We start from the raw sequence: 56504 nt of genomic DNA on the forward strand, positions 1-56504 counted from the left end.
GACCGGTGTCGTCCTTCGTGTACAGGTCCCAGCCGTCATCGATGTTGTTGTGCGCCACGCAGAACCGGAAGACGTTGCCGTCGCCCGAGGTGAGCTTTGCGGCGAAGCCGTCCGCGTCCTCGCCGTCGGAGTCGACGTTGTCGTGCGACTCCGAGCTCAGGACGAGGTTGTTCGCCGGCCACTCGCTGCTGGGCGCCCCCGCGGTGTAGCGCGCGATCTGGAGTCCCGTGTCGGCGTTGTGGCGCGTGACGACCCGCTCGATGACGTTGTTGCTGCCGCCGAGCAGGATGCCGTTGTCGCCCGCGTGCTCGACGACGATGCCCCGCAGGTGCCACCAGTCGCCGCCGATGGCGATGCCCCGGTTGGCGGTGTCCTCGGCCTGGGCCGAGAAGTTCAGCACGGGGGTCTCGCCCGAGTAGGCGAACAGCTCGGTGCGGTTGCCCGACGTGCCGTCGTTGCCCGGCGCGATGGCGATGGTCGAGGACAGGTTGTAGGTCCCGCCCCGCAGGTAGATCGTTCCGCCCGGCTCGATCCGCGTGATCGCCGAGGCGAGCGTGGTCGGGTCGGACTGGGTGCCGGAGGCCCCGGCGCTGCCGCCCGGTGCCGCGTAGAGCGTGCCCGCACTGGGGCCGGGGTCAGTGGGGTCCGGGTCGGTGGGATCGGGGTCGGTGGGGTCGGGGTCGCTCGGACCCGAGCCCGCGTAGGTCTCGAACTCGGTGATCCTCGGCGTGCCGCTGGCAGTGAGGATCACGAAGTTGATCTTCGTCAGCGAAGTGGAGGCGAAGTTGATGACGCCCGCGCCGGTGCCCGAGGCCAGGACGGCCCCGGTGTTGTTGTTGACCAGCTGCCAGGAGTCGATGTTGCCTTCGGTCCCGGCCGCTTCGCGGATGACCGCGGAGGACACGGTCGTGGCGCTGGACCACTTGACCGACACGCGTCCGGTGGTGCCGCTGGGCGACCAGTAGGTGCTCGCGTTCCCGTCGATGACGTTGCCGTAGCTGGTGCCGCTGGCCTTGCTGGTGCCGTCGGCGCCCGCCCCGAGGCTGAGGTTCGTGCCGCTGGGCTCCTCGGGGTCGGTGGTCGGCTCCTCGGGGTCGGTCGTGGGGTCGGTGGGGTTCTCCGAGGGCGTCTCCGCCGAGCAGTTCCCGTCCGAGACCTTCAGGCCCTTGTTGGCGCCCGCGGTCTCCGCCACGATGGACGGCACGCAGCCGGCCTGGTCGAGCGGGTACGAGTACGGGATGCTGATCGTGGTGGTGGAGGGCATGCTCGGACCCGCGGGGTAGTTCTCACTGCCCTCGCTCGACCAGGTCACGTTGTCGAGAACGTTCCCGCTGGTCTGCCAGGTCCCGCGCTCGTTGGTGTAGAAGGTGCCCAGCACGTCCTTCGAGTCCTCGAAGTAGTTGTTGTCCACCTTGGCCTTGCCCCCGGCGCGGGAGTTGATGCCCGACTCCACGATCCCCACATAGTGGTTGTTGTAGACGTGGGCCGTCCCGCCGCGCAGCAGCGGCACCCGGGAGTTCAGGTTCTGGTACAGGTTGTGGTGGTACGTGATGAAGCTGTTCGAGGTGTCGGACTCGCTGGAGCCGACGAGGCCGCCGCGCTCGGAGTTGCGCATGATGCTGTACGACAGGGTCACGTACTGGGTGTTGTTCTTCATGTCGAAGAGCCCGTCGTAGCCCTCCGCCTCACCGCCCGAAGCCTCCAGTGTGAGGTGGTCGGCCCACACGTTGCGGACGCCGTCCTCCATGCCGATCGCGTCGCCGCCGTTGGACGTGGGCGAGCCCGACTTCTTCACGTTCTTGACCGTGAAGTTCTGCAGGATGATATTGCTGGAATCGCGGATGTGGATGCCGATCTGGTCGAACACGGCGTTGCCCGTGCCGATGATCGAGACGTTGCTGATGCCCTTGAGCTCGATGACGTCGTCGGCGGTGTCGCAGCTGTCGCCGTCGACGGCGCTGGTGTTGCCGTGGTTGATGGTGCCGGACACCTGGATGATGATCGGGGTGTCGCTGGAGGCCCGGTTGCACAGGGCCGCGTGGATGGCGGTGCCGGTGCTGGCCTGGACGACCTGGCCGCCCGCGCCGCCGTCGGTGCCGCCGTTCTGGGTCGCGTAACCGGTGGCGCCGTTGGTCTGCGCGGACGCCGTGGTCATCGACAGCGCGACGCCGGCGACGACCACGGCCGCGGTGGCCAGCGCCGTCCCGACGCGTAGTACGAGTTTTCGTCTCATCGTTGAAACCTCTCGTGAGGGAGATATCGAGGTATTTCAATGAATCTAAGGCAAGGGCTTTCAGAGAGTCAAGGGAAATCTGCAACCGATTGCCTCAAAGTCGGGATTTCTCGTCCGCAGACTCCGGCGAACGCCGTGACGCAGTGCTCCCGGATCGGATGCCCGATCGCGGCCAGCGGTTGCTGCCGGGCCCTGAAGCGCCAGCTGAACCGGCCGGCCCGGGCCGCGCTCCTCAGGTCCGGAACGTCCGGCGGTAGGCGCCGGGGGCCACGCCCACGGTCTGCCCGAACTGGGCGCGGAAGTTCGAGACGCTCGGGAAGCCGGTCTGCGCGGCGATCCGCTCCACCGTGTGGTCGGTGGTCTCCAGCAGCTCCTGCGCGTGGCGGATGCGCACGCCGCCGAGCCACTGGATCGGGCTCTGCCCCGTCTCGGCGGCGAAGCGCCTGGTGAGCGTCCGGGCGCTGAGCCCGGCCGCCGCGGCGATGTCGGCGAGCGTGAGGCCGCGGTGCGCGTGCTCCTCGATCCACTGGAGGACGCGTTCGAGCGTCGCGGTCTGGTAGGTCGGCCGGTTGCGAAGGATGTACTGTCCCTGGCCTCCCGTGCGCTGCAAGGGGGTCACCGCGAGACGCGCGGAGTCGGCCGCCACGGCCACCCCGTAGTCGCGCTGCACGATGTGGAGGCACAGGTCCAGCCCGGCCGCGGCGCCCGCCGAGGTGAGGACGTCGCCGTTGTCGGTGTAGAGCACGTCCGGGTCGACGCGGGCGCCCGGGAACCTGCGGGCCAGCTCCTCGGTGCCCAGCCAGTGCGTGGTGGCGTCCCGGTCCTCCAGCAGGCCCGCCTCGCCCAGGCTGAACGCGCCCACGCAGATCGAGGCGACGCGGGAGCCGCGCGCCGCCGCGCCGCGCAGCGCCTCGAGCACCGCCGGCGAGGTCGGGCGGAGCGGGTCGTTGCGGCCCGGCACCACGATCAGGTCGGCCCGCTCGCACGCCTCCAGTCCGTCGTCGGCGGCGATGCGCAGCGGCCCGGCCGACACGACCGGGGCCTCGCCCGCCACGACGACCCGGTAGCCCGGCCGCCCGTCGGGCAGCCGGACGCGCCCGAACACCTCGACCGGCGTGGCCAGATCGAAGGGCAGCGAATCCTGGAGCGACAGCACCGCGACGGTATGCATGCGCCGATGCTAGCCCGTCCGACTGCGCTTCCGCCTCCACCGGGAGCCGTCCGGCCGCCGACGCGGCACTGGCCGGATACAGGAGGAAGTTGGCGAGGCAGCCACTGTCGATTCCGCGGACACCGGGCGAACATGGGGGCACCTCCACAGGGAAGGAACACCATGACCGAGACCCGCGCCCCATCCGAACGCCACGACCGCGGCCGCACCGCCGAAGGGACCGGCCGGTGACCGCGTTCCTGCTGTCCGTCCACGTCCTCGCCGCGATCCTGACCATCGGCCCGGTCGCCATCGCCGCCAGCATGTTCCCGCCCGCGTGGCGGGCCGCCGGCCAGGACCCGTCGCACCCGCGCAAGGCCGCCGTCGTCGCCGTGCTGCACCGCATCTCGCGGGTCTACGCGACGATCGGCGTCCTCGTGCCCGTGTTCGGCGTCGCCACCGCCGCGAGCCTCGGCGTCCTGACCGACGCATGGCTGATCGCCTCGATGATCCTCACCGCCGGGGCGGCCGCGATCCTCATCGCCCTCATCCTCCCGGCCCAGACCCGGGCCCTCGCGGCGCTCGACGACGAGCCCGCCGACGGCGTTTCGACCCGGATCGGCGGGCGCCTCGCGATGCACACCGGCGTCTTCAACCTGCTCTGGGCGATCGTCGTCGTCCTGATGATCTACCGACCCGGCTCGACGACGGGAGTCTGACCATGCAACCGCGCCGCGTGCTCCATCTCATCGGCACCGTCGAACTGGCGACGCTCGTCCTGATGCTCCTGAACCTGGCCACGGTCCACCACCCCGCGATCACCGGCGTCCTCGGCCCGGTCCACGGCCTCGTCTACACCGGCACCGTCATCGCCGCCGCGCTGCTGATGAACGGCAGGCACCGGATCTGGCTCCTGGCCCTGATTCCCGGTGTCGGCGGCCTGCTGGCCGCCCGCAGCACCCCGGCGCCCCAGGAGGCGCCCTGATGCCGCGGGCGAGGATCAGATCGTGTTCATGTACTGCTCGAAGGTCCCGTTGGCGGACTGGATGAGGCCCAGGACCTCTTCGAGGCGCTCGCGCGCCTGCTGGTACTGGCCGATCGCCTCGCCCGGAAGCGCGCTCGACGTCTCCTGAGTGGCCTCCATGCCGGAGGCCACCGCGGTCTCCAACTGCGACATCGACGCGCCGATCGCGCCGGACGCCTCGTTCGCCTGTTCGATCGCTGCCTGGAGCTGCGCCTTGATCTCTGCGGTACTGGCCATGAGCCGTGGTCCTTCACTGTTTCGAGGGTCGTTGCGCCACATGGTGGACACGGTCAACGGTAGCCGTGCGGCGGGAGCACGCCGCTGCGGGACACACGGGACGGCCTCAGGCGCCGGACGCCGCGGCGGCGATCACCAGCGCGGCGACCGGGGCGTACGCCGGATGCGGGTGCCACTCGCCGCCGCCCGCGCGGCCCGCCTCCCGGTCGGTGATCATCCGGAACAGCAGGGCCCGCAGGAGCATCTGCGGCCAGTCCGACCGCTCCGCACCCGCCAGGAGCGAGCCGCCGGCGCCGTGCCAGCAGAGCGCGTCGACCACCGCCACCGCCGCGGCCCAGCCCGCGGGCCGCCAGTAGGGCGCCCAGTCGATGACGGCCGGCGGCAGTCCCGGTGCGTAGAGGACGTTGCCCAAGAGGTCGCCGTGCACCGCCTGCGCGGCGGCCCCGACGGGCCTGCGGGCCCGCATCAGCGGCTCCAGGGTCGGGTGCTCCTCGACCGCCTCCAGGTCCCATGAGACGCGGTCGGCCCGGCTCCACCAGTCGTCGCGGTCGTCCAGGAACGCCGGCCTCGCCACCCCGGCGAGCGCCTCGTGGAACGCCGCGCCCGCGTCGAGGGCGTCGTCCCAGCGCTTCGGGTCGGTCCGGCCCTCCGCGTGGCGCCAGGCCTCCCAGCCCCCGTGCAGCCAGTCGCCCGAGGCGGCGCGGACCGGGCGCGCGACCCGGAACCGGCCCGTGTCGGCGACGGCCTCGAGAACCGAAGCGCGCCAGCGGGACTCGACCGGGAGGTCCGCCGGTTTGAGCACGATCGGCCCGGCGCGCCAGGTCCGGCCCCGACCCCCGTCGAGCAGACGCGGCGAACGGCCCGCGCCGAACGCGGCGAGGACGTCTTGAGGCGGCTGCTGCACCGGCCGACCGTAACCGCGGCCTCCCCGCGGCGTCAATCGCAATCTCCCGCGTCCTCGGACCTGATCGGTCAGGAATCGAGAAGCCCCTGCTCCTGCCCGCGCCATACGGTTGCCGACATGGACATCACGATTCAATCGAGCTTCCTCCCGCAGGACGACCCCGACGCCGCGCTGGCGTTCTACCGCGACATCCTCGGCTTCGAGGTCCGGGGCGACGTCGGCTACGACGGGATGCGCTGGATCACCGTCGGACCCGTCGGCCAGCCCGGCACCTCCATCGTGCTGCATCCGCCCGCCGCCGACCCCGGCGTCACCGCGGACGAGAAGCGCACCATCGCCGAGATGATGGCCAAGGGCACCTACGCCGGCGTCAACCTCGCCACCGCCGACCTCGCCGCCGTCTTCGAACAGGCCGTCGCCCGCGGCGCCGAAGTCGTCCAAGAGCCCACCGACCAGCCCTGGGGCGTGCGAGACTGCGCCTTCCGCGACCCCGCGGGGAACATGATCCGCGTCAACGAACTGCACTGAACCGCACGCATCAACCTGAAAGGACCGTCCAATGGCCTCCATCGCCTCCGTCCTCATCGAAACGCCCGACACCGCCGCCGCCGAGCGGTTCTACGCCGACGCCTTCGGGCTCGACTCCGAGCTCGGCGTCCGCGCCTCCGATGCGCCGACCAGCGGCTTCCGCGGCTTCACCCTCTCGCTCGTCGTCGCCCAGCCGAGCATCGTCGACAGCCTCTACGGCACCGCCCTCGACGGCGGGGCCACCGCGGTCAAGCCCGCCTCCAAGAGCCTGTGGGGCTACGGCGGCACGCTCCGCGACCCGTTCGGCGTGGTCTGGCAGATCGCGACCTCGAACAAGAAGAACTCCGGCCCCGAGACCCGGGACGTCGACAGCGTGGTGTTCCTGCTCGGCGCCGCGGACATCCTCGCCACCAGGAAGTTCTACGAGGGCCGCGGCTTCGAGGTCGAGAAGGCCTACGGCCGCAAGTACATCGAGTTCAAGAACCCCGGCAGCGGCGTCACGCTGGCGCTCTACAACCGCAAGGGCCTCGCCAAGGTCGCCGGGGTCGACCCCGAGGGCTCGGGCTCGCACCGGATCGTCCTGCGCGGAGCGGGCGACTTCACCGACCCGGACGGGTTCGCCTGGGAGTCCTAGGACCGAGCGGCGGGGGACTCACGGACCACTGGCGTCACTTCTTCCATCCCTTTATCGAAGCATTTGACTTTGTGAGTGCTCGGTGCCACGATGTTCTCCATTAGATATCGATCGATGTCGATTGGAGATCGTCATGCGCCGTCGCACGCTCCTCACCGCGGCCGGAGTCGGCGGCCTGGGGGCCGCCGCCGTTCCGGCCGCCGCCCAGGCCGACTACTCGACCACCGTCAACCCCGCGACCGACTGGGGCGCCTGGGAGGGCTGGGGCACCTCCCTGTGCTGGTGGGGCAAGGCCTTCGGCAACCGCAACGACCTGGCCGACATCATGTTCACCCGCAACACCGTCGCCCTCGGCGGCACCTCGCTTCCGGGCCTGGGCATGAACATCGTGCGGTACAACGCCGGGGCGTGCTCGTGGAACTCGATCGGCGGCGAGTCGATGGCCGTCTCCCCGAACATGATGCCCTCGCGCCAGATGGAGGGCTACTGGCTCGACTGGAACTCCAGCGACCCCGCCTCCTCCAGCTGGAACTGGAACGTCGACAGCGCCCAGCGCAACCTCATGTGGAAGGCCCGCGACCGCGGCGCCAACCTCTTCGAGCTGTTCTCGAACTCGCCGATGTGGTGGATGTGCGCCAACCACAACCCCGCCGGCGGCGCCGACGGCAACGCCGACAACCTCCAGTCCTGGAACCGCCAGCAGCACGCGGTCTACATGGCCACGGTCGCGAAGTACGCGCACGACAACTGGGGCGTCGACTTCGACTACGTCGACCCCTTCAACGAGCCGATCGCGAACTGGTGGACGGCCGCCGGCACCCAGGAGGGCTGCCACTTCAACGTCGCCACCCAGTCGATCGTCATCGACCACCTCCGCACCGAGCTCAACGCGCGCGGCCTGAGCTCGATGCCCATCACCGCCTCCGACGAGTCCCTGTACGACCAGGCCGTCAGCACCTGGAACGGCCTGACCTCCTCGGCGAAGAGCAAGGTCGCCAAGGTCAACGTCCACGGCTACCAGTACGAGGGCGGCCGGCGCGACTCGGTCTACAGCGCCGTCCGCGCCGCCGGGAAGACCCTGTGGAACTCCGAGTACGGCGAGAGCGACGGCTCCGGCCTGCGCCTGGCCCGCAACCTCAACCTCGACTTCCGCTGGCTCCACCCCACGGCCTGGTGCTACTGGCAGGTCCTCGACGGCGGCGGCTGGGGCCTGATCCAGGCCGACAACGAGACCGGCACGCTCGGCGCGGTCAACCCCAAGTACTACGTCTACGCGCAGTACGCCCGCCACATCCGCCCCGGCATGAGGATCATCGACGGCGGCGAGGGCAACACCATCGCCGCCTACGACGCCGCCGCCCGCAAGCTCGTGCTCGTCACGACCAACTACGGCACGGCGCAGACCATCACGTACGACCTGGCGGCGTTCGGCACCGTCCCGAACCAGACCGCCACGCGCTGGTCCACGCAGACGAACGGCTCGGAGCTCTACCGCAGCCACAGCGACACCGCGGTCTCGGGCAAGCGCTTCTCCAGGGCCTTCCCGGCCAACACGGTGCAGACCTTCGAGATCAACAACGTGGTGCGGTGACCGCATGACACGGTGGGGCCCGGGGCGCCCTTGCGGACACCGGGGCGGCCCCGGGCCCCACCGCCCGGAGCCGTCCCGGCCCCGCGCCGATCACGCCACCAGGTCGTCGATCGCGGCGTCGGCCCGCGCGAACAGCTCCCGGTAGTGCCGGTCGCGCCCGGCCCCCGCCAGCCCCTTCGCCTCGCTGTCGTACAGGACCGCCGTGCGCGTGTCCATCACGCCGCAGTACTCCGAGACGCCCCGGCGCAGCGTGCCGTCCAGGAGGCTCCTGACGAGATCCGCGTTCGGATCGTCCTCGGGCAGCCCTGCCAGCGCCAGCCACAGCATCCGCTTGCCCCGCATGGGGGACTCGCGGCGCCCGTACGCCAGGCCGTGGTTCCAGACCCGGTCGAACCAGCCCTTCATCAACGCGGGCAGCCCGAACCACCAGACCGGGAAGACCGGGACGACGAGGTCGGCCGCGTGCACGCGCGCGATGTGGCGGTGCACCTCCTCGGTGTAGACCTTGTCCCGGTTCGAGTAGTCCGGCTCGTCGGCCCGGCTGTTGCGCGGGTCGAAGCCCTCGGCGTGGAGGTCGAGCAGGTCGACGCGGTACCCGGCGCCCTCCAGGCGCTTCGCGGCCCGCTCGGCCACGGCCGCGGTGAGCGCGTCGGAGCGGTGGTGGGACACGACGACGAGGGCGGTCGGTTCGTTCTCGGCGGGAAGGTCTCGGTTCATACGACCAGTACAGCGCCGTCGTCGTGGACGAACCATGGTCGAGAGCCGGAACTTCCTTTGCGATCGTCTACGCTCGGCGCATGGACCCGTTCAGCGACATGCTCGGCGGCATCCGCGCCGAGCGGGCCGCGGTCAACCGCGCCGCGCTCGAGCCCGCCTGGAAGATCCGCTTCGGCGACGGCGCGCCGCTGACCATGCTCACCATCGTGAGCGGCCGGGGCCGGCTCGTGCTGCACGACGGCGCCGAGTTCGAGGTCGCCGCGGGCGACACCGCGATCATCCTCGGCCCCGAGCCGTTCCACCTCGCCGACCTCGACGCCACCGCTGACAGCGTCGGCCGCACCTACCTGGTCTCCTGCTTCGACCAGGAGGCCGACCGCGAACCGAAACAGGACGCGAACGGTTCCACCACGCTCGTCGTGGGCGCCTACCGCGGCCTCAAGCCCCGCCACGAGCGGCTGCTGAAGGCGCTCCCGCCCGTGATCGTCCTCAACGAGGCCGTCGAGGACGTGGTCTGGCTCCAGGCCCTGGACGAGGCGCTGGCCCGCCGGTCCCGGCCCGGCGGCCGGGCCCTGGTCGACCGCGTCCTCGACTGGGGACTCATCTGCACCCTGAGCTGCTGGTTCGACATACAGGGCGCGAAGGCGCCCGCCTGGTACCTCGGCGCGCTCGACCCGGTGGCCGGGCCCGCGCTCGAAGCGGTCCACCGGCGCCCGGGGGAGCGGTGGACCGTGGGCGCGCTGGCCGCCGTCGCGGGCGTCTCCCGAGCCCACTTCGCCAAGCGCTTCACCGAGGTCATGGGCCAGCCGCCGCTGGCCTATCTCACCGAATGGCGGATGTGCCTGGCCGAGGACCTGCTCGCCGACCCCGACCGGGCCGTCGCCGAAGTGGCCCGAGAGGTCGGCTACGCGGACCCGTTCGCCTTCAGCACCGCCTTCAAGCGGCTCCACGGCGCGAGCCCCAGCGCCTACCGGTCCAAGATCCCCTAGTCGCCCAGGGCCGCTTCGCGTTCGGTGCGCCAGTTCCGCAAGTAGGGCTTGGCGGCGTCGGCCGCGTGGGCCGTTCGGACCGCCTTCGCCGCGGCGGCGAACGCATTGAGCTCCGGCTCGTCCAACCGCCACCCGTAGGGGTAGAGGAAGTGCTTGTGGAAGTGGTCCATCCACAGCAGCACCAGGTCGTCGTGCGATTCCAGGACCATCTCGACCCTCCGGGAGCCGCGCTCGTGGCTCTCGATCTCCCAACCGCCCTCCTCGCGGGGCGTCGCGGTGAAGTCGGGGTCGTAGTGCCAGTTCCAGCGCCCTCCCTGCTCGCGGGGAGGGAAGCGGTCGTGCGCCGCCAGCACGGCGGCGAGCGCCGCCGGGGTCCACGGCGCGGGGAAGTACGTCGACAGGGCCGCGTCGAGCTCCGTCCGGGTCAGGTCCGCGCCCTGGCCCTGCCCGGCGAGCGCTTCACCGAGGACCTTCGCCGCGAGCGACGGAGCGCCGTCGTCCACGAGGGCGACGTGCAGTTGGAGGGCGCGCGTGAAGCGCTGGTGGTGGGCCGGGGACGCGAACGGGGGCAGCGGGATCGATGCCACCGCGGGGCGGCCCCACGGGACCGAGGGATCAGGTGTGCGCATCGGCCCATCATGCCCGTCGGAGACCACCCGTCCCAGGGCGCGCAGGCGAGTAGGGTGGGACCGTCCTCAACCTGAAAGGGGTTTCACGTGAGCGTCAGCGTGCTGTTCATCGGCGGTACCGGCCGGATCTCCACCTCGTGCGTGCGGGAGGCGGTCGCCCAGGGCATGGACGTCACCGTCCTCAACCGGGGCAAGACCAGCGAGCGCGCACTGCCCCCCGGCGTGACGACGATCGCGGCCGACGTCAACGACCCCGAGTCGGTCCGCGCCGCCCTCGGCGACGCCTCCTTCGACGCGGTCGTCAACTGGGTCAACTTCACTCCCGCGCAGGTGCAGCGCGACATCGACCTGTTCTCCGGCCGGTGCGGCCAGTACCTGTTCATCAGCTCGGCCTCGGCCTACCAGACCCCGCCCACGCACCTGCCCGTCGTCGAGTCCACGCCGCTGAAGAACCCCTTCTGGCAGTACTCGCGCGACAAGATCGCCTGCGAGGAGCTGCTGACCGCCGCCTACCGCGACGACGACTTCCCGATGACGATCATCCGCCCCTCGCACACCTACGACGAGACCCTGCTGCCCTTCGACGGCGGCTGGACCGTGGTCGACCGCATGCGCAAGGGCAAGCCTGTCGTCGTGCACGGCGACGGCACCTCACTGTGGACGATCACCCACAGCCGCGACTTCGCGGTCGGCTTCACCGGCCTCCTCGGCAAGGAGGCCGCCGTCGGCGAGGCCTTCCACATCACCGGCGACGAGGCGCCCACCTGGAACCAGATCTTCGCCTACGTCGCCGACGCCGCGGGCGTCGAGGAGCTGAACCTGGTCCACGTGCCCTCCGACGCCATCGCCGCGGCCGACCCGAACTGGGGCGCCGGCCTCCTCGGCGACAAGGCGCACTCGATGGTCTTCGACAACGCCAAGGTCAAAGCCCTCGTCCCCGAGTTCGGCCGCAACACCACGCCGTACAAGCTCGGCGCGCGGGAGCTGATCGCCTGGTACGACGCCCACCCGGAGCAGCAGGTCGTCGACCCGGAGGTCGACGACCTGATGGACCGCCTCGCCGAGCGCTACGCGCCCCGGCCGCTGTAGACCTTAAGTCCCGCACCAGTTCCCAGCCGTCCGCCACGAGGGCCGAGCCGTCATGCACGACGGCTCGGCCCTCGCGGACCTTGACCTTGTCGACGTACACGCCCCGGCCCTGGTAGGCCGGGTCGGCCGTGTACCGCCAGCGCAGGAACATCGTCCCGTCGGGCACCTGCGCGCCCGCCTTGATCCACTGGCGCCCCGAGAACCCGGAGAACCGGCCGTCGGTCTCCCAGTGGTGGTCCTCGGTGCGCAGGTCCAGCGGCACCGGCGTCCACGCCTCGCCGTCCGGGCTCGCCTCCAGCGCGGCCACGTCCGTCGCCTCGGTGTCATACCAGAGCGCGAACGACGCCTCGGCGTCCAGGCTCGCCGTCGGCAGCACGGCCGTGAGCGTCGCGGTCGCGTCGTCGGCCTGCCCCGCGAACCACGCGTACTCGCCCGAGCGCGGCCGCACCGGGACCGCACGGCCCATCGGCCGGCTCGCCGCGCGCCGGTAGGCGCTCGCGGTGCCCCAGTTGCGGGTCGGGTGCACGCGGTTCGTCAAGAGCACCAGCAGCGTCCCGGCCAGCGGGTCGAGGACGATCGACGTCCCGGTGTACCCGGTGTGGCCCACCGTGACCGGCGAGCTCATCGCGTCCATGTACCAGCGCTGGCCCAACTGCCAGCCCAGGCCCCGGGCGGCGCTCTCGCCCATCCCGGCGTTCTGGTCGGTGAAGACCAGGCGCGCGGTGGACTCGGAGAGGATCTCCGCGCCCCGGTAGCGGCCGCCGTTGAGGATCATCTGCCCGAACACGGCCAGGTCCCACGCGGTCGCGAAGACGCCCGCGTGCCCGGCGACGCCGCCGAAGGCCCACGCGTTCTCGTCGTGCACCTCGCCGCGGACCATGCCGCGCCCGGTCCACGGCTGGAACTCTGTCGCGGCCGTCCGGCCGGCCTCGGACGGGTTGTACCCGGTGTCCTTGAGCCCCAGCGGTTCGCAGATGATCTCGGTGACCAGCTCGTCCAGGGGCTGCCCGGCCACGGCCTCCAGGACCTTGCCCAGGACGATGAGGTTGAGGTCGGAGTACTCGTAGCCGCTGCCGGGCGGGCGCCGCAGGGGGTAGGCGTAGATCGCCTCCATGCGCGCCTGCTCGTCGGGCTTGTCGTACAGGTTGATGAACGCGATCATCCCGGAGGTGTGGCACAGCAGGTGCCCCAGCGTGATCGGGCTCTTCTCCGGATCGGACGAGTCGAAGTCCGGCAGGTACTCCACCACGGGGCTCTTGAGGTCGATGAGGCCCTCGTCGATGAAATGGCCGGTGACGGTGGCGGTGAAGAGCTTCGAGATGGAGGCGAGGTCGTAGACGGTGTCCTTCTCGGCCTCCTCCCACTGGTCCTCGGGCAGCTCGACCGCGGTCTTGGTCGCCTCGTCCCAGCTCTCGTAGCGCAGCTTGTGGCCCCCGGCCCGGTGCTCGACGACGACGCCGTGGCGTGCGGCCAGGACGGTGTAGCCGGGGAAGGAGGGGGCCGGGTCCGACATGAACGACTCGAGCTCGGGCACGATCCGCCCGATGTGCGAGGCGGTGAGCCGGGCCTCGCCGCAGGAGCCGTAACGGAGTCTGAGGGGGTGTTCGGGGAAGGTCACGTCGTAGGGTCCGGCTGTCGGCGGGCCGGTGAGTTCGGGCATGGAGGGGCGCTCCTCGGCGTTGGCGCGGGAGGCGAACGCGAGCGCCGAACAGATCGCCCCCGCCGCGCCCCCGAGCATGGTTCGACGCTGCATCGTGTCTCCTGGTTATCGTGCCATCACTGAGCGGTGTGGCGATAGAGCAAATACGACTCTCTTTGCTCGGAAAACGCATCCAATTCCTCGGCCCACAGAGGTGCCAGATCGTCGACCTCAGCACCGTCCTCGATGGCCAGCCGCACCGCCTGGTTTCCGGTGAGCTTGTCCAGCCAGAACGACGTCACGTCCTGCGAGCGCCACCCGTACTGGGGGAACAGGCGGCGCTGCTCGATGATCATCGCCAGGCCCGTCCGGATCGGGTCGAAGTCGCGCCGGTCGGTCACCTGGAGCTCGACGCCGCCGCAGACCTTGGTCGCCCACTTCGAGAACGTCGGCGTGAAGTACGCCTCGCGGAAGCGCGCCCCCGGCAGGCCCTGGACCGCCTCGGACCACGTGTGGTCGATCTCGGGCGCCCCGAGCAGCTCGAACGGCTTGGTCGTGCCGCGCCCCTCCGAGAGCGCGGAGGCCTCGAACAGGCACGTCCCCGGGTAGGCGATCGCGGTCGCGACCGTGGGCATGTTGGGGGAGGGCGCGATCCACGGCAGACCGGTGTCCTCGAAGTACATGTCCCGCTTCCAGCCGCTCATCTTCACCACGGTCAGGTCCGCCGGCTCGGGCAGGAACTCGTGGTTGAAGAAGCGGGCCAGCTCGCCCACGGTCATGCCGTGGCGCTGCGCGATCGGCTTGAGCCCCACGAACGTCGCGTGCTCGGGATGGAGCACCGGCCCGCTCGCGGCCCTGCCGGTCCCCGGGTTGGGACGGTCGAGCACGACGAACCGCAGGCCCAGCTGCCCGGCCGCCTCCAGCGCCAGGTACATGGTCCAGATGTAGGTGTAGAACCGCGCGCCGACGTCCTGGATGTCGAACACCAGGGTCTCGACCCCGGCCTCGGCCAGGAGCTCGGCCATCCGGTCCTTGTCGTTGTACGCGTTGTAGACCGGGATGCCGGTCTTCGGGTCGAGGAAGAAGTCCTCGCCCTCGCCGGCCTGCGAGACGCCGCGGAAGCCGTGCTCGGGGCCGAACACGGCCACGATGTCGACCTTGCCGCTCTCGTGCATGAGGTCCACTTCGTGGCTCAGGTCCGGGAGCACGCCGGTCGGGTTGGAGATGACGCCGACCCTCTGGCCGGCGAGTTCGGCGAAGTCGTCGTCGGCGAGGACTTCGATGCCGGTCTTGACGCGGCGCCCGCCGGCGTGCGCGGGTACGGCCGCCGCGGTCGCGGCGAGTGCGGTGCCGGCGATGGCACTGCCGAGGAGTCTTCTGCGCTGCACGGGTGCTCCTCAGTAGCTCAGGCCGTGGCCGAAGGCGAACAGGACCGCCTCCGGGTCGTCGGCGCGCGGGATGTCGACGGGCAGCTTCCCCTGCGGCGGCCTGCCGCCGAGGATGGCGCCCACGGCGGATTCGAGCCCGTCGGCGGCGTACGAGTAGGTTGCCAGGTAGGCGCTGACGTCGTCGGTGAAATGGGCGATGTCGTAGGGGTTCCTGACGCCGAGCGCGACCACCGGGACGCCCGTGGCGGCCAGTGCCTTGACGAGCGCGGTCTGGGTCGGGTTGGCGGCGACACCGTTGGTGGCCACCACGATCAGGCCCTGTCCCTCGGTGGCGGCGACCGCGGCATTGATCTGCGCCTGGGTCGGCGCGATCCCGGTGACGAGCCTGGTCGGCGACCAGCCGCGCTGCGTGAACTGGTCGCTGAGGACGGTCAGGGTGGTCTCGCCCCAGCCGGTGACGAGCACGGAGCCGCCGTCGGTGACCAGCGGCAGGACGCCGTCGTTGACGATCAATGTCGTGCTCTTGTCGCTGATCGCCTGCGCCGCTTCGAGGTGCTCGGGGATGCCGACGATCTCGGCCACTTCGCCGGGGTCGGCGAACGGGTCCCGGAACAGGCCGAGGCGGTACTTGAGGTCGAGGATGCGGGTGACCGACTCGTCGATGCGCCGCTCGGTGAGCTCGCCTTCGGCCACGGCGGCGAGCACCGCGTTGTAGGCCAGGTCGATGTCCATCGGCATGAGGAGCACGTCGACGCCGGCCTGGAGCGCGAGCACGGGCACGCGGTCGTCGCCGTAGCCCTCGCGCACGCCCTCCATCTGGAGCGAGTCGGTGTACACGACGCCGTCGTAGCCCAGCTCCTCGCGCAGCAGTCCGGTGAGGATCGGCCCGGAGAGCGTGGCGGGGCGCAGCGACTCGTCCAGGGCCGGGAACTGGATGTGCGCGGTCATGACCGCGTCGACGCCGGCCTCGACGGCGGCGCGGAACGGCGGGGCGTCGATCTGCAGCCACTCCTCGTAGGTGTGGTCGATGCGCGGCAGTTCGGCGTGGCTGTCGTCCTCGGTGTCGCCGTGGCCGGGGAAGTGCTTCACGGTCGAGCCGAGGTCGCGGCGGGCCTGGTAGCCCTCGACCTGGGCGGTGACGAAGGCGGCGACGTGCTCGGCGTCGGACCCGAAGGACCGCACGCCGATCACGGGGTTGGCCGGGTTGACGTTGACGTCCGCGTCGGGGGCGAAGTTCTGGTTGAGGCCCATGGCGCGCAGCTCGGTCCCGGCGATGACGGCCGCCTCGCGCGCGGCCTCGGGGTCGTGGGTCGCGCCGAGGGCCATCGCGCCGGGCAGCTGGGTCGCGGGCGGGCCGATGCGGGTGACGAGGCCGTGCTCCTGGTCGGTGGCGATGAGCAGCGGCGTCCCGCACGCGTCGGTCGCGGCCTCCTGGAGCCCGTTGGAGAGCGCGGTGATCTGGTCGGGGTTCGCGACGTTGTTGGACCAGGCGAAGTAGATGATCCCGCCGAGCTGGTACTTCTCCAGGAGGGCGACGCCGTTGTCGACCCCGTGCGCGGCCTGGTTGTTCGCGACGTCAGCGGCCGCGGTGGTGTCGGCGGTCTGGCCGTACGCGTACGTGGTGAAGAGCTGGCCGACCTTCTGCTCCAGGCTCATGGCCTTGAGGCGGCGCTTGACGAACCGGCGCCGCTCTTTGTCACCGCCGTGCGCTTGCGCGGTGCCGGCGGCGGCCACCGCGGCGGCGGCGCCCAGGGCGGCGGCGAGCACGGTCCGTCGGGGATGCGTCTCCATTGACAGGGCTCCAGTCTGTGCGGGAATCGGGGGCTCGGAACATACCTCGCCGGTCCCTTTTCGACCGGGTATGACCCGATCCGCTCATCCTGGCAGAAATCTTCATGTCAAGGCAAGACTACGGAGTGCATTTTCATGTGAAGGAACGATAACGATCAGTGCAGGGCCGGTTCGTCGAAATGGAGGGTCCCCGCGTCGGCGTCCAGAGTCGCCTTGAGTCCCAAGGGGATCGTGAGCGAAAGGTCGCAATGCCCGAATCCGAACTCCTCCACGACCGGGACGCCGAGGTCCCCGAGCCGGTCCTGGAGCACCGCGCGGGTCTCCTCGTACGGGCCGCAGTCGGCCCAGGAGCCGAGCACGATCCCGGCGAGGCCGTCGAGCCATCCGGCGCGGCGCAGCTGCGTGAGGGCGCGGTCGAGCCGGTACGGCGCCTCGCCGGTGTCCTCCAGCAGCAGCAGGCCCCCGCCGAGGTCGTCGCGGTGCTCCGCGGTCCCGATCCCGGCGGCCAGCAGCGTCAGCGTCCCGCCGACGGTGACGCCGGAGGCCTTGCCGCCCACCATGGTCCGCGCGGTGGGGGAGTCGAGCTTCTGCACCCGCTCCGGCTCGAACAGCGTCTGGCGCAGGTGCTCCCGCATCGCGGCGCTGTTCGCGAACGCCGACCAGGTGGGCATGGGCCCGTGGATCTGCGCGACCCCCAGGCGCAGGCCGACCGCCTCGTGGAGCGCCGTCACGTCGCTGAAGCCCACGAGCGCTTTCGGCTCGGCCCTCCGCAGCCGTTCCCAGTCGACGAGGTCGAGCATCCGCTGGGCGCCGTAGCCGCCGCGCGCGGCGATGACGGCCGCGAACGACGGGTCGGCCCAGGCCTCGGTGAAGTCGGCGGCCCGGTCCCGGTCGGTCCCGGCGAGGAAACCCGTGGTCTCGGTCGCGTGCGGCAGCACCACCGGATCGAGCCCCCAGCCGCGCAGCACCGCGAGCCCGGCGTCGAACCGCTCTGCGGGCGAAGGGCTCGCGGGGGAGACGATCGCGACCCGGTCGCCCTCGGCGAGGCGTCGGGGCCGAACCAGCGGTGCGAGGCTCACGGGTGCAGCTCCAGTGCGAAGTCGGGGCCCTCGAAGCCGAAGACCCGGGCGTACAGGGCGTGCTCGGCGAGCACGGCGTCCACGATGGTCGAATCCCGCCGGAACCCGTGCTGCTCGCCCTCATAGGTGCGGTAGGCGTGCGGGACGCCCTTGCCCGCGATGCGCTCCAGCAGCCGCTCGGACTGCGCCGGCGGGCAGATCTCGTCCTCCAGGCCCTGGAGGAGGAGGAACGGGACCTTGATCCGGTCCGCGTGGTCCACAGGGGACCGCTCCTGTGAGCGCTCCTCCAGCACCTCGGGCGGGCCGACGAGCGAGTGCACGTACTGCGCCTCGAAGTCGTGGGTGTCGTCGCCGGTCCACCCCGACAGGGACAGGATCGGGTACTTGACCACCGCGCACGCGTAGAGGCCTTCGGCCGCAGGCGAAGTGAGCGACGCCGCCGAGGTCCACCCGCCCGCGCTGCCGCCCCGGATCGCCAGTCGCGCCGGATCGGCCGTGCCCTCCTCGGCCAGCGCCCGGGCGACGGCCGCGCAGTCCTCGACGTCGACCACGCCCCACTGCTCGCGCAGCCGCTCGCGGTACTCGCGCCCGTACCCGGTGGAGCCGCCGTAGTTGACCTCGGCGACGCCGATGCCGCGCGAGGTGAAGTAGGCCAGCTCCATGTCGAGCACGGCCCGCACGTTGCTGGTCGGGCCGCCGTGGACCCAGATCGCGTACGGCGGCAGCTCGCCTTCGGGCGCTTCGTGTCCGGGGTTGCGCGGCGGGTAGACGTGGGCGTGCACCTCGCGCCCGCCCGGACCGGTGAACGTCCGGTGCTCGGGGACCGGGTAGTAGGCCGGGTCGACCGCGTCGGCGTGCGCGGCCGCGATGACGCGCGAGGTGCCCTTCGCGGTGTCGACCTCGACCACCTCGTAGCCGCCGGCGGCGCTCGCGGCGAGCCCGAAGACCCTGTCGCCGACCGCGACCAGCCCTGCGGCCCAGTCGGTCCAAGGACCCTCGACCGGATTCAGCTCGCGGTCCCAGGCGTCGAAGACGCCGAGGCGGCTCTCGCCCCTGCCGTGGACGGTGGCGATGTCGCCGCTGGCGAGGATCTGGAACCAGCGCATGCCCAAGCCCCACATGGGGCCCGCGAACTCCTCGTCCGCGGGGTGGATCTCGCCGGTGTTGCCGTTCTCGGGGTCGACCCAGTGCAGGTTCCACCAGCCCGTGCGGTCGCCCGCGAAGACGATCGTGCCGTCACCGGCCCATTCGACCTGCGCGATCGACTCGCCCTCGCCGCCGGCGACCGTGGCGGTCTCGACCAGCCGGCCGTCCGGGGTGATCTCGGCGACGCGCAGTTCCGTCTCGTCCCAGGGCATGTGCGGGTGGTTCCAGGCGATCCACGCGGCCGACGAACCCGAGCGGCTGAGCTTCGGCCCGGTGAGGAACCGGTAGGAGTCGTCGGTCAGCTCCCGGATCTTCGACCGGTCGCCCGCGGCCGAGCCGTCGAGCGGGACGGCCGCGAGGACGCGGCGCACGTCGGTGGGCCGCTCCCCGGTGAACTCCTCCAGGACCGCCCAGACCTCGTCGAACTCCTCCACGACCACCGGCTCGCACCACCGCAGTCCGGCGCTGATCGCCGGGAGCGGCGTCAGCGGCACCGGCTCGGCGCCGCGGTTCTCGGCGGCACCGTCGGGCTCGAACCGGTAGAGCCGCTGGTCGGCGTAGTTCGTGAAGACCACCAGCGGCCCGTGCTCGCCGATGGTCCCGGCCCAGGGGTGGCCGCCGTACTCGTGGACGCGGTTGCGCACGTTCCACGGCGCGGGCAGGACCGACTCGGCCGTGCCGTCCGGGCGGCGCCGGACCAGCGCCTTGCGCCCGCCCTCGGTCGGCCTCGGCTCGGTCCACCACAGCTCGCCGCCGATCGCGCCGAGATGTGCCGGTCTGCCGTCCGAAGCGGCCACCATCGCCGTGGTGATCGGGGATTCCCAAGTGCCGTAAGGGGACTGCTGCACCATCGTGGGCTCCTCGCCTGTAACTCGTCGCGTGTGCCTGCTATGCGTGCCGCAGGAAGTCGTCCAGGACCCGCAGGCCGAACCGGAGGCCTTCGACCGGGACCCGCTCGTCCACTCCGTGCGCCAGCCTCCCGTACCCGAACTCCGGGGGCAACCCCAGGGGGGAGAAACCGTAGCCGGTGATGCCCAGTTCGGAGAACTGCTTCGCGTCGGTGCCGCCGGACATGCAGAACGGCACCGGGTGCCCGTCGGGGTCGAACTTGCGGATCGCCTCGCGCATCGCGGCGAACGTCGGCGTGTCCACCGGTGCGCCGAGACCCGACGTGCGGTGCTGGAACTCCCAGTGCACGTCCGGCCCGCACAGCTCGTCCATCGTGGCCGCGAACTCGTCCTCGAAGCCCGGCAGCATCCGTCCGTCCACTTCGGCGTTCGCGTGCTCGGGGATCACGTTGACCTTGTACCCGGCGTGCAGCACCGTCGGGTTGGCGCTGTTGCGCAGCGTCGACTCCACCAGCTGCGCGGCCGGACCGAGCTTGCCGATCAGATCGTCGACGTGCGCGAAGTCGGGCTCGGCGCCGTAGAGCGCGCCCAGCTCGGTCAGCGCGGCGCGCACCGTCGGCGTCAGGCGCACCGGCCACTCGTGCGCGCCGATGCGCGCGATGGCGGCCGCGAGTTTGCTGACCGCGTTGTCCGGGTTGGCCTTCGACCCGTGCCCGGCCCTGCCGCGGGCCGAGAGCTTCAGCCACGCGGTGCCGCGCTCGCCCGCCGCGATCGGATAGATCCGCAGGTCGTTCCCGCCGTGGAAGGTGAACCCGCCCGACTCGGAGACGCCCTCGGTGCACCCGGCGAACGCGTCGGCGTGCGACTCGGCGAGGTAGCCCGCGCCGTACTCGGCGCTGGCCTCCTCGTCGGCGGTGAACGCGATGACGATGGGCCGGCGCGGCTTCACGCCTTCGCGAGCCCAGGACCGCACGGTCGCCAGGACCATCGCGTCCATGCTCTTCATGTCGAGCGCCCCGCGGCCCCAGAGCATCCCGCCGTTCCCGTCGTCGGTGATCTCGCCGGAGAACGGGTGCACCGACCAGTCGGCGGCCTCGGCGGGCACCACGTCGAGGTGCCCGTGCACCAGCAGGGCCGGGGCGTCGGGCTCCGACCCCTCGATACGCGCGATCACGTTGGAGCGCAGCGGGGCCTTCTCCACGATCGCGCCCTCGATCCCCGCGTCGAAGAGCTTGCCGACCGCGTACTCGGCGGCCTCGCGCTCGTTCCCGTCACCGCCGCCGCGGTTGGTGGTGTCGATCCGGATGAGCTCCGAGGTGAACGTGACGACCTCGTCGAGCGCTTGCGCGTCAACCATATTGCTCCTCCATCGCCTGCGAGGCGATCGTCGTGACGGCCTTGAAGCACCGCATGGCCTCGTACATGGTCGGCAGCGTGAACGCCGCCCGCCGCTCCCCGGCCGGCGCCACGCCGGGGATCACCGACACGGCCTGCACCAGGTGCTCGGCGTCGAACTCGACGTCGATGCGGTGCGGCCCGGCCCGTTCGGGCTCGCGCCGGCCCGCCAGCCGCACCGCCTCGGTCGCGCCCTGGCGGAGCAGCTCGGCGCTCACCGTGGGGGTGAAGCACTCCGCCGCGTACCGCGACACCGCGCGCTTGACCGCGACGCCGACGGCGTCGGGCGCGTAGTCCTCGGCGTCCTCGATCGTCCGGTCGTCGCCGGTCACCAGGATCACCGGCACGCCGTACTCGGCCGCGAGCGCCGCGTTGAGCCGGCCCTCGCTGGCGCGGACCCCGTTGAGCCACACCGACGTCAGCGTGTTCGCGAGATACGTGTGGGCCAGCACCCCTTCGGCGCCCGCCCCGGCGTGGTAGCCCAGGAAGACCACGCCGTCGACGTCGCCCTCCTGCACGCCCTCCATCATGGACAGCTCCTTGTGCCGTCCGGTGATCATGGTCGCGGCGTCGTGAAGCCGCTCCAAGAGCAGGTTCCGCATGGACCAGTGGGCCTCGTTGACGAGGACCTCGTGGGCGCCGTCCGACAGCACGCCCTCGATGACGGCGTTGACGTCCCCGGTGAACAGGGGCCGCATCCGCTCCCAGCCGGGCCCGCCCGGCAGGACGTCCGCGGGGCACGTCACGCCCGTCGCGCCCTCCATGTCGGCGCTGATGAGGATCTTCACACGGCCATCCTCGCACCGCCGTCGCGGGCGTCCTCACGGCGAGCGCGGTCGAGATGGCACGCGACCAGATGCGGCGCCGACTCCGGCCCGAGGATCTCCAGGTCCTCGCTCTCGCACCGGTGCAGCACCTCGGCGGCCCGCCCGGCGGCGACCTCCTGGCAGCGCGGCCTGAACCGGCACCCGCCCGGAATCCGCGAGGCGTCCGGCAGCTCCCCGGCCAGCACGATCGGCTCCGGCACCGCCTCCTTGAGCGCCGGCGCGCCCGGCAGCACCGACACCAGCGCCCGCGTGTACGGGTGCCGCGGTGCGGTGAGCACCTGCTCGACCGGGCCCTGCTCGACGATCCGGCCCAGGTACATGATCGCGATCCGGTCGGCGATGCTCCACGCCAGACCGAGGTCGTGCGTGATGACGAGGGCCCCCAGGCCCTGCTCCTCCTTGAGCCGCAGCAGGAGCGCGAGGATCTCCCCGCGCACCGAGGCGTCCAGGGACGCGACCGGCTCGTCCGCGATCAGGATGCTCGGGCGCAGCACCAGCGCCCCGGCGATGACGACCCGCTGGCGCTGGCCGCCCGAGAGCTCGTGCGGGTAGGCCAGGAAGAACTGCTCGGGCGGGCGCAGGCCCGCGCGCGAGAGCGCGTCGGCCACCCGCCCCGGCTCGTCGTCGGTGATCCCGTGGATGCGCAGGCCCTCCGCGACCGCGTCGTACACGGTGTGGCGCGGGTTCAGCGCCCCGCTCGGATCCTGGAGCACCAGCTGCACCTGCCGCCGGTAGGCCTTGAGCGCCTTGGTCGAGTAGCGCAGCGGCTCGCCGCCGAACGCCACGGTCCCGCCCGTCGACCGCTCCAGGCCCAGGAGCGTGCGCGCCAGCGTGGTCTTGCCGCAGCCCGACTCGCCCGCCAGGGCCACGATCTCGCCCGGCGCCACGTCCAGGTCCACGCCGTCGACGGCGCGCGCGACCCGCCCGCCCGGTAGCCCGAACTCGACCCGCAGGTCCCGAGCGGTCAGCGACTTCTCGCCGCGGACCGGCGCCGCAGACGACGGCGCCGAACCGGACGACGGTTCTTCATTGGACGACCGTGCTTCAGACGACAACGGGTTCCCCTTCCTGAGCCACGAAGCACGCACTGACGCGCGCCGGTCCCTCTCCGGCGGCGCCGGGCACCGCCAGGAGCGCCGGAACCTCCTCGCCGCACCGCTCCACGGCCACGGCGCACCGCGGGCGGAACGCGCAGCCGTCCGGCAGGCGCACCGGGTCGGGCGGATCCCCGGCCAGGCCCCCGGGGCGCTTGCGCGAAGCCGGGTCCCCGATCACCGGGAACGCCGCCCCGAGCGCGGCCGAGTACGGGTGCCGCGCGTTCGCGAACACCTCGTGCGCCGGACCCTGCTCGACCACCGAACCCGCGTACATGACCGCGACCTCGTCGCACACCTCCGAGAGCACCGACAGGTCGTGGCTGATCATGACCAGCCCCACGCCCCGCTCCGTCACGAGCCCCGAGATCAATTGCAGCACTTGGGCCTGCACCATCACATCGAGCGCGGTCGTCGCCTCGTCGGCGATGATGAGGTCCGGGTCGCACGCCAGCGCCATCGCGATCATCACCCGCTGGCGCTGCCCGCCGGACAGCTCGTGCGGGTAGGACCGCGCCCGCGAGGACGGCAGGCCGACCCGCTCCAGCAGTGCCTCGGCCCGCTCCGCCGCCTCGTTCGGGGAGATCCCCTCCTCGTGCAGCAGGATCGGCTCGGCCACCTGCCTCCCGATCCGGTGCACCGCGTTGAGCGAGTGCATCGCGCCCTGGAACACGATCGAGGCGCCCGTCCAGCGGACCGCCCGCAGCCGGCCCCAGCCCATCGTCAGCAGGTCCTCGCCGTTGAGCAGGATCTCGCCGGTCACCTCGGCGCTCTTGGGGAGCAGCCGCAGCACCGCCATCGCCAGCGTCGACTTCCCGCAGCCGGACTCACCCGCGATGCCGAGCGTCCTCCCGGACTCCACCTTCAGGTCCACGCCGCGCACGGCGGGGATGCGCCCGCGCGAGCCCGTGTAGGTCACGTGCAGGTCCTTGAACTCCAGCAGCGTCACGACTGCTCACCTCGCAGCCTCGGATTGAACACGGCCTCCAGCGCCCGCCCGCACATCATGAACGCGAGCACCACCAGCAGGATCGCCAGGCCCGGCGGCAGCAGGTACCACCACGCGTGCGCCGACACCGCCCCGTTGCTGGAGGCGCGGTTGAGGATCGAGCCCCACGAGACCACGTTCGGGTCGCCCAGCCCCAGCCACGCCAGCGAGGACTCCATGAGGATCGCCGAGGGCACCAGGAGCGTCGCGCTGGCGAGCACCAGCGGCAGGACGTTCGGCAGGATGTGCTTGGTCATCTGGTGCCAGTGCCCCGCCCCGAGCGCCTTGGCGCGCTCCAGGTACGGCCGCGCCTGCACCGTGAGCGTCTGGGCCCGCACGAGTCTCGTGGTGCCCGACCAGGACACCATCGCGATGACCAGGATCGTGGTGGACATGCTGCGCCCGAGCACGGCCAGCAGCGCGATCGCCACGACCAGGCTGGGCAGCACCATGAACCAGTCGGAGAAGCGCAGGGCGATCCAGCCGTACCAGCCGCCGATGTGCCCGGCGGTGACGCCGATGGCGGTGCCGACGAGGATCGCGACCACCGTCGCGGTGAGTCCGATGAGGAGCGACAACCGGGCGCCCCAGAGCGTCAGCGCCAGGATCGAGCGGCCCACCTCGTCGGTGCCGAGCGGGAAGCCGGCGCTGGGCGGCTCCATGCGCCCGCCGGTGGCCTGCGTGACCGAGAGCTGCGACTCGTCGACCAGGATCGGGGCGGCCAGCGCGAGGATCACGATGGCGGCCAGCAGGAACAGGCCGATCATGCCGGTGCGCTGGGAGCGGTAGGCGTTCCAGGAACGCGTGAAGGACTGCCGCCTGCGCGCCCATCTGAGGGAGCGCGGGGAGACCGGAGTCGTGGTCGTCATGGTCGTGTCAGCCGGACCTTCTGATGCGTGGGTCGATGAACCAGTAGAGGATCTCCGCGCCCAGCACCGCGAGGATGGTCGAGCTGGAGAACAGCACGAACAGCGCCTGGAGGACGGGCCGGTCGGGGTAGAAGATCGACTGGACGAACAGGCTGCCGAGCCCGGGCCAGCTGAAGACGGTCTCGGTCACGATCGAGCCGTTCACGACCCCGCCGAGGGCCAGGAACACCAGGGTCACCGTGGGCAGCAGCGCGTTCGGCACCGCGTGCTTGCGCCGCACCTCGTCGTCGCGCAGCCCCTTGGCGCGCGCGGTCGTGAGGTAGTCGCTGCCGATCTCGTCCAGCAGGGACGAGCGCATGATCATGAGGTACCCGGCGTAGACGACCGCCGTGTAGGTGAGCACCGGCAGCACCAGGTGGTAGCCGATGTCGGCCGCCTGGGACCAGAAGTCCGGCGGCGTGCTCGGCGAGCGCATCCCGTTGACCGGGAACAGGCCCAGGTACCTGGCGAAGACCAGGATGATGATCATGCCGAGCCAGAACGTGGGCGCCGAGTACAGCAGGAGCCCGGTCGCGACGTGGCCCTTGTCGAAGCGCGTGCCCTGCTTCCAGCCCGCGCGCGTCCCGATCCAGAACCCGAGCACGACCGCCAGCACCATGCCGGTGCCCGAGAGGATGAGCGTGGCGGGGAGCCGCTCGACGATGAGGTCGAAGATCGGCCGGCGGTACTGGAACGACTCGCCGAGGTCCATGGTGAGGGTCCCGGTGATGTAGTCCCAGAACTGCTGCCACATCGGCTGGTCGAGGCCGAGTTCGGCGCGCATCGCGGCGCGCTCCTCGGGCGAGACCGGGCGCTCGCGGGTGAGCTGGTCGATCGGGTCCCCGGCGATGAGCCGGAAGATGAAGAACGAGGAGAACAGCACCAGCAGCAGCGACACGGCGGCGCCGCCGACGTGCTTGAACAGGTACCGCCCGAAGCCTGAGGAGACGCGCCCGCCGGGCCTGGAGCGCCCCGCGGACGGGGCCTCGGTGGAGGCCCCGTCCGCGGTCGACGAACCGTCCGTCATTCGCGCTCGTCCGCCGTCTTCCTGCGCTGGAGCACGAAGACGATCGCGCCGGCGGCCACGACGACGACCGCCGCGGCGACCGCGATCCAGACCCACATCGGGGTCCCGCCCTCGTCCTCGGCGTCGGCCGGCTGCGCCGTGACGTACGCCCACGCGTAGCCCTGCTGGCCGGTGATCATGCCGCCCTCGCTGGGCTGCATGGTCATGCCGGTGATCTTGTCGCTGTTGTACGCCTCCAGGACGTTCTGGTAGTAGAGGTAGATCACCGGGGTGTCCTCGTACATCAGCCGCTGCTGCTCCCTGACGAGCTCGGCGCGCGCCTCGGGGTCGGACTCGACCTTCTGCTGCTCGTGGAGCGCGTCGAACTCGGCGTTGCAGTAGTTGTTCTCGCTGGAGCGCTCGGTGCCGTCGGTGAGGGTCGGCAGCACCGCGCACGTGTGCATGCCCAGCTGCTCGGTCGGGTTGGGGCCCACGCCCCAGCCCGAGAAGGCGATGTCGAACTCGCCGAGGTAGGCCAGGTCGTTCAGGGTGCCCTGCTCGATGGCCTCGGGCGTGATCTCCAGGCCCAGCTCGGCCCACCACTCGGACACGAACTGCGCGATCGTGGCGTAGTCGGTGCTGTCGGCGTGCTGGTAGAAGCGGAAGCTCAGCGGCTCGCCGGTGCCCGGCATGGTCCGGATCCCGTCGTCGCCGCGCACGTACCCGGCCTCGTCGAGCAGCGCGTTCGCCGCCTCGATGTCGAAGTCGAGCACGGCGTCGCCGCCGTCCCAGTGGTACTGCTCGAAGATCTCGGGGATGATCGAGGTCGCGGGCTGCCCGTTGCCGTCGAGCACGGTGTCCACGAGTTCCTGCTTGTCGATCGCCATGTGCATGGCCTGTCTGACGATCGGGTCCTTGAGCGCGGGGTGCCCGTCGCCGAACTCGGTGCCGTCCTTCGTCACCGAGTTGTAGTTGATGGTGAGCGAGACGTACCGGCGGCCCTGCGCGTTGTTGACCGTGATGCCGTCCTGGCCCTCCAGGGCCCCTATCTGGGCGGGGTTGAGGCCGCTCACGATGTCCACTTCGCCCGCTTCGAGGGCGGCCACCGCCGCGTCGCTCTCCTCGTAATAGTCGAAGACGACCTCGTCGAAGCCGGGAGCGCCGTCCCAGTAGCCCTCGTTGGCCTCGAGCGTGATGAACTCGCCCGTCTCGTACTCGGTGACCTGGAACGGGCCGGAGCCGACCAGCGGGAGCTGGTTCGCGTCGTCCGCGGACGGGTCGGGGTAGGTCGACCAGACGTGCTCGGGGACGACGAACACCTCGCGGGTGAGCACGTCCCAGGGGGAGGGCTGGGCGAGGGTGAGGACGAACGTGGTGTCGTCGGGGGCCTCGGCGCTGACCAGGTTCCCCGCGAAGTCGATGTTCCAGTCGCGGATCGCCTGGTTCTCGATGAGCAGGCCGTAGGTGTAGGCGACGTCCTGGGCCGTCAGGGGCTCGCCGTCCGACCACTCCACGCCCTCGCGGATCGTGAACGTCCAGGTGAGACCGTCCTCGGACTCCTCCCACTCGGTCGCCAGACCCGGCTCCGGCTCGTAGTCGGCGCCCATGCGCACGAGGGTCTCGTACGTCATGAGGCTGGTGTTGTAGGTGATGACGAACCGTCGCTTGAACGGGTTGAAGGTGTCGACCTCCTGGTCCGTCGCGATGAGCAGGCTGTCGGTGTCGTTCTCCTGGGCCGCGGCGCTCGGGGCGGCGACCGCGAGCGCCCCCGCCGACAGCAGCAGCGCGGCTGCGGCCGAGAGGCACCGCCGCATCAGGGCATGGGGATTCATGGGGTGCAAGTTCCTCGCTTCTCGTTTCGGGCGCCGGGCGCGCTCACGGCAGCGGGCGCGCCGGGTCCTCGATGTACCGATCAGAATGACGGAACACTTCTTGAGTTGTCAACGATGTGAAGAAAGTTTTCATTGCTGCAATATGCGAAGGACCCGAACTTCCGAACCCGGTGACCGTCCCTCCTCATTCGGTTAGATTCAATCCACTACTGACGGTGACGGGAGGGTCGCGGTGTGGCATTGGCTGTCCGACGCGCTCGTCGCCCACCCCGAGATCGCCATCTTCCTCGCCCTCGGCGCGGGGTTCTTCATCGGCAAGCTCAAGATCAAGGGCATCGTGCTCGGACCCGTCACCGGCACCCTCCTCGCCGGCGTCCTCGTCGGCATCGTCTTCGACGGCCTCGACATCCCCGACCTGGTCAAGACCGTCGCCTTCGTCGCCTTCCTGTTCGCCCTCGGCTACAACGTCGGCCCCCAGTTCTTCGCGGGCCTGCGCGGCGACGGCGTCAAGCAGGTCATCCTCGCCGTCGTCAACTGCGTGATCGGCCTCGCCGTCGTCATCGTCCTCGCCAAGGCCCTCGGCTACGGCCCCGGCTGGGGCGCGGGCCTGCTCGCCGGCGGCCTCACCCAGTCCGCCGTCATCGGCGTCGCCGACTCCGCCATCGCCGCCCTGCCGGGCCTCAGCGACGCCGACGTCAAGGAGATGGAGTCGCAGGTCGCCGTCGGCTACGCCGTCTGCTACCTCTTCGGCACCGCCGCCGCCGCGTTCTTCCTCTCCACCATCGCGCCCCGCATGCTCGGCTCCAAGAGCCTCGCCGCCGACGCCCACGCGATGGAGCAGCGGCTCGGCGTCGCCAAGGAGCCCGGCATCGGCCGCGCCTACTACTCGGTCGTGCGCCGCGCCTACCGCATCGGCGGCACCGGCGCCGAAGGCACGATCGTCGGCCGCACGGTCGGCGAACTCGAGGACCGCGCGCTGGCCCTGGGCCACCGCGTCATGTTCCACGAACTGCGCCGCGGCGACGAGGTCACGCCCGTCCACCGCTCCACGGCCCTCGCGGTCGGCGACGTGGTCACCCTCGCCGCCCGCCGCCCCGACCTGGTGGCGCTCAACGTCGACCAGTGGGGCGAGGAGGTCGACGACGAATCGCTCCTGGCCTACTCGATCGAGACCCTCGCGATCGTCATCACCAAGAAGGAGCTCGTCGGCGCACGCGTCGGCGACGCCTTCGCCGAGCACGCGCCGCGCCTGTTCGTGACCAAGGTCGTGCGCGGGGGCCAGGACCTGCCCTGGAGCGACGACACCGCCATCCACCGCGGCGACGAGATCACCGTCCAGGGCGGCAAGGAGGAGGTCGAGGCGGTCGTCGGCGACCTCGGCTACCCCAACCGCGCCTCGGACGCCACCGACTGGAGCTACGTCGGCATCGGGATCGTCATCGGCGCGCTCATCGGCGTCCCGACGATCGCGGTGGCCGGCGCCGACATCGGCCTGACCACCTCGGGCGGCGCGCTCATCATGGGCCTGGTCTTCGGCTGGCTGCGCGCCAAGTCGCCGACGTTCGGGCAGTTCCCGCCCGCCGCCAACTGGATGCTCTCGACCGGCGGCCTGTGCATGTTCGTCGGCATCGTCGGCATCATGGCCGGGCCCGACTTCGTCTCCGGCGTCAGGTCCGAGGGCCTGAGCCTGGTCTTCGCCGGACTCGTGGTCACGCTGCTGCCCATGCTCGTCACCATGTACCTCGCGAAGTGGCTGTTCAAGATCCCCGTGCCGATCAACCTCGGCATCGTGGCCGGGTCCAACACCACGACCGCGTCCATCGGCGCCATCACCGACTCGGCCAGGAGCCAGGTGCCGGTGCTGGGCTACACGATCCCGTACGCCATCGGCAACGTCCTGCTCACGATCTGGGGCGCGGTCATCGTGGCCGTGCTCTCCTGACCCGAACGCCCGGAGGGAAACCACCATGTCCAAGGTCGACCGCGACGAAGAACGCCGCCTCGAAGGGCTGAGCCCGTTCGAGCTGAAGAACCGGCTCATCGACCTCGCCGGGGACAACGAGCGCGCCAACGCCCTCGCGATGGTCAACGCCGGACGCGGCAATCCCAACTGGACGGCCACCGCCCCGCGTGAGGCGTTCTTCCTGCTGGGGCAGTTCGCCGTGACCGAGACGCGCCGCGACTGGGACGAGTTCGAGAACCTCGGCGGGATGCCGCAGAGCGACGGCATCGCCGAGCGGCTCGCGGACTACCTCAAGGCCGACGCCTCCGCGCCGGGCGCCGCCGCGCTCGCGTCCTATATCGCCTACGGCACCGACACCCTCGGGTTCGAGGCCGACGCCTGGGTCGGCGAGCTGGCCGACGCGATCATCGGCGACCACTACCCGGTGCCCGACCGGATGCTCGTCCATGCCGAGCAGGTCGTCCACGCCTACCTCGACGCCGAGATGGGCGGCGCGCCCAAGGGCGGCTGGGACCTGTACGCGGTCGAGGGCGGCACCGCCGCCATGTGCTACCTCTTCGACTCCGCGCAGGTCAACGGCCTGCTCAACCAGGGCGACCGGATCGCGATCATGGTCCCGATCTTCACGCCCTACCTGGAGATCCCGCACCTCCAGCGCTACGACTTCGACATCGTGGAGCTCCAGGCCTCCAAGGACACCGACGAGGGCGTCCACACCTGGCAGTACCCGGACTCGGAGATCGACAAGCTCAAGGACCCCTCGATCAAGGCGCTGTTCCTGGTCAACCCGTCGAACCCGCCGTCGGTCAAGCTCGCCGAGGCCACCCTGGAGCGCATCCGGTCCATCGTCGCGAACGACAACCCGGGCCTGACGATCATCACCGACGACGTCTACGGCACCTTCACGAACGGGTTCACCTCGCTCATGTCGAGCCAGGCGTCCAACACCATGGGCGTCTACTCGTTCTCGAAGTACTTCGGCTGCACCGGCTGGCGCCTGGGCGTCATCGCCATCGCCCGCGAGAACGTCTTCGACAAGCGCATCAGGGCCCTCGACGAGGCGCACACCTCGGTGCTGCGCGAGCGGTACTCATCGATCTCGCTCGAACCGGAGAAGATCAAGTTCATCGACCGGATCGTGGCCGACTCCCGCGACGTGGCGCTCAACCACACCGCGGGCCTGTCCACGCCGCAGCAGGTCCAGATGGTCCTGTTCTCGCTGCACTGCCTCACCGACGCCGAGGGCGCCTACAAGAGGGACTGCCAGGCGATCATCGCCCGGCGCCTCAAGGCCCTCGTGGAGGGCCTCGACGTGCCCTACCCGGCCGACCCCGAGGCGGCGAACTACTACGTGGAGCTCGACCTGCTCAGCTGGGCCGAGCGGAACTGGGGCGCGGAGTTCGCCGACTGGATGCAGGCCAACTTCGAGCCCGTCGACCCGGTCTTCCGCCTCGCGGAGGAGGAGTCGGTGGTGCTGCTCAACGGCGGCGGCTTCGACGGTCCCGAATGGTCGGTGCGGGTGAGCCTGGCGAACCTGCGCATGGACGCCTACGAGCGGATCGGCACCGCGCTGCGCCGGATCGGCGACGAGTACCACGCCGCCTTCCAGCGGCAGCAGCGCTAGAGCACCACGAGCGGAGGAGGGAAGATGGACTGGATCAAGGAGACGCTCTCGAGTACTCCGGAGATCGCGCTGTTCGTATGCCTGGCCCTGGGTTTCGCGGTCGGCAAGGTGCGGATCTGGAAGATCTCGCTGGGCGGCGTGGCCGGGACGCTGATCGTGGCGATCGTGATCGGCATGTTCGCCGACATCGAGCTGAACGACCAGGTCAAGACGATCGCGTTCGCGCTGTTCATCTTCACGCTCGGCTACATTTCGGGGCCGACGTTCTTCGCCAGCCTCAACCGCAAGAGCCTGCGGTACGCGACCTTCACCGGCATCGAGGTGGTCTCGGTCCTGGCGATCACCGCGGCGGCCGTGCTCATCATGGACCTGGACGTCGGCACCGCGGCGGGCCTGCTCGCCGGCGGCGCGACCGAGTCGGCGGCGGTCGGCACGGCCACCGACGCGATCGGGCGGCTCGACCTCTCGGACGCCGAGATCGCGACGCTCCAGGCCAACGTCGGCACCGCGTACTCGATCTCCTACATCTGCGGGCTCATCACGATCGTGCTCCTGTCGAGCCAGTTCTTCCCGCTCATCATGCGCGTGAACCTGCGCGAGGAGGCCGCGAAGCTCTGGAAGCAGCTCGGCGGCAGCGCCGACGAGGACACGGCCGCCCCGGCGGCCCCGGCGGTCGTCGGGCGCGAGTACCAGGTCACGACGGCGGCCGGCCAGACCGTCGCGGCGCTGCAGGAGTCCCTCGGCGAGGCCACGGTCGAGGAGGTCTCGCGCGACGGCGGCAGCGTCGCCCTCGCGCCGGACCTGCGGCTCGAGCACGGCGACCGGGTCCTCATCGTGGGCCGCCGCGAGGCGCTCGTCGGCGCCGGCGCGAAGATCGGCGAGGAGCGGCCCCTCGACGAGGCGATGGCGATGAACCTCGACCTCGCGGACGTCGTGGTCACCCGCAAGGGCTACCAGGCGACGACCTTGGGGGACATCCGCAAGGACTTCGAGTCCGAGCGCCAGGGCGTCTTCCTGCAGAAGATCACCCGCGGCGACCACGAGCTGCCGGTCAAGCCGTCCACGATGATCCAGCACGGCGACACGCTGCGCCTGTCCGGCGCGAGCCGCGACCTGCGCCGCGTCGTCCCGATGGTCGGCTTCCGCATCGACCCGACCGTCCGCTTCGACATGGTGTTCATCGCCATCGGCGTCGTGCTCGGCTTCCTCATCGGGATGCTGGTGTGGACGGTGGGGACGATCCCGCTGACGCTCGGCACCGGCGGCGGGTGCCTGCTCGCGGGCCTGCTGTTCGGCTGGATCCGCTCCAAGCGGCCCACGTTCGGGCAGTACGACTCGGCCGCGGCCGACGTGATCAAGACCCTGGGCCTGTCGGTGTTCATCTGCGCGGTCGGGCTCTCGTCGGGACCGCAGGCGGTCGACCTGGTGAAGCAGTTCGGCATCGGCCTGCCGATCGCGGGCATCGCGATGACCGCGATCCCGGCCTTCATCTCGCTGTTCGTGGCCTGGAAGGTCATGAAGCTCCCGGCGCCGCTGACGCTCGGCTCGGTGACCGGGCAGCAGTGCTCGACGCCGGGTGTGACGGCCGTGCAGGCGGCCGCGGGCAACGCCACGCCGCTCATCGCTTACACGATCGTCTACGCCTTCTCCAACGTCGTCCTGCCGCTGCTGGGCCCGATCGTGGTCGCCATGGCCCACAGCCTCGGGAGCTAGGGCGTGTTCGGTCCCGAACACGCCCTAGAGCCTCCAGGCCCCGTTGGTGTTCAGGTGGATCGAGTACACCGAGTCGGTGGCGGTGATGAACAGGCGGTTGCGCTTGGGGCCGCCCCAGACCAGGTTGGACACCGCGGGCTGCGGGATCTTCAAGGCGGCGAGCAGGGTCCCGTCGGGGTCGAAGCAGTCGACGTCGGCCGCGGCGGCCCAGACGCGGCCCTCCACGTCCACGCGCAGGCCGTCGAAGTTCCCGCCGGGGCTCTCGGCGAAGACCCCGCCGCCGGTGAGAGCGCCGCCGTCGACGTCGAAGACCCGCAGGTGCCCGCGGAGGGTGTCGGCGACGTAGAGGCGGCGCTCGTCGGGGGAGAACGCGAGCCCGTTGGGCCGCTCGAAGTCGTCGGCGACGCGCTCGACCACGCCGGAGGGGTCGATGCGGTAGACGTGGCAGCCGTCGATCTCCTGCTCGGCCCGGTGCCCCTCGTAGTCGCTGGTGATCCCGTAGGGCGGGTCGGTGAACCACACCGCGCCGGACGAGTCCACCACGGCGTCGTTGGGGCTGTTGAACCGCAGGCCGTTCCAGCGGTCGGCCAGGACCGTGGTCGAGCCGTCCAGTTCGGTCCGCGTCACGCGCCGGCCACCGTGCTCGCACGAGACCAGCCGGCCCTGCCGGTCGAGGGCGTGGCCGTTGGCGTGGTTCGCGGGGGAGCGGAAGACGCTCACCGTCCCGTCGGTCTCGTCCCAGCGCATGATCCGGTCGTTCGGGATGTCGCTGAACAGCAGGTACTTCCCGGAGGGCACGTACACCGGGCCCTCGGTCCAGCGCCCGTCGGAGAACAGGTGTTCGAGCGAGTCGTCGCCGGCCACGTTCCAGCGCTCGTCGAAGACCTCGAAGCTCGCGGCGGTCTTTCCCATCAGTGACTCCCTCTTCGTCCGACGTCCCGAGGAATCTAGCCCCGCGCGGGGCCGCCGTCCACCCGCCCCCGATGCCGCCGGGTTTTCCGAAACCTCCAGGGGCGTTCTGACGCTTGTATCCCGAAGACTCCGGGAATAACGTATCGAATGTGATCGATATCAATATCGGTCTGCGACCCTCACGGCCGGGACGGGCCCGGCCGCAACGACCAGATGGGACTTCGACATGGGACCGGCACTCCCCGAGACACCGCCGTTGAGACGGCATCGGCGCCTGCGCGCCGCCATCGCGGCCACAGCGGTGGCGGTGGTCGCCGCGGGCGCGACCGCGTTCACGGTGATGACGGCATCGGCCGCCACCGCCGGGTGCGATGTGGACTACCAGGTCACCGCGCAGTGGCCCGGCGGGTTCAACGCGAACGTGGAGATCACCAACCTCGGCGACACGGCGCTCGACCCGTGGAAGCTCGAATGGGACTACACCGACGGCCAGAGGGTCGGCAACGCCTGGAACACCACCGCGTCCCAGTCGGGCGCGCACGTCACCGCGAACGGCGTCGCGCACAACCGGCGCCTCACGGCCGACTCGACGGTGAGCTTCGGCTTCACCGGCACGCTCTCGGGAACGGCGAACTCCCTGCCGACGACGTTCCGGCTCAACGGGTCCGTGTGCACCGGCGACACCGACCCGGTGCCGACCGACCCGCCCACCGACGTCACCGAGCCGCCTACCGAGGAGCCCACCGAGGAGCCCACCGGCGGCCCCGGCCAGGACGAGTGGAACCCGCCCTCGAACCTGGTCCAGCCCCTCAACGAGGTCTGGGCGCACGTCGAGGACACCTACAACCTGAACTTCCGCAACTTCGGGTGGGACCAGATCATGGCCACCGGCGGCTCCATCGACTACTGCGTCCGCTGGGACTCGCAGAACTCGGTGACCCTCCAGACGCGGGACGCGATCGAGGCGAAGCTCCAGCAGCAGTACGACCTCTGGTTCGACCAGATGGCCGGCTGGAGCGAGTTCCCGTTCGAGCAGATCGAGGTGAACGTCGTCGGCTGGGCCGCCCGCGACCGCAACCTCCTCCAGTGGTCGGACAACGCCGTGGACGTCTACATCGGCGACATCCGCGAGAACGCGCCGCAGTGCTCCGAGGACTGCGGGCGCTTCTTCCACCAGGACGGGAACTACTCCCGGTGCCCCGGCGGCGAAGCGCACCACTACGACCAGAGCCTGTGGCTCACCCAGGGCATGGGCGGCGGCGCCGGCGGCGACTGGGGCCAGCGCATGGGCCAGGAGTACTTCGTGAACTCCCTGAACTCCGCGCAGATCACGATCTACCTCCATGAGCTGGGACACACCTTCGGGCTCGACGACTTCTACGACTGGACGCCGACGGGCCAGTGCTGCTTCATCATGAGGGCGGGCTCCTCCTCGACCATCACCGAATTCGACGAGTGGATGCTCCGCGACTGGTGGCGGCACCTCAAGAGCCGCTACGGCTACTAGGAACCACCGGAAGGCGGCGGGACGCGGTCCCGCCGCTTTTTCCCATGCCTCGGTCCGCGGTGATGTCGGTCCGCATCTGGTCGGCAAGGACCGATAGTGTTTAGCATTGTCGAACGGCGGTATTTCGAATGCCCGCCGAGCACGGCGGAGCCCCCTGCGGCAGCCGCCGGGCGCGGACCTCGAAGGAACGGAGGCGTCCGGATGGCCAAGAACATCCAGTCGCTGGAGCGCGCGGCGGCGATGCTGCGGCTGCTCGCGGGCGGCGAGCGGCGCCTCGGCCTGTCCGACATCGCCTCGGCCCTCGGCCTGGCCAAGGCCACCGCCCACGGCATCCTCCGCACCCTCCAGCACGAGGGCTTCGTCGAACAGGACCCCGATTCGGGCCGCTACCAGCTCGGCGCCGAGCTCCTGCGCCTGGGCACGACCTACCTCGACGTCCACGAGCTGCGCGCCCGCGCCCTGGTCTGGACCGACGACCTGGCCCGCTCCGGCGGCGAGGCGGTCTACCTCGGGGTGCTCCACCTCCAGGGCGTCCTGGTCGTCCACCACGTCTTCCGCCCCGACGACAGCCGCCAGGTGCTGGAGGTCGGCGCGATGCAGCCGCTGCACTCCACCGCGCTGGGCAAGGTCCTCTCGGCCTTCGACCCGGTCGCGCACGCCGAACTCGTCGACGCCAAGCGCGAGCCGTTCACGGCCCGCACCGTCACCGACCTCGACGCGATCGAGCGGGACCTGGACCTGATCCGCGCCCAGGGCTACGCCACCGACGCCGAGGAGACCTGGGAGGGCGTCGCAGCTCTGGCGGCCCCGATCTTCGACCGGCACCGCATGTCGGTGGGCGCGGTCGGCATTACCGGAGCCGTCGAACGGGTGTGCCGGGACGGCGAGCCGCGCCCGGAGCTCATCGCGGCCCTGCGCGACACCGCGCGCTCCGTTTCGCGCGATCTGGGCGCGAAGCCGTTTTAGCGGTACGCCCTTTTCCTCCACTTCCCAGCGGGCCCGCTGTGACCCTGGTATGCCTGTCTTGCAGGCGTTTCACATGGTTCGCGATTTGAGATGTGTCGGTCGTCACATACCTATTGACGAGCAGGTAACATAGGAGAACACTTTGCGTACGTCGGTCGACATTGTCGAACGCTAAACGGCTTCAGCGTTCGATACGGCCGCCGACCGGAACAAGCCCTTCCCACGAGGGCGGAGCCCCGGCTCCGGCCTCGGACGCAGACAAAGGAGTCGGTGTGTCCAACGCAGACATCATCATTGGCGAGGTAACCGGCACGGCAGTGCTCATCCTGCTCGGCGCGGGCGTATGCGCCGCCGTCACCCTCAAGAAGTCCAAGGCCCAGAACGCCGGATGGCTCGCCATCGCCTTCGGCTGGGGCTTCGCGGTCCTCACCGCGGCCTACCTCTCCGCCGGCGTCTCCGGCGCACACCTCAACCCGGCCGTCACGATCGGCCTCGCCGTCGAAGGCGCCACCCCGTGGGACCAGGTCCCGCTCTACATCGTCTCCCAGATGGCCGGCGCCATGCTCGGCGCGTTCCTCGCCTGGATCGCCTACTACGGACAGTTCAAGGCCCACATGGCCGACCTCGCGAACCAGCCCGAACCCGCCGAAGGCGCCGACGACGCCAAGGCCGGCCCGGTCCTCGGCATCTTCTCCACCGGCCCCGAGGTCAGGAACGCCCCGCAGAACCTCGCCACCGAGATCATCGGCACCTTCGTCCTGGTCATCGCGATCCTCACGCAGGGCCTCAACGACGAGGGCAACGGCCTGGGCACCCTCGGCGTGCTCATCACCGCGCTCGTCGTGGTCAGCATCGGCCTCTCGCTCGGCGGCCCCACCGGCTACGCCATCAACCCGGCGCGCGACCTCGGCCCCCGCATCGTCCACGCCCTCCTGCCCCTCAAGGGCAAGGGCCGCTCGGACTGGGGCTACGCCTGGGTCCCCGTCGTGGGCCCGATCGTCGGCGCCGTCCTCGCCGGACTCCTCTACAACGTTGCCTTCGCATAGGCGCGGCGACACAATCGAGACAACCCGCTTTGACAACGACGTTTTGGAGCGCAACATGACCGACACGCACACCGGCCCGTTCATCGCGGCCATCGACCAGGGGACCACGTCCTCGCGGTGCATCGTCTTCGACAAGGACGGCCGCATCGTCGCCGTCGACCAGAAGGAGCACGCCCAGATCTTCCCGAAGCCGGGCTGGGTCGAGCACGACGCCTCCGAGATCTGGCGCAACGTCCAAGAGGTCGTCGCCGGGGCCATGGTCAAGGCCGGCATCGGCCGCGAGGACATCCTCGCCATCGGCATCACCAACCAGCGCGAGACCACCATGCTGTGGGACAAGCACACCGGCAAGCCCGTCCACAACGCCATCGTCTGGCAGGACACCCGCACCGACATGCTCTGCAAGCAGCTCGGCGGCGACGTCGGCCAGGACCGCTGGCGCCGCGAGACCGGCCTTCCCCTCGCCGCCTACTTCGCCGGGCCCAAGATCGCCTGGCTCCTCGACAACGTCGAAGGCCTGCGCGCCAGGGCCGAAGCCGGCGACCTCCTCTTCGGCACCATGGACTCGTGGGTCATCTGGAACCTCACCGGCGGCGTCAACGGCGGCGTCCACGTCACCGACGTCACCAACGCCTCCCGCACCCTCCTGATGAACCTCGAGGACCTCAGCTGGAACGAGGACATCGCGGCCGAGATGGGCGTGCCCCTCCAGGTGCTCCCCGAGATCCGCTCCTCCTCCGAGGTCTACGGCACCGTCACCGGCGGCTCCCTCGGCTCCCTCCTCGCGGGCGTCCCGGTCGCCTCCGCCCTCGGCGACCAGCAGGCCGCCCTGTTCGGACAGACCTGCTTCAGCGTCGGCGAGGCCAAGTCCACCTACGGCACCGGCACGTTCATGCTCATGAACACCGGCGAGAAGCTCATCCACTCCGAGTCGGGCCTGCTGACCACCGTCGGCTACCGCATCGGCGAGCAGGACCCGGTCTACGCGCTCGAAGGCTCGATCGCCGTCACCGGCTCCCTCGTCCAGTGGATGCGCGACCAGATGGGGCTCATCAGCACCGCCGCCGAGATCGAGACCCTCGCGCTCACCGTCGAGGACAACGGCGGGGCCTACTTCGTCCCCGCCTTCTCCGGGCTCTTCGCGCCCTACTGGCGCTCCGACGCCCGCGGCGTGATCGCCGGCCTCACCAGGTACGTCACCAAGGCCCACATCGCCCGCGCCGTCCTGGAGGCCACCGCCTGGCAGACCCGCGAGATCACCGACGCCATGACCAAGGACTCCGGCGTGGAGCTCTCCGCGCTGAAGGTCGACGGCGGCATGACCTCGAACAACCTCCTCATGCAGTTCCTGGCCGACGTGCTCGACGCCCCCGTCGTGCGCCCGATGGTCGCCGAGACCACCTGCCTCGGCGCGGCCTACGCGGCCGGCATCGCGGTCGGGTTCTGGGACTCCGTCGAGGACCTGCGCGCCAACTGGCGCCGGGCCGCCGAATGGACCCCCGACATGGACCCGGCCGTCCGGGACCGCGAGTACAAGCACTGGCTCAAGGCCGTCGAACGGACCATGGGCTGGCAGGACGAATAAGACGAGCCCGACCTAGAAGGAGTGCGGCCATGACCACCTTGCAGCACGTCTCCCACCCGGAGGCGGACCCGACCGCGGGCGTGCACTTCACCGAGTGCCACGACCGGGCCGAACAGCGCGAGCAGCTGACGAACGCCACCGTCGACCTGCTCGTCATCGGCGGCGGCATCCTGGGCATCTCCACCGCCTGGCACGCCGCCCAGTCGGGGCTGCGGGTGGCCCTGGTCGACGCCGGCGACTTCGCCGGGGCGACCTCCTCCGCCTCCTCGAAGATGCTCCACGGCGGACTGCGCTACCTCCAGACCGGCGCGGTGAAACTCGTGGCGGAGAACCACTTCGAACGCCGCGCCGTCACCCGCCAGGTCGCGCCGCACCTGTCCCGGCCGCTCACCTTCTACCTGCCGATCTACAAGGGCGGACCCCACGGGGCCGCCAAGCTGGGCGCCGGCGTGTTCGCCTACTCCGCGCTCTCGGCCTTCGGCGACGGCGTCGGCCACCTGCTCAACCCCGCCAAGGCCCGCATGGCCGTGCCGGAACTGCGCACCGAGGACCTCAAGGCCGTCGCCGTCTACGGCGACAGCCAGATGAACGACGCCCGCATGGCGCTCATGACCGCTCGCGCCGCCGCCCGGGCCGGCGCCGCCGTGCTCAACCACGCCGAGGTCACCGGCCTGCGCTTCACCCGCGGCCGGGTCTCCGGCGCCGAACTGCGCGACCGCGTCGACGGCACCGAGTTCGGCGTGAACGCCCACGTGGTCCTCAACGCCACCGGCCCGTGGGTCGACCGCCTGCGCCGCATGGAGAACGCCGGCGCCGACCCGTCCATCCGCCTGTCCAAGGGCGCGCACCTGGTCCTCAAGCGCACCGCGCACTGGAAGGCCGCGCTGGCGACCCCGATCGACAAGTACCGCATCACGTTCGCGCTGCCGTGGGAGGACATGCTCCTGCTCGGCACCACCGACGAGGTCTACGAGGGCGACCCCGGCGATCTCGCGGTGACCGAGAAGGACCGGGCGCAGATCCTCGACGAGGCGAGCATCTCGGTGCGCGCCGAGCAGTTGCGGCCCGAGCTCATCACGTACTCCTTCGCGGGACTGCGCGTCCTGCCCGGCGGGCCGGGCGACACCGCCAAGGCCAAGCGGGAGACGGTGGTGACCGAGGGCCGAGGCGGGATGCTCTCGGTGGCGGGCGGCAAGTGGACCACGTTCCGCCACATCGGACGGACCGTGATGAAGAAGCTCGCGGCGATGCCCGGGTACTCGCTCGGCTCCCGGATGGAGCCGATGCACGATCTTCCGCAGCGCCTGCCGCTGCCGGGGATCGCGAACCCGCACGCGGTGGAGCACCGGCTGCTCTCCGAGGGCGGCGCGCCGCTGGAGCACCTGGGCGAGGACACCGCGAAGCACCTCGCGACGCACTACGGTTCGATCGCGTTCGACATCGCCCGCCTGGCGGGCGAGCACCCGGAGCTGGCCGAGCGCGTCCATCCGGACGCGCCGGAGATCTGGGCCCAGGTCGTGTACGCGCGCGACCGCGAATGGGCCGAGACGGCCGACGACGTGCTGCGCCGCCGCACCACATTGACGATCCGCGGCCTCGACACCCCCGAGGTGCGGGCGCGGGTCCAACGAATACTCGACCGGAAATGAGGGAGCCGGACCGATCGGCGACTCGCGGGTTTTAGCCGAGCCTTCTTGCGAGCCGCCGATCGGTCCGCCGAAACGGGGCGGGATCTGAGGGGGTCCCGCCCCGTTCTCGCTCTCCCGCCAGGTCTGTCGCCCTCGCACTGACCCGTTCTCTCGCTTGTTCGTCCCCGCCCCGGTCTCACGTTCGTTCTCGGCTCGTCCACCGGCCGGTTCTCAGTCGCTGTCGGACCCCCGCGCAATGCTCGAACCGGGGGCGCCTCGCGAATGAGCATCGTTCGCAAACCAACCCGGCCAGTGCATCAATCCCGCCCGGCATCGGGGAAGGCCACCAGGAACAGCGAGTACGCCCGAGCACCCGGCCCGGGCTCGATCTCCTTGACCTCCTCCACGAGCGCGGAGAAGCGGCGCTCGACCTCCTGGTACTGGTCGTCGTTCAGTCGCAGCCCCATGCGGGTCGACCGCACCATCGCGAGGTCGGGCACCTGGGCGACCTCGACGCGGAACGCTTCGAGCATCGCGCTCGCCAGGCCGGTCTGGTGCTCGTCGTCCAGCCGCAGCCGCCAGGACTTCCCGGTCGCCAGGTACGGGATCTCCCGCGCCCCCTTCGCACCGATCCGCTCCTGCTGTGGTGCCAGGAATCCCGTCTCGACGAGCTTGCGCACGTGGTGCAGCACCGTCGCCGGATTCGCTCCCAGCCGCTCGGCGATCTCCTTGTTCGTCAGGGACTTGTCGAGGCACAGCCGCAGGATCCGCAGCCGCACTGCGGACGCCAGTGCCTTCGCCTCGGCCTCGCTCGCCAGCGGTCGGTCGTCCTCGAAGTCCTTGTGCTCGTCTGCCACGCCATCATCCTAACGGCATGTTCGGTTGACTTTTCCCAATCGATTGGGAATACTCAATCACATGATCTCCCTCGGCGACCCCGGTCCAGCCCTTCCCGAGAAACCCGACCGTCTCGGGCTCCTGCGCGACCGCGACTTCCGCGGCCTGTTCCTGTCGACCACCGTGGCCCAGTTCGGCTACCAGATCACCTCCCTCGCGCTGCCGCTCGCGGCGGTCATCGCGCTCGACGTGAGCGAGTTCGAGGTCGGCGTGCTCTCCTCGATGAGCATGATCGCGTTCCTGCTCATCGGCCTGCCCGCCGGCGCCTGGATCGACCGGATGCGCCGCCGCCGGGTCCTCATCGTCAGCGACCTGGTGCGCGCCGCCGTACTGCTCACCGTCCCGATCGCCTGGTGGACCGACACCCTCACCATCTGGCACCTGTACGCCGTCGCCCTGATCATCGGCGTCTTCACCGTCTTCTTCGACGTCTCCTACCAGAGCTACCTCCCGCACCTGGTCGGGCGCAAGCACCTCGTCGAAGGCAACGCGAAACTGGAGTCCGTGCGCTCCACCGCCCAGCTCGGCGGCCCCGTGCTCGCCGGGCAGCTCATCGAATGGCTCACCGCACCGGTCGCCCTCGCCTTCGACGCGGTCGCCATGGGCGCCTCTGCGCTGTTCCTCGTGCGCATCCGCCGCCGCGAGCCGAAACCCGAGGTCGTCCACGGCTCCAAGGTGATCACCGAGGTCAGGGAGGGACTGCGGTTCGTGCTGCGCGAACGCCTGCTGGCCTCGATCGTGGCCTGCACCGGCAGCTGGAACTTCTGGATGGGCGCGTCCATGGCGATGCTCGTCGTGTTCCTGCCCCGAGACATGGGCATGAGCCCCGGCGAGATCGGCCTGTTCTTCGCCCTCTCCGGAGTCGGCGGCGTGGTGGGCGCCTTCACGGTCGGCGCCGTCACCCGCCGGCTGGGGGAAGGGCGCACCATCTGGGTCTCGGTCGCCGTCACCTCACCGCTGCTGTTCCTCATCCCGGCCGCAGAGCCGGGCTGGCGGATCTGGGTCGGCGCGTTCGCCATGACCTTCGTCGGGATCGGCGGCGTGGTCTACAACGTGACCCAGGTCAGCTTCCGCCAGCGCCTGACCCCCGACGGGATGCTCGGCCGCATGAACGCCACCGTCCGCTTCGTGGTCTACGGCGCCTACGCCGTCGGCGCGCTCCTCGGCGGCGTCCTCGGCCAGTTCCTCGGCGCGCGGACCACGCTGTGGATCGGCGCTGCCGGGATCTGCCTGGCGTTCCTACCGGTCTTCTTCTCGCCCTTGCGGAACATGCGCGAGCTGCCGGACCCCGAGCACGAGGAGGCCCGGGCCGCGGCCTAGGCCTCCGCGAGTTCCCGCCCCGTGAGCCGGGCCCGCCCGGCGGCGATTGCCGAAGTCTCGTCGGCGCCTGCCGCCGCCGGGCGGGCCCTCATCCGAAGCCGCCGAGCACCCGCCCGGTCAGCCGAACTCGTTGAACGCGGGGGAGTAGGCGTAGGTCCCGCGCAAGGCGTCCCGCCAGGCGGTGAGGAGCCGGATCTGGAAGTACGCGCCCCAGTTCGGGTCGGGCGCCTCGACGCCGTGCTCGGCGGCGGGCCCGAACCCGAACCGGCCGTAGAGCTCCGGGCTGCCGAGGAGGACGATCGCCGGCTCGTTCCGGGCCTCGGCGGCGCCGATCGCCGCGTGCATGAGTGCCGATCCGATCCCCTTGCCGTGCAAGGCGGGGTCGACGCCGATCGGGCCGAGCCCGAGGACGCGCTCGCCCGCGAGGCGGCCGTACGTGGACACCACGTGGCCGACCGGCTTGCCGTCCGCCTCGGCCACGAGCGAGTACTCGGGTACCCAGTCGCCGCTGGTGCGCAGGGCGTCGACGAGGTCGGCCTCGTGGCCGGAGGAGTGTTCGGTGGTGGCGAAGGCGGCGTCGTGGATGGCGTGGATGAGCGGGGCGTCGCCCTCGGTCTCGCGTCGGATCACAGTCATCGCCCGAGTATCGGCGCACCGGTGCGTCACCGCAACGGAATTGCCCGGCCGCGGCACGCCGACGCGCTTGCGGGGGCCGCCTCCTGGGCGGCCCTCGCGCGAGCGGCGGATCCGCTATCGGACGGGAGCGGGCTCGCGGTCCCGAGGGGCGGCGTCCTTGGCGACCTTGAGCTGGAGCAGGCCGAGGACGATGACGCCCGCCGCCGTGGCGTAGTGCATGCCGAACGCCGCGGCGGCGCTGCCGCCGTGGACGAGGATGAGGGAGCCGTCGCCGATCGGGATGAGCGCGGTGGCGAGGAGCGCCCATCCGAGTGCGCGGCGTTCGCGGATCACCAGCAGGACCAGGAGCACGATCGCGGAACCCAGGTCGCGCGCTCCCTTGACGCTGAGGAAGTCGGCGGCGTCGCCGGTGGGCCAGTGGGCGAAGCCCATGCTCGGGGCGACCGCGGCGGGGGTGATGAGGTACTGGAGGCCGAAGGAGAAGACGAAGAGGATGCTCACGACGGTGAGGACGTCGGCGATGATGCGGCGGGCCATGGGGGACTCCTTGTTTGAGGGCGGCTAGAAAATCTAGCGTTGCTAGGAACATGAATGACGCTAACATAGCCTTGCTCGATTGTCTAGCGGTGCTAGGATTGTGATCATGGCTACCCAGCAGCGCCGCGAACGCGAACGCGCCCAACGCGAAACGCTCATCGTCAACGCCGCCCGCGACATGGCCGAGGCGGACGGCTGGTCCTCGGTGACCATCCGGCGACTCGCCGAGCGGATCGAGTACAGCCAGCCCGTCCTCTACAGCCACTTCGCCGGCCGGGGAGCGATCGTGGACGCGGTGGCCCTCCAGGGCATCGCCGAGCTCACCGAGGTCTTCAAGGCGGCGCGGGCCGGCGCCGAGCCGGGCGGGGAGCTCGCGGCCGTCGTGGGGGCCTACCTCGACTTCGCGACCGCCAACCCGGCCCTGTTCGAGGCGATCTTCACCCTCGCCGAGGGACTGCCGTTCGGGGTCGACGCCCCCGAGGTGCTCAAGGCCGCCTTCGCGGAGCTGTACGCGGTGTTCGCGCCGCTCGCCGGAGAACGCGACCCCGATGCCTTCACCGAGGTCGGCTGGGCCGCGATCCACGGCCTGGCCGTCCTGGGCAGCGGCGGCCGCCTGCGCCCGGACCTCCTGGAACAGCGCCTGGCGATCCTGGTGGGCCAGTTCGTCAAAGGCTGAAGGCGGCGCGCCCGCGTCCTCCTGTCACACTCCCCGCCGTCCGCGGGTCAGTACAGTTGACCGACATTTTCACGGAGGCGGGACCGATGAGCGACGAGTTCGACGACGAGTACCGGCAGGTGCGGCGCTTCGAGGCGCACCGCGACCACCTGCGGGCCGTCGCGTTCCGGATGCTCGGCAGCACCGGCGAGGCCGACGACGCCGTCCAGGAGGCCTGGATGCGCTTCGCCCGCACCGACACCGCCGACGTCGAGAACCTGCGCGGCTGGCTCACCACGGTCGTCTCCCGCATCTGCCTGAACCTGCTGCGCTCGCGCCGGACCCGCCGCGAGGAAGCCCTCGACGCCGACCTCCCGCTCTCCGCCGAACCGGGCGCCGGGGACGACCCCGAGGCGGCGGCGGTCATGGCCGACTCGGTCGGCCTCGCCCTCCAGGTCGTCCTCGACTCCCTCGGCCCCGCCGAGCGCCTCGCGTTCGTGCTCCACGACCTCTTCGGCGTGCCCTTCGACCGCATCGCCCCGATCCTCGACCGCACCCCCGAAGCCGCCCGCCAGCTCGCGAGCCGCGCCCGCCGCCGCGTCCGGTCGGGACGGCCCGCACCCGACGTGCGGCGCCAGAAGAGCGTGGTCGACGCGTTCCTCGCCGCCGCCCGTGAAGGCCGCTTCGAGGACCTGCTCGCCGTGCTCGACCCCGACATCGTCGTGGTCGCCGACGCGGCGGCGGTGGCGACCGGCTTCTCCGGCCGCGAGGTCATCGGCGCCGAGACCGTCGCCGCACTGTTCAACGGCCAAGCGCGGCAGGCGGTCGCGGTCCTCGTGGACGGCACGGCCGGCGCGATGTGGGCCCCCGGCGGCGACCCGCGCTCCGTGCTGGCCTTCACGGTGATCGACGGCAAGGTCGCCGGCATCGACATCGTGAACGACCCCGAGGCCATCGCCGCACTCGACCTGGTCGCGTTCGGCGACTGAACCGGCCCTCGGGCGGCCCGCCATCCTCGACGGACGTTCAGGGCGCGGCCGACCGCCCGATCCCGCCCGGCACCGCGGCGAACCGCCTCAGCCCCGCCCGCCCCGATCATCGAGCGCGCGGCCCAGCCGCTCCCCGAAGCCCTTGAGCCCCTGCCGAAACCGATCCGGCCCCTCGATCGCGAAATCGGCGTCCAGGAACGCGAGCGCCACCAGCGGCCACTCCCACGTCTCCAACCGCAGGCGAACCCTGGTGCGCCGCTCGCCCAGCGGCTCCACCTCGGCGTTGTCGAACCGGAACGCGTCCGCGACCGCGTCCGCCGGAGCCTCCACCGTGATCACCATCGCCTCGCGCGACCGGTTGATGCCGCTCGCGAGATAGTCGATCGCGGTGTCGGCGGGCACCGGCCGCGACGCGAAACGCGCCGTCGAGACCCGCAGCCCGCTCATGCGGTCGACCCGGAAGACCCGCCAGTCGCCACGGTCCACGTCCCAGCCCAGCAGGTACCAGCGCTCCAGATGGTGGGCCTGACGGTGCGGTTCGACCCGCCGCGACGTCACCGCACCGCCCTTGCGCTCATAGTCGAACACCACGACCTGCCGACTCCCGATCGCGTCCGCGAGCAGGCCCACGTCCGCCGCGCTGATGCTCGGCGCCGACTTCGGACCGGTCTCCAGACTGGTCCGCAACCGCGCGATCCGCGGACGCAGGCGCTTGGGCAGGAACTGCTCGAGCTTCCCGTAGGCACGGGTGGCCGCATCGTCCAGACTCCCCTCGTCGGCACTGCCTGCCGCCCCCAGCGCCGCCAGCCCGAGCAGCATCGCCATCGCCTCGTCGTCCTCCAGCATCAGCGGCGGCATCGTCCTGCCCGCCGCGAGCCGGTAATGGCCGCCCGGCCCCGGCCGCGTCTCGACCGGATAGCCGTGGCCGCGCAACCGGTCGACGTCCCGCCGCAGCGTGCGAGGGCTGACGCCGAGCCGAGCGGCGAGCTCCTCGCCGCTGAACGACCGCCCCGTCTGCAGCGTGGCCAGCAGCGACAGCATCCGCCCGGTGACATCCGACATGCCTCCAGTCTGCCGCCTGACGCGGTCAGAAAGCGGCCGCATCTGCGCATAGCGTCGGAGCCATGAACGAGCGAATGATCCGAATCCGCGGCGCCCGGTCCAACAACCTGCGGTCGGTGGACCTCGACCTGCCCCGCGGCAGCCTGACCGTGTTCGCGGGCGTGTCCGGCTCCGGCAAGTCCTCGCTGGTCTTCGACACGATCGCCGCCGAAGCCGGCCATCAACTCAACGAGACCTACCCGCCCTTCACGCGCAACCGCCTCCCGAAATGGACCCGGCCCGAGGCCGACGAGCTGTCCGGCCTGTCGCCGGTCGTCGTGATCGACCAGCGCCGCATCGGCGGCAACGCCAGGTCCACGGTCGGCACCCTCACCGACACCTGGACCTACCTGCGACTCCTGTACTCCCGCATCGGCACGCCGCACGTCGGCGAGTCCAACCGGTTCTCCTTCAACGACCCCGCCGGCATGTGCCCGAACTGCTCGGGCCTCGGCGAGGCGGTCGAGATCGACGTCGACCGCTTCCTCGACCCCGACCGGTCCCTCAGCGAAGGCGCGATCCTGCTGCCCGGCTTCGTCGGCGGCGGCTACTGGTTCGGCAAGATCGCCGACACTGGCAGCTTCCCGGTCGACACCCCGGTCAGGGACTGGACCGAGGACCGGCGAACGGCGCTGCTCCACGGCGGCGGGCCCGCCGCCCGCCTCGACCCGAGGCCGCCCGCGGACTTCGAGGCCCTCGTGCCGTGGTTCGAGCGGATCTACCTGCGCACCTCCGACGACCTCTCCGACCGCAAGCAGGCGGCCATCGACCAGTTCACGCGCTCCGGGACCTGCCCCGAATGCGGCGGCGACCGCCTCAACGCCGAAGCCCGCGCCGTCCGCGTGCTCGACCGCACCATCGGCGAGATGTCGCGCCTCGAAGTCGCCGAACTCGCCGACCTCGTGGACCAGGTCCGCGAACCCGAAGTGGCCCCCGTCGCGACCGCCCTCGGCGACCGGCTGCGGGCGATGACCGCGATCGGGCTCGGCTACCTCCACCTCGGCCGCGCCACCACCACCCTCTCGGGCGGCGAGTCGCAGCGGGTGAAGACCGTCAAGCACCTCGGCAGCAGCCTCGTAGAGCTCCTCTACGTGTTCGACGAGCCCACCGTCGGGCTCCACCCGCACGACGTCGACGCCATGACCGGCCTGCTCGAACGCCTGCGCGACAAGGGGAACACCGTGCTCGTGGTCGAACACGACCCCGCGGTGATGGCCATCGCCGACCAGATCGTGGAGATCGGCCCGGGCGCCGGAACGGACGGGGGACGAGTCGTGTTCCAGGGCCCGTTCGCAGACCTCAAGCGCGCGGACACGCCGACCGCGCTGGCGCTCGAGCGCCGGACTCCGGTCAACACCGTTCCGCGGGAGCGGAACGGCACCGTCACCGTCGAGAAGGCCGACCGCAACAACCTCCAGAACGTCACCGTCGCGATCCCGACCGGGGTGCTCACCGTGCTCACCGGCGTGGCCGGCTCGGGCAAGTCCAGCCTGGCCGCCGAACTGGTGGACCGGCACGGCGCGATAGTGGTCGACCAGCGGCCGGTCGGCGCCAACCGGCGCTCGACGCCGATCACGTACACCGGCATCGCCGCCCCGATCCGCAGGCTCTTCGCGAAGGCGAGCGGCCTGCCCGCCAAGTACTTCAGCGCCAACTCCGAAGGCGGCTGCCCCGACTGCGGCGGCCTCGGCGTGCGCTACACCGACCTGGCGTTCATGGACGGCCAGGAGACCGTGTGCGACACGTGCGGCGGCCGGCGGTTCACCGAGAGGGCCCTTCAGCACCGGGTCGACGGGCTCACCATCGCCGACGTGGACGAGCTGTCCGTCGCCGACGCGATCCACCGGCTCGAAGACCCCGCCATCCGCAAGGCGCTGCACGGCCTCGACCGCGTCGGGCTCGGCTACCTGCGGCTCGGGCAGCCGCTCACCACGCTCTCGGGCGGCGAGTGCCAGCGCGTCAAGATCGCCCGCGAGCTGCGCGAGGCCACGGAGGCGTCGCTGTACGTCTTCGACGAGCCCACGACCGGGCTCCACCTCAGCGACATCGACACGCTCGTCGGGGTGCTCGACCAGCTGGTGGAGCGCGGGCACACGGTGGTCGTCATCGAGCACAACCTCGACGTGATCCGCCGCGCGGACTGGGTGGTCGACCTCGGGCCCGGCGCCGGCCGGCACGGCGGCCGCGTGCTCTACGAGGGGCCCGTCGCCGGGATCGAAGGGACCGCCACCGCCAGGGCGCTCCAGACCGGTTGAGCCGGAACGAACCGTGCGCCGGCCGTCGAGACGGCCGGCGCACGGTCACCCCCGATGAGGCCCGCCCGCAAGGCGGACCCCTAGGGCTCGATCAGGACCTTCACGTCCCACGGGCCCAGTCGCAGCGTCTCGCCCGCCGCGTACTCGGTGTCGTCCAGCAGGTCCCGGACCGCCCCGGGAAGGGCGTACTCCGCCGGGTCCCAGGACCAGTTGTGCACGAACCGCGCCGTCCTGCCGTCGCCGGTGGTGCCGCTGGTCGCGGTCACGCTCGGGTTCGCGGGCCGCCACGCGTCCTCGGGCGCGACCCAGGTGAACAGGGCCTTTCCGAAGGCGCCGTTCGGGATCGTCCCGACATAGGTCACCCGGCCCCGGCCGTGAACCTTCGTCGCGGCGGCCGTGAACCTGCCGTAGTGCGGGTGCACGTACTCGGCCAGGGCCTCGGCCCCCTCCAGGTACACGCCGTCGGCCCACTTCACCGCGGCGGCCGCGTCGTCGAGCGCCAGCGGGGAGCCCTCGGCCGCCCGCAGCGGAACCTCGCCGGTGAGGTTGGCGAACTCCTCGTACCAGACCCCGGCGGCCTCGCGGAGCCTCGCGGGCTTGACGTCGAGGCGCGCCCGCGACTCCTCGTCGCCGTAGCCGGTGCGCGGGCCGAGGATGAGGTGCCCGCCCGCGGCCGCGTACTCGCCGAGCCAGTCCAGCAGCGCGTCGTCGGCCACGTACAGTCCAGCGGCGACCAGCACCGGGAACTGCGCTACCGCCTCGGCCGGGTCGCCGAGATGCTCGGTGTGGACGATCCGCGCCTGGAGTCCGGCGTCGAAGGCGCCCTGGTAGAACGGGCCGGTGATCGACTCGAACGAGTGGCGGTCCGGCCCGCCGTTCTCCGTCGCGATCGCCGGGTGGGCCGCCAGGCCCCATTCGCTCGGCTTGGAGTACAGCACCGCGACGTCGGCGCCGGGCGTCAGGCCGTCAAGGGCCGCACCGGCCTTGCGCAGTTCGGCGCCGAGACCGGCGAGTTCGCGGTAGGCCCGGCCCGGCTCCTGGCTGTGCGGCAGGATGCCGCCCCAGTAGGTCTCGGTGCCGAAGTGGAGCGTGTGCCAGTGCCAGTACTCGATCATCTTGGCGCCCCGCGAGATCAGCGCCCACGCGGCCTGGCGCCACTGGCCGTCGTATGCGGGATGGTTCTCCCAGGGCGAGCCGATGGCCTGCGCGTTCGTCTCGGTGACCAGGAACGGCTCCTGCCGGGAGGAGTACATCCGGTCGGCCGAGTGGTAGAGACTCCAAGTGCCCCTGGTGTTCCAGTCCAAGGCGGTCCCGTCCTGGCTCGGCAGGGCGAGGCCGTCCTGCATGCGGTAGTACGGGTTCCCTGCCGTCACGTCGAGGCGGGCGGTGAGCGCCCGGTCGTCGATGGCGGGCCGCGAGTAGGAGATGCACGTGGTCGTGAACTGGTCCTCGCGCGCGTATTCGCGGGCGATGTCGGCCTGCCAGCCGATGAAATCGTTGGTCAGCTCGGTCTGGAACCGGCGCCACGCCTGCTCGTACTGCGGCTGCGCGTTCCCGTCGGGCCGCCACAGGTCGGCCCAGGTCGACAGCCGGTGGGACCAGTAGACCAGGCCCCATTCGCGGTTGAGGGTCTCCACGTCGCCGTACTGGTGGCGCAGGTAGTCGGTGAACTGCTGGAACACGCCCTCGTTGTGGAAGATCTGGAGCCCGGGCTCGTTGTCGACCTGGTAGCCGATGACGGCCGGGTGGTCGGCGTAGCGGGCGAGGATCTTGCGGATGACGCGCTCGGCGTGGAACTTGAAGGCGGGGTGCGTGTAGTCGACCTCCTGGCGCCCGCCCCAGCCGATGGGCTCGCCGGTGCGGCGCTCGCCGGCGATCTCGGGGTACAGGCGGGTGAGCCACGGCGGGACGGCGTACGTCGGGGTGCCGACGATGACGCCGATGCCGCGCTCGTGCGCGCCGTCGAGGACCGGCTGCAGCCAGTCGAGGTCGAAGCGGCCGTTCTCGGGTTCCCAAGTGCTCCAGACGGATTCGCCGACGCGGATCACCGAGAACCCGGCCTCGACCATGAGGTCGAGGTCGGTCTTGAGCCGCTGGAGTCCGGCTTCGGTGTCGAGGCCGTCCTCGGCGGCGGGCTGGTACTCGTAGTAGTACGCGGCTCCGAACAGGATCGGGTTGGGCCAGTTGGTCATGCGTGGATTCCTTTGCAGTTGTCGCGGGAGTGGTGCGGTCCGGGCGCCTTCCTTGCGAGCCGCCCGGACCACGAGGTCACTGCTTGACGCTGCCGGAGACCAGGCCGGTCTGCCAGTAGCGCTGGAGCAGCAGGAACGCGAGGATCAGCGGCGCGATCGAGATGAGCGAGCCGGTGATCACCATCGGCACGAGGTCGCCGCTGGCGCCGCCGGAGGCCGAGGCCTGGCTCTGCCAGTTCGCGAGGCCGACGGTGATCGGGTACAGGTCGGGGTCGTTGAGCATGATCAGCGGCAGGAAGTAGTTGTTCCAGGTCTGGACCAGCATGAACAGCGTGACCGTGGCGATCGCCGGCGTGAGCAGGCGGCCGGTGACCTGGAAGAAGATCCTGAACTCGCCCGCGCCGTCGATCCGGCCGGCCTCGATGAGGCTGTCGGGGACGGCGCTGTCGGCGTAGATCCGCATGAAGTACAGCGCGAACGGGTGGCTCGCCATGGACGGCAGGATGATCGCCCACGGCGTGTCGACCAGGCCCGCCTGGCTGAACAGCAGGTAGGTCGGGATCGCCAGGGCGGTCGAGGGCACGGCCATCGCACCCAGGACGCCCATGAACATGGTCCGGTTGCCCCTGAACCTGTACTTGGCGAAGCCGTAGCCCCCGAGGGTCGCGAGGAACGCGCCGGCGGCGGCCGAGGCGACCGCGTACAGCAGCGTGTTGCCGAGCCATCGGGCGTACACGCCGTCCTCTTGCGAGAACGTGGCCTTGAGGTTGGCGATGAAGCTGTTGTCGCCGGAGAACCACAGGCCGAAGGTCGAGAAGAGGTCTCCGGTGCTCTTGGTGGAGGCCACGATCAGCCAGAACAGCGGTAGCAGGAAGTAGGCGGCGGCGACGATGAGCGCGATGGTGAGCAGTGTGCTGCGCCTGGCGCGCTTGCCTCTTCTCTTCTGGACGGTGGCGGCGCTCATGACCGGCTCCTGCGGTTGGTGACGAACATGAAGAGGTACGACCCGGCCATGATCACGAAGCCGAGCACGAAGGACACGGCGGCCGAGTAGTTGTACTCCTGGCCGACGAACGCGAGGTTGTAGGCGTAGAGATTGGGCGTGTACGAGGCGTCGATGACGTTGGGGGCCAGCGCCTTCATGAGGCTCGGCTCGTTGAACAGCTGGAAGCTGCCGATGACCGAGAAGATCAGGCAGAGCAGGAGGGCCGGTCGCAGCGACGGGATCTTGATGGACCAGGCGATGCGCCAGGGCCCGGCCCCGTCGACCGCGGCGGCCTCGTACAGCTCGGTCGGAACGGCGCGCAGGGCGGCGTACAGCAGGATCATGTTGTAGCCGGTGAACTCCCAGAACACGACGTTGGCGAGCGATCCGAGCATGAGGTCGGCGCCGAGGAAGTCCGGTGCGGTCGCACCGATCTTGTCGGCGAGCTGGGCGATGGGCCCGAAGTCGGGGCCGTACAGGTAGCCCCACATCAGCGCGGCGACGACGCTCGGCACGGCGTAGGGCAGGAAGATCCCCAGCCGGACCGTCTTCGCCAGGCGCAGCAGGCCCGAGTCGAGGGCGAGGGCGAAGAACAGCGCCATGGCGAGCATGATCGGGACCTGGATGAGGAAGAACAGCGCGACCCGGCCGAGGCCCTCGAACAGCAGCGGGTCGGTGAAGGCCCTGGCGTAGTTCTCGAAGCCGACGAAGACGCTGCCGCCCACCAGCTGTTCGCGGAAGAGGCTGAAGTAGGCCGCGTACGCGAGCGGCACCAGGAACATCGCCGTGAAGGCGATCATGAACGGGCCGACGAACAGGTACCCGGTCTTGGCGTAGCGCGGTCCCTTGCGGCCCTTGGCGCCGCGCCCGCGCTGCGGGGCGGTCGCGGTCGTCGTTTCGGCGCTCATGACTCCTCCACCGTGAATCCCTGGAGTTCGGCGTATTCGGTGACGCGCGACTGCCACTGGTCGAGGGCGCCGAGGGCGTCGCCGCCTTCGGCGATCGCGGTGCCGACGGTGTCGCTGTAGTCGGCGTAGACCTGGTCCTGGAACGGCGGCCACTGGAAGTCGGGTGAGACGGTGTCGCTGATCTGCGCGAACACCTCGTTGACCCTCTGGCCGCCGTAGAACTCCGGTTCCTGGCCGGTGAACGCGGGGTCCTCCAGCAGCGCCTTGGTGGGCGGGAACAGGAACTGCTCGGTGGCCATGGTCATGGTCGACTCGGGGTCGGTGTTGATGAACTGGGCGAAGACCGCGGCGGCGATGCGATTCTCGGAGACGGCGAAGACCGCGGACGTCGAGCCGCCCCAGTTGCCCGAGACGGCGTCGCCCGCCTCCCACTGCGGCATCGGGGCCGCCCGCCACTTGCCGCTGGTGGAGGCCGCGGTCGACTGGAGGAAGACCGGGCCCCAGGCGGCGGTGATCCACGTGGCGTACTTGCCGCGGTTGAGCGCCTGGTACCACTGGTCGCTGAAGTCGGGGTCGGTCGAGACCACGCCTTCGGCGGCCAGGCCGGACCAGTACTCGGTGACCCGCCGGGCTTGTTCGGAGGTGAGGTCGACGCGCAGGTCCTCGCCGGCGGACCCGCCGAAGGGGTCGCCGCCGGCCTGCCAGAGCGCGCCGGAGAAGAACGCCCCCTGGCTCGGCGCGAAGTTCGTCAGGTACACCTCGGGGTCGGCCTCGTGCAGGGCCCGGGCGGCCTCGGCGAACGCCTCCCACGTCTCGGGGACCGCGATGCCGTGCTCCTCGAAGATGTCGGCCCGGTAGAGCATGCCCATGGGACCGGTGTCCTGCGGGATGGCCCAGACCTCGCCGTCGACGCCGCTGACCTGCGCCCAGACCCATGCGACGAACTGGTCCTCGAGGTCGCCGGCGCCGTACGGGCGCAGGTCCAGGAGGTGGTCGGTGATGCTGAACGCCGGGACCATCTGGTATTCGAGCTGCGCCACGTCCGGTGCACCGCGCCCGGCGCGCAGCGCGGTGCGGAGCTTGGCGTAGTGCCCGGCGCCCTGGCCGGAGTTGGTGACGTCCACTTTGATGTCCGGGTAGGCCTCCTGGAACAGGGCGACCTGCTTCTCGATGCCGGGCACCCAGGTCCAGAAGTCGAGCTCGGTGGGCGTGTGCATGGCCTCGTCGATCTCGGCCTGGCTGACGTGGTCGGGCGCCGGCTCGGGTTCGCGGGCGCAGGCGCCGAACGCCAGCGGCCCGGCGATCGCCGCGGCGAGCCCCGTTCTGCGTCGTATGCGGGGATTCATCGTGCGTCCTTTCCTGGCTCTTCCTTGAGCCGGCTCGGGGACGGAGCGGTGGAGGCGCGGACCACCAGCGAAGGCCCGGTTGCGGGTGCCGGAGGGTCGGGCTCGGGCGCGTCGGTGGACGCGCCGGGGAGCCGCCGCAGGATCGTGCCGAGGGCGCGGATCGCGTCGGCCTCGAACCGCTGCCGGATCGTGGTCAGCGGCGGGGTCAGGTAGGCGGCGGCGGGGATGTCGTCGAAGCCGGTGACGCTCACCCGCTCCGGGACGGACCTGCCGGCCTCGGTGAAGGCCCGGACGAGACCGATGGCCATGTCGTCGTTCGCGCAGGCCACGGCCGTCACGTCCGGGTCGCGCACCAGCTGGAGGCCCGCGCGGTATCCGGAGGCGGGGGACCAGTCGCCCTGCAGCATCGGCGGCGGCTCGATGCCGCGCGCCTCGTGCGCGTCGCGCCAGCCCTGGGCGCGTTCCCTTGCGGCGTACCACTTCTCGGGCCCGGCGACATGCCAGACCCGGGCGTGTCCCAGGTCCAGGAGGTGTTCGGCGGCCTCGCGCCCGGCGATGCGGTTGAACTCGCCGGTGAGGAGGTTCTGCGCCTCGGGCACGCCCCGGGCCTGCCCGAGACTGTAGATCGGGACCTCGGTGTCGATCTCGACCGGCTCGTCCTCGTCGATGGGCTCGGAGATCACGATGGCGTCCACACCCTGCTGGAGCAGCCATTCGACCGCTTCGGCGATCGCGCCGGGCTGCCCTTCGAGGGTGTTGGCGACCATCACGGAGACGCCCGCGGACCGGGTGGCGCGCTCCATCGCCACCTGCAGCGACGCGGGGCCGTACAGCGCGGTGCCGAGCGAGACCACGCCGATGCGCCGGAAGCGCCCGGTGATGAGCGCCCGCGCGGCCGTGTTCGGCCTGAACCCCAGTTCGCGGGCGGCCCGCAGGACCTTCTCGCGCACGTCGTCGGAGACGTAGCGCTCGTTGTTGACCACTCGCGACACGGTCTTCTGCGACACCCCGGCGAGGCGCGCGACGTCGGTCATGCCGGGCGGCCGCCGTCGCTGCGGGGTCTCACCGAAGGGGGACGAGGGGGGCATACGGGCTCCTGCCGAAGTCTGACTACGTTGTCATGTGCAACGTAGGCCACACTGCAAGCCTTGTCAAGCCGCCCGGTTCGGGCGGTTTCGGAAAGGTTCCTACGAGATCGAGTCGGCCTACCGGTCGATCCCGAACGGCCGCGCCGCCGCTTCCGCGTCGACCGGCGCCTCCGCCCGCGACTCCTCGGCGAGCTCACTCAACCGCAGCGGCACCGCGATCGGGCGCTTCGCGAACGCCGCCGGATCGTCCAGGCCCGCCAGCTCGGCCGCGTTCCTGCCGCAGATCCGGCCCTGGCACAGGCCCAGCCCGGCCCCGCTCACCAGCTTCAGCGGGCCGGCGGCGCCCACGTCCCGCTCGTCCACCGCGCGGTACAGCGCCCGCTTGGCGACCTCCTCGCATCGGCACACGACGGTGTCGTCCCGCAGCCAGTCCTGCCAGCCCGAACGCACCGGGTACGCCGCCGCCAGGGCCCGCGCGAACCGCCGCCCCGCACGCACCCGTGACATCGCCCGCAGCGGCGCCTCCACCACGGCCCCGAGCCGCTTCGCCGCCGCGAAGCCCGCGACCGCGCCTTCGGCGGCCGCCAGGTCCGCGCCGCCGATGCCGGTCAGCTCGCCCGCGGCGAACACGCCGTCCACCGAGGTGCCCTGCGCCGCGTCCACCGCCACGAAACCGTCCTCGAGGCGGCACCGGGCCGCCAGCGCCAACTCCAGCTGCGGCGTGAACCCGAACCCGACCGCCACCGCATCGGCCTCGACGCGCCGCTCGGTCCCGGGCACCGGACTCCAGTCCCGGTCGAGCCGGGCCACCGTCACGGACTCGACCGACTCGGCGCCGTGCGCGGCGAGCACCGCCGTCCGCGACCGGTACGGCACCCCGTGGCGCGCCAGCACTCCCGCGTACCGCGCCAGCTCACCGGCCTTCGACCAGCCCGCCATCGCACCGGTCGGCCGCGAGAGCCAGCCGGTCACCGCGGCGTTCGCC

General features: G+C 71.0%; 47 protein-coding genes and 1 pseudogene (2 of these 48 cut by a window edge). 19 read left to right on the top strand and 29 right to left on the bottom strand.

What is annotated here, in order from left to right:
- Nucleotides 1-2233 carry the 5' portion of a pectate lyase family protein gene (locus BLQ63_RS19650; RefSeq protein ID WP_091039092.1) on the bottom strand. 458 nt of this gene lie to the left of the window's left edge, so only the first 2233 of its 2691 coding nucleotides appear in the window; it begins with the start codon at nucleotides 2231-2233; its stop codon lies beyond the left edge, outside the window.
- A gap of 232 nt (nucleotides 2234-2465) precedes the next feature.
- Complete coding sequence (locus BLQ63_RS19655) at nucleotides 2466-3404, bottom strand: GlxA family transcriptional regulator (RefSeq protein WP_091039094.1); 939 nt, start codon at nucleotides 3402-3404, stop codon at nucleotides 2466-2468.
- 227 nt (nucleotides 3405-3631) lie between these two features.
- Here BLQ63_RS19655 and BLQ63_RS19660 point away from each other — a divergent pair, with 227 nt between their 5' ends.
- Both BLQ63_RS19660 and BLQ63_RS19665 read left to right on the top strand, forming a co-directional pair.
- Complete coding sequence (locus tag BLQ63_RS19660; protein ID WP_091039096.1) at nucleotides 3632-4102, top strand: DUF2269 family protein; 471 nt, start codon at nucleotides 3632-3634, stop codon at nucleotides 4100-4102.
- Nucleotides 4103-4104: 2 nt separating this feature from the next.
- Complete coding sequence (locus BLQ63_RS19665) at nucleotides 4105-4368, top strand: hypothetical protein (protein WP_091039098.1); 264 nt, start codon at nucleotides 4105-4107, stop codon at nucleotides 4366-4368.
- 15 nt (nucleotides 4369-4383) lie between these two features.
- Here the strand turns inward: BLQ63_RS19665 and BLQ63_RS19670 are convergent, their stop codons facing one another.
- Entirely contained in the window at nucleotides 4384-4644 is a 261-nt protein-coding gene (locus BLQ63_RS19670) for a hypothetical protein (RefSeq protein ID WP_091039100.1), read from the bottom strand.
- Nucleotides 4645-4750: 106 nt separating this feature from the next.
- The gene (locus BLQ63_RS19675; RefSeq protein ID WP_091039103.1) at nucleotides 4751-5548 is read right to left on the bottom strand and encodes an aminoglycoside phosphotransferase; all 798 of its coding nucleotides are present in this window, start codon (nucleotides 5546-5548) and stop codon (nucleotides 4751-4753) included.
- A 117-nt stretch (nucleotides 5549-5665) separates the two neighbouring features.
- Between BLQ63_RS19675 and BLQ63_RS19680 the strand changes: the two genes are divergently transcribed.
- The 3 genes from BLQ63_RS19680 to BLQ63_RS19690 all read left to right on the top strand — a co-directional run bounded on the left by BLQ63_RS19680 (nucleotide 5666) and on the right by BLQ63_RS19690 (nucleotide 8301).
- Nucleotides 5666-6076 carry a VOC family protein gene (locus tag BLQ63_RS19680; RefSeq protein WP_091039105.1) on the top strand — a complete coding sequence of 137 codons (411 nt, stop codon included), beginning with the start codon at nucleotides 5666-5668 and terminating at the stop codon, nucleotides 6074-6076.
- 31 nt (nucleotides 6077-6107) lie between these two features.
- Entirely contained in the window at nucleotides 6108-6710 is a 603-nt protein-coding gene (locus tag BLQ63_RS19685) for a VOC family protein (RefSeq protein WP_091039107.1), read from the top strand.
- A gap of 133 nt (nucleotides 6711-6843) precedes the next feature.
- A complete protein-coding gene (locus tag BLQ63_RS19690; RefSeq protein ID WP_091039226.1) occupies nucleotides 6844-8301 on the top strand; it encodes a glycoside hydrolase in 1458 nt (485 codons plus the stop codon).
- A 90-nt stretch (nucleotides 8302-8391) separates the two neighbouring features.
- Here the strand turns inward: BLQ63_RS19690 and BLQ63_RS19695 are convergent, their stop codons facing one another.
- Entirely contained in the window at nucleotides 8392-9018 is a 627-nt protein-coding gene (locus BLQ63_RS19695) for an NAD(P)H oxidoreductase (protein WP_091039109.1), read from the bottom strand.
- A gap of 80 nt (nucleotides 9019-9098) precedes the next feature.
- Here BLQ63_RS19695 and BLQ63_RS19700 point away from each other — a divergent pair, with 80 nt between their 5' ends.
- Nucleotides 9099-10007 carry an AraC family transcriptional regulator gene (locus BLQ63_RS19700; protein ID WP_091039111.1) on the top strand — a complete coding sequence of 303 codons (909 nt, stop codon included), beginning with the start codon at nucleotides 9099-9101 and terminating at the stop codon, nucleotides 10005-10007.
- Here the strand turns inward: BLQ63_RS19700 and BLQ63_RS19705 are convergent.
- Nucleotides 10004-10636: a hypothetical protein gene (locus BLQ63_RS19705; RefSeq protein ID WP_091039113.1), complete on the bottom strand. Its 633-nt coding sequence runs from the start codon at nucleotides 10634-10636 to the stop codon at nucleotides 10004-10006. The genes BLQ63_RS19700 and BLQ63_RS19705 overlap by 4 nt on opposite strands.
- Before the next feature lie 87 nt (nucleotides 10637-10723).
- On the opposite strand from BLQ63_RS19705, the gene BLQ63_RS29870 reads away from it, so the two are divergent.
- Entirely contained in the window at nucleotides 10724-11725 is a 1002-nt protein-coding gene (locus BLQ63_RS29870; RefSeq protein ID WP_091039115.1) for an SDR family oxidoreductase, read from the top strand.
- A gap of 55 nt (nucleotides 11726-11780) precedes the next feature.
- On the opposite strand, the pseudogene BLQ63_RS19715 reads toward BLQ63_RS29870, so the two are convergent.
- From BLQ63_RS19715 to BLQ63_RS19770, 12 genes and pseudogenes are all read right to left on the bottom strand, one after another.
- Nucleotides 11781-13478: pseudogene (locus BLQ63_RS19715) on the bottom strand (serine hydrolase domain-containing protein); the annotation flags it as partial.
- Nucleotides 13479-13501: 23 nt separating this feature from the next.
- A complete protein-coding gene (locus tag BLQ63_RS19720; protein WP_091039120.1) occupies nucleotides 13502-14752 on the bottom strand; it encodes an exo-beta-N-acetylmuramidase NamZ family protein in 1251 nt (416 codons plus the stop codon).
- 9 nt (nucleotides 14753-14761) lie between these two features.
- Nucleotides 14762-16543, bottom strand: a complete 1782-nt coding sequence (locus BLQ63_RS19725) for a glycoside hydrolase family 3 protein (RefSeq protein WP_091039123.1) — start codon at nucleotides 16541-16543, stop codon at nucleotides 14762-14764.
- Between the two features lie 155 nt (nucleotides 16544-16698).
- Nucleotides 16699-17622: a S66 peptidase family protein gene (locus BLQ63_RS19730; RefSeq protein ID WP_091039126.1), complete on the bottom strand. Its 924-nt coding sequence runs from the start codon at nucleotides 17620-17622 to the stop codon at nucleotides 16699-16701.
- Nucleotides 17619-19619: a S9 family peptidase gene (locus BLQ63_RS19735; RefSeq protein ID WP_091039128.1), complete on the bottom strand. Its 2001-nt coding sequence runs from the start codon at nucleotides 19617-19619 to the stop codon at nucleotides 17619-17621. The genes BLQ63_RS19730 and BLQ63_RS19735 overlap by 4 nt, the downstream gene beginning before the upstream one ends.
- Nucleotides 19620-19656: 37 nt before the next feature.
- Nucleotides 19657-20973: a M20/M25/M40 family metallo-hydrolase gene (locus BLQ63_RS19740; protein ID WP_091039131.1), complete on the bottom strand. Its 1317-nt coding sequence runs from the start codon at nucleotides 20971-20973 to the stop codon at nucleotides 19657-19659.
- On the bottom strand, nucleotides 20966-21799 hold the full coding sequence (locus tag BLQ63_RS19745; protein ID WP_091039132.1) for a M55 family metallopeptidase: 834 nt from the start codon (nucleotides 21797-21799) through the stop codon (nucleotides 20966-20968). The genes BLQ63_RS19740 and BLQ63_RS19745 overlap by 8 nt, the downstream gene beginning before the upstream one ends.
- On the bottom strand, nucleotides 21796-22893 hold the full coding sequence (locus BLQ63_RS19750; RefSeq protein WP_091039134.1) for an ABC transporter ATP-binding protein: 1098 nt from the start codon (nucleotides 22891-22893) through the stop codon (nucleotides 21796-21798). Before BLQ63_RS19750 ends, BLQ63_RS19745 begins: the two co-directional genes overlap by 4 nt.
- Nucleotides 22883-23881, bottom strand: coding sequence for an ABC transporter ATP-binding protein (locus BLQ63_RS19755; protein ID WP_091039136.1), 999 nt, complete (start codon nucleotides 23879-23881; stop codon nucleotides 22883-22885). The genes BLQ63_RS19750 and BLQ63_RS19755 overlap by 11 nt, the downstream gene beginning before the upstream one ends.
- Complete coding sequence (locus tag BLQ63_RS19760; protein ID WP_091039138.1) at nucleotides 23878-24789, bottom strand: ABC transporter permease; 912 nt, start codon at nucleotides 24787-24789, stop codon at nucleotides 23878-23880. Before BLQ63_RS19760 ends, BLQ63_RS19755 begins: the two co-directional genes overlap by 4 nt.
- A 7-nt stretch (nucleotides 24790-24796) precedes the next feature.
- Nucleotides 24797-25855: an ABC transporter permease gene (locus BLQ63_RS19765; protein WP_091039140.1), complete on the bottom strand. Its 1059-nt coding sequence runs from the start codon at nucleotides 25853-25855 to the stop codon at nucleotides 24797-24799.
- Nucleotides 25852-27666: an ABC transporter substrate-binding protein gene (locus tag BLQ63_RS19770; RefSeq protein WP_091039142.1), complete on the bottom strand. Its 1815-nt coding sequence runs from the start codon at nucleotides 27664-27666 to the stop codon at nucleotides 25852-25854. The genes BLQ63_RS19765 and BLQ63_RS19770 overlap by 4 nt, the downstream gene beginning before the upstream one ends.
- 232 nt (nucleotides 27667-27898) lie before the next feature.
- Here BLQ63_RS19770 and aspT (BLQ63_RS19775) point away from each other — a divergent pair, with 232 nt between their 5' ends.
- The 3 genes from aspT (BLQ63_RS19775) to aspT (BLQ63_RS19785) are packed head-to-tail and all read left to right on the top strand — an operon-like array spanning nucleotide 27899 to nucleotide 32966.
- Nucleotides 27899-29608, top strand: a complete 1710-nt coding sequence (gene aspT / locus BLQ63_RS19775) for an aspartate-alanine antiporter (protein ID WP_091039143.1) — start codon at nucleotides 27899-27901, stop codon at nucleotides 29606-29608.
- 25 nt (nucleotides 29609-29633) lie between these two features.
- Complete coding sequence (locus BLQ63_RS19780) at nucleotides 29634-31253, top strand: bifunctional aspartate transaminase/aspartate 4-decarboxylase (RefSeq protein ID WP_091039145.1); 1620 nt, start codon at nucleotides 29634-29636, stop codon at nucleotides 31251-31253.
- Nucleotides 31254-31277: 24 nt separating this feature from the next.
- Complete coding sequence (gene aspT / locus BLQ63_RS19785; RefSeq protein ID WP_091039147.1) at nucleotides 31278-32966, top strand: aspartate-alanine antiporter; 1689 nt, start codon at nucleotides 31278-31280, stop codon at nucleotides 32964-32966.
- 24 nt (nucleotides 32967-32990) lie between these two features.
- Here the strand turns inward: aspT (BLQ63_RS19785) and BLQ63_RS19790 are convergent, their stop codons facing one another.
- The gene (locus tag BLQ63_RS19790; RefSeq protein WP_091039150.1) at nucleotides 32991-33878 is read right to left on the bottom strand and encodes an SMP-30/gluconolactonase/LRE family protein; all 888 of its coding nucleotides are present in this window, start codon (nucleotides 33876-33878) and stop codon (nucleotides 32991-32993) included.
- 226 nt (nucleotides 33879-34104) lie between these two features.
- On the opposite strand from BLQ63_RS19790, the gene BLQ63_RS19795 reads away from it, so the two are divergent.
- The 5 genes from BLQ63_RS19795 to BLQ63_RS19815 all read left to right on the top strand — a co-directional run bounded on the left by BLQ63_RS19795 (nucleotide 34105) and on the right by BLQ63_RS19815 (nucleotide 40631).
- Nucleotides 34105-35385 carry a cellulose-binding domain-containing protein gene (locus tag BLQ63_RS19795; RefSeq protein ID WP_091039152.1) on the top strand — a complete coding sequence of 427 codons (1281 nt, stop codon included), beginning with the start codon at nucleotides 34105-34107 and terminating at the stop codon, nucleotides 35383-35385.
- A gap of 201 nt (nucleotides 35386-35586) precedes the next feature.
- The gene (locus BLQ63_RS19800; RefSeq protein ID WP_091039154.1) at nucleotides 35587-36351 is read left to right on the top strand and encodes an IclR family transcriptional regulator; all 765 of its coding nucleotides are present in this window, start codon (nucleotides 35587-35589) and stop codon (nucleotides 36349-36351) included.
- Nucleotides 36352-36623: 272 nt separating this feature from the next.
- Nucleotides 36624-37397: an MIP/aquaporin family protein gene (locus BLQ63_RS19805; protein WP_091039156.1), complete on the top strand. Its 774-nt coding sequence runs from the start codon at nucleotides 36624-36626 to the stop codon at nucleotides 37395-37397.
- Between the two features lie 55 nt (nucleotides 37398-37452).
- Nucleotides 37453-38982, top strand: coding sequence for a glycerol kinase GlpK (glpK, locus tag BLQ63_RS19810; RefSeq protein WP_091039228.1), 1530 nt, complete (start codon nucleotides 37453-37455; stop codon nucleotides 38980-38982).
- Nucleotides 38983-39011: 29 nt separating this feature from the next.
- On the top strand, nucleotides 39012-40631 hold the full coding sequence (locus tag BLQ63_RS19815) for a glycerol-3-phosphate dehydrogenase/oxidase (protein WP_091039158.1): 1620 nt from the start codon (nucleotides 39012-39014) through the stop codon (nucleotides 40629-40631).
- Nucleotides 40632-40927: 296 nt separating this feature from the next.
- Here BLQ63_RS19815 and BLQ63_RS19820 read toward each other — a convergent pair whose 3' ends face one another.
- Complete coding sequence (locus tag BLQ63_RS19820) at nucleotides 40928-41467, bottom strand: ArsR/SmtB family transcription factor (protein ID WP_091039160.1); 540 nt, start codon at nucleotides 41465-41467, stop codon at nucleotides 40928-40930.
- 61 nt (nucleotides 41468-41528) lie between these two features.
- Between BLQ63_RS19820 and BLQ63_RS19825 the strand changes: the two genes are divergently transcribed.
- A complete protein-coding gene (locus BLQ63_RS19825; RefSeq protein WP_091039162.1) occupies nucleotides 41529-42827 on the top strand; it encodes an MFS transporter in 1299 nt (432 codons plus the stop codon).
- A 117-nt stretch (nucleotides 42828-42944) separates the two neighbouring features.
- Here BLQ63_RS19825 and BLQ63_RS19830 read toward each other — a convergent pair whose 3' ends face one another.
- Nucleotides 42945-43463 carry a GNAT family N-acetyltransferase gene (locus tag BLQ63_RS19830; RefSeq protein WP_091039165.1) on the bottom strand — a complete coding sequence of 173 codons (519 nt, stop codon included), beginning with the start codon at nucleotides 43461-43463 and terminating at the stop codon, nucleotides 42945-42947.
- A gap of 114 nt (nucleotides 43464-43577) precedes the next feature.
- Nucleotides 43578-44000 (bottom strand): DUF4267 domain-containing protein, encoded by a 423-nt coding sequence (locus BLQ63_RS19835; protein ID WP_091039167.1) that lies wholly within the window; start codon nucleotides 43998-44000, stop codon nucleotides 43578-43580.
- 106 nt (nucleotides 44001-44106) lie between these two features.
- Here BLQ63_RS19835 and BLQ63_RS19840 point away from each other — a divergent pair, with 106 nt between their 5' ends.
- Together BLQ63_RS19840 and BLQ63_RS19845 are read left to right on the top strand one after the other, a co-directional pair.
- Nucleotides 44107-44676 (top strand): TetR/AcrR family transcriptional regulator, encoded by a 570-nt coding sequence (locus BLQ63_RS19840; protein ID WP_091039170.1) that lies wholly within the window; start codon nucleotides 44107-44109, stop codon nucleotides 44674-44676.
- An 86-nt stretch (nucleotides 44677-44762) separates the two neighbouring features.
- Nucleotides 44763-45644, top strand: coding sequence for a sigma-70 family RNA polymerase sigma factor (locus BLQ63_RS19845; RefSeq protein WP_091039172.1), 882 nt, complete (start codon nucleotides 44763-44765; stop codon nucleotides 45642-45644).
- An 87-nt stretch (nucleotides 45645-45731) separates the two neighbouring features.
- On the opposite strand, the gene BLQ63_RS19850 is transcribed toward BLQ63_RS19845, so the two are convergent.
- Nucleotides 45732-46706 carry a helix-turn-helix transcriptional regulator gene (locus BLQ63_RS19850; protein WP_091039176.1) on the bottom strand — a complete coding sequence of 325 codons (975 nt, stop codon included), beginning with the start codon at nucleotides 46704-46706 and terminating at the stop codon, nucleotides 45732-45734.
- 62 nt (nucleotides 46707-46768) lie between these two features.
- Here BLQ63_RS19850 and BLQ63_RS19855 point away from each other — a divergent pair, with 62 nt between their 5' ends.
- Complete coding sequence (locus tag BLQ63_RS19855) at nucleotides 46769-49000, top strand: ATP-binding cassette domain-containing protein (RefSeq protein WP_091039178.1); 2232 nt, start codon at nucleotides 46769-46771, stop codon at nucleotides 48998-49000.
- An 80-nt stretch (nucleotides 49001-49080) separates the two neighbouring features.
- Here the strand turns inward: BLQ63_RS19855 and BLQ63_RS19860 are convergent, their stop codons facing one another.
- The 6 genes from BLQ63_RS19860 to BLQ63_RS29680 all read right to left on the bottom strand — a co-directional run.
- A complete protein-coding gene (locus BLQ63_RS19860; protein ID WP_091039180.1) occupies nucleotides 49081-51192 on the bottom strand; it encodes a beta-galactosidase in 2112 nt (703 codons plus the stop codon).
- Nucleotides 51193-51268: 76 nt separating this feature from the next.
- Nucleotides 51269-52156: a carbohydrate ABC transporter permease gene (locus BLQ63_RS19865; protein WP_091039182.1), complete on the bottom strand. Its 888-nt coding sequence runs from the start codon at nucleotides 52154-52156 to the stop codon at nucleotides 51269-51271.
- Nucleotides 52153-53085 carry a carbohydrate ABC transporter permease gene (locus BLQ63_RS19870; RefSeq protein WP_091039185.1) on the bottom strand — a complete coding sequence of 311 codons (933 nt, stop codon included), beginning with the start codon at nucleotides 53083-53085 and terminating at the stop codon, nucleotides 52153-52155. Before BLQ63_RS19870 ends, BLQ63_RS19865 begins: the two co-directional genes overlap by 4 nt.
- Nucleotides 53082-54431, bottom strand: a complete 1350-nt coding sequence (locus tag BLQ63_RS19875; protein WP_091039187.1) for an ABC transporter substrate-binding protein — start codon at nucleotides 54429-54431, stop codon at nucleotides 53082-53084. Before BLQ63_RS19875 ends, BLQ63_RS19870 begins: the two co-directional genes overlap by 4 nt.
- On the bottom strand, nucleotides 54428-55519 hold the full coding sequence (locus tag BLQ63_RS19880; protein ID WP_218125366.1) for a LacI family DNA-binding transcriptional regulator: 1092 nt from the start codon (nucleotides 55517-55519) through the stop codon (nucleotides 54428-54430). Before BLQ63_RS19880 ends, BLQ63_RS19875 begins: the two co-directional genes overlap by 4 nt.
- A 117-nt stretch (nucleotides 55520-55636) precedes the next feature.
- A protein-coding gene (locus BLQ63_RS29680; RefSeq protein WP_091039192.1) for an NAD(P)/FAD-dependent oxidoreductase crosses the window boundary here: on the bottom strand, nucleotides 55637-56504 show its 3' portion. The gene runs 542 nt beyond the window's last position; the window shows 868 of its 1410 coding nt (coding positions 543-1410); its start codon lies off the right edge, out of view — the gene reads right to left on this strand; its stop codon occupies nucleotides 55637-55639.

Source organism: Glycomyces harbinensis (genome assembly GCF_900101745.1).
Taxonomy (GTDB): domain Bacteria; phylum Actinomycetota; class Actinomycetes; order Mycobacteriales; family Micromonosporaceae; genus Glycomyces; species Glycomyces harbinensis.

What these genes read in the sequence shown, in the direction of transcription:
- BLQ63_RS19655 (WP_091039094.1), bottom strand. Translation starts at nt 3,404, where the DNA reads ATGCATACCGTCGCGGTGCTGTCGCTCCAGGATTCGCTGCCCTTCGAT.
- BLQ63_RS19665 (WP_091039098.1), top strand. Translation starts at nt 4,105, where the DNA reads ATGCAACCGCGCCGCGTGCTCCATCTCATCGGCACCGTCGAACTGGCG.
- BLQ63_RS19670 (WP_091039100.1), bottom strand. Translation starts at nt 4,644, where the DNA reads ATGGCCAGTACCGCAGAGATCAAGGCGCAGCTCCAGGCAGCGATCGAA.
- BLQ63_RS19680 (WP_091039105.1), top strand. Translation starts at nt 5,666, where the DNA reads ATGGACATCACGATTCAATCGAGCTTCCTCCCGCAGGACGACCCCGAC.
- BLQ63_RS19685 (WP_091039107.1), top strand. Translation starts at nt 6,108, where the DNA reads ATGGCCTCCATCGCCTCCGTCCTCATCGAAACGCCCGACACCGCCGCC.
- BLQ63_RS19690 (WP_091039226.1), top strand. Translation starts at nt 6,844, where the DNA reads ATGCGCCGTCGCACGCTCCTCACCGCGGCCGGAGTCGGCGGCCTGGGG.
- BLQ63_RS19695 (WP_091039109.1), bottom strand. Translation starts at nt 9,018, where the DNA reads ATGAACCGAGACCTTCCCGCCGAGAACGAACCGACCGCCCTCGTCGTC.
- BLQ63_RS19700 (WP_091039111.1), top strand. Translation starts at nt 9,099, where the DNA reads ATGGACCCGTTCAGCGACATGCTCGGCGGCATCCGCGCCGAGCGGGCC.
- BLQ63_RS19705 (WP_091039113.1), bottom strand. Translation starts at nt 10,636, where the DNA reads ATGCGCACACCTGATCCCTCGGTCCCGTGGGGCCGCCCCGCGGTGGCA.
- BLQ63_RS19725 (WP_091039123.1), bottom strand. Translation starts at nt 16,543, where the DNA reads ATGGAGACGCATCCCCGACGGACCGTGCTCGCCGCCGCCCTGGGCGCC.
- BLQ63_RS19735 (WP_091039128.1), bottom strand. Translation starts at nt 19,619, where the DNA reads ATGGTGCAGCAGTCCCCTTACGGCACTTGGGAATCCCCGATCACCACG.
- BLQ63_RS19740 (WP_091039131.1), bottom strand. Translation starts at nt 20,973, where the DNA reads ATGGTTGACGCGCAAGCGCTCGACGAGGTCGTCACGTTCACCTCGGAG.
- BLQ63_RS19760 (WP_091039138.1), bottom strand. Translation starts at nt 24,789, where the DNA reads ATGACGACCACGACTCCGGTCTCCCCGCGCTCCCTCAGATGGGCGCGC.
- BLQ63_RS19765 (WP_091039140.1), bottom strand. Translation starts at nt 25,855, where the DNA reads ATGACGGACGGTTCGTCGACCGCGGACGGGGCCTCCACCGAGGCCCCG.
- BLQ63_RS19770 (WP_091039142.1), bottom strand. Translation starts at nt 27,666, where the DNA reads ATGAATCCCCATGCCCTGATGCGGCGGTGCCTCTCGGCCGCAGCCGCG.
- BLQ63_RS19780 (WP_091039145.1), top strand. Translation starts at nt 29,634, where the DNA reads ATGTCCAAGGTCGACCGCGACGAAGAACGCCGCCTCGAAGGGCTGAGC.
- aspT (WP_091039147.1), top strand. Translation starts at nt 31,278, where the DNA reads ATGGACTGGATCAAGGAGACGCTCTCGAGTACTCCGGAGATCGCGCTG.
- BLQ63_RS19790 (WP_091039150.1), bottom strand. Translation starts at nt 33,878, where the DNA reads ATGGGAAAGACCGCCGCGAGCTTCGAGGTCTTCGACGAGCGCTGGAAC.
- BLQ63_RS19795 (WP_091039152.1), top strand. Translation starts at nt 34,105, where the DNA reads ATGGGACCGGCACTCCCCGAGACACCGCCGTTGAGACGGCATCGGCGC.
- BLQ63_RS19800 (WP_091039154.1), top strand. Translation starts at nt 35,587, where the DNA reads ATGGCCAAGAACATCCAGTCGCTGGAGCGCGCGGCGGCGATGCTGCGG.
- glpK (WP_091039228.1), top strand. Translation starts at nt 37,453, where the DNA reads ATGACCGACACGCACACCGGCCCGTTCATCGCGGCCATCGACCAGGGG.
- BLQ63_RS19815 (WP_091039158.1), top strand. Translation starts at nt 39,012, where the DNA reads ATGACCACCTTGCAGCACGTCTCCCACCCGGAGGCGGACCCGACCGCG.
- BLQ63_RS19825 (WP_091039162.1), top strand. Translation starts at nt 41,529, where the DNA reads ATGATCTCCCTCGGCGACCCCGGTCCAGCCCTTCCCGAGAAACCCGAC.
- BLQ63_RS19830 (WP_091039165.1), bottom strand. Translation starts at nt 43,463, where the DNA reads ATGACTGTGATCCGACGCGAGACCGAGGGCGACGCCCCGCTCATCCAC.
- BLQ63_RS19835 (WP_091039167.1), bottom strand. Translation starts at nt 44,000, where the DNA reads ATGGCCCGCCGCATCATCGCCGACGTCCTCACCGTCGTGAGCATCCTC.
- BLQ63_RS19840 (WP_091039170.1), top strand. Translation starts at nt 44,107, where the DNA reads ATGGCTACCCAGCAGCGCCGCGAACGCGAACGCGCCCAACGCGAAACG.
- BLQ63_RS19845 (WP_091039172.1), top strand. Translation starts at nt 44,763, where the DNA reads ATGAGCGACGAGTTCGACGACGAGTACCGGCAGGTGCGGCGCTTCGAG.
- BLQ63_RS19850 (WP_091039176.1), bottom strand. Translation starts at nt 46,706, where the DNA reads ATGTCGGATGTCACCGGGCGGATGCTGTCGCTGCTGGCCACGCTGCAG.
- BLQ63_RS19855 (WP_091039178.1), top strand. Translation starts at nt 46,769, where the DNA reads ATGAACGAGCGAATGATCCGAATCCGCGGCGCCCGGTCCAACAACCTG.
- BLQ63_RS19860 (WP_091039180.1), bottom strand. Translation starts at nt 51,192, where the DNA reads ATGACCAACTGGCCCAACCCGATCCTGTTCGGAGCCGCGTACTACTAC.
- BLQ63_RS19865 (WP_091039182.1), bottom strand. Translation starts at nt 52,156, where the DNA reads ATGAGCGCCGCCACCGTCCAGAAGAGAAGAGGCAAGCGCGCCAGGCGC.
- BLQ63_RS19870 (WP_091039185.1), bottom strand. Translation starts at nt 53,085, where the DNA reads ATGAGCGCCGAAACGACGACCGCGACCGCCCCGCAGCGCGGGCGCGGC.
- BLQ63_RS19875 (WP_091039187.1), bottom strand. Translation starts at nt 54,431, where the DNA reads ATGAATCCCCGCATACGACGCAGAACGGGGCTCGCCGCGGCGATCGCC.
- BLQ63_RS19880 (WP_218125366.1), bottom strand. Translation starts at nt 55,519, where the DNA reads ATGCCCCCCTCGTCCCCCTTCGGTGAGACCCCGCAGCGACGGCGGCCG.